47 protein-coding genes, 4 tRNA genes and 1 pseudogene (1 of these 52 only partly in view) are annotated in these 46,141 nt (G+C 64.2%); 50 read left to right on the forward strand and 2 right to left on the reverse strand.

All coding sequences use genetic code 11. The annotated features are described in order from the left end of the window. Window positions 1-2,745 carry the 5' portion of a TonB-dependent receptor gene (locus ACG02S_RS03720; protein ID WP_394469098.1) on the reverse strand. Its footprint begins 66 nt before the window's first position, so only the first 2,745 of its 2,811 coding nucleotides appear in the window; it begins with the start codon at window positions 2,743-2,745; its stop codon lies beyond the left edge, outside the window. Window positions 2,746-3,201: 456 nt separating this feature from the next. Between ACG02S_RS03720 and ACG02S_RS03725 the strand changes: the two genes are divergently transcribed. From ACG02S_RS03725 to rpoC, 13 genes are all read left to right on the forward strand, one after another. After that, a tRNA-Tyr gene (locus ACG02S_RS03725) sits at window positions 3,202-3,286 on the forward strand. Window positions 3,287-3,331: 45 nt separating this feature from the next. Next, window positions 3,332-3,405 (forward strand) — tRNA-Gly (locus ACG02S_RS03730). A 74-nt stretch (window positions 3,406-3,479) separates the two neighbouring features. Further along, window positions 3,480-3,554: transfer RNA gene (locus tag ACG02S_RS03735), tRNA-Thr, on the forward strand. Window positions 3,555-3,605: 51 nt separating this feature from the next. After that, window positions 3,606-4,796: an elongation factor Tu gene (tuf, locus tag ACG02S_RS03740; RefSeq protein ID WP_394469099.1), complete on the forward strand. Its 1,191-nt coding sequence runs from the start codon at window positions 3,606-3,608 to the stop codon at window positions 4,794-4,796. A 12-nt stretch (window positions 4,797-4,808) separates the two neighbouring features. After that, window positions 4,809-4,884: transfer RNA gene (locus ACG02S_RS03745), tRNA-Trp, on the forward strand. Between the two features lie 140 nt (window positions 4,885-5,024). After that, window positions 5,025-5,411: a preprotein translocase subunit SecE gene (secE, locus tag ACG02S_RS03750; RefSeq protein ID WP_394469100.1), complete on the forward strand. Its 387-nt coding sequence runs from the start codon at window positions 5,025-5,027 to the stop codon at window positions 5,409-5,411. A 15-nt stretch (window positions 5,412-5,426) separates the two neighbouring features. Next, on the forward strand, window positions 5,427-6,002 hold the full coding sequence (gene nusG, locus ACG02S_RS03755) for a transcription termination/antitermination protein NusG (protein ID WP_394469101.1): 576 nt from the start codon (window positions 5,427-5,429) through the stop codon (window positions 6,000-6,002). 176 nt (window positions 6,003-6,178) lie between these two features. Then, window positions 6,179-6,616: a 50S ribosomal protein L11 gene (gene rplK, locus ACG02S_RS03760; protein ID WP_056265790.1), complete on the forward strand. Its 438-nt coding sequence runs from the start codon at window positions 6,179-6,181 to the stop codon at window positions 6,614-6,616. A gap of 2 nt (window positions 6,617-6,618) precedes the next feature. Further along, window positions 6,619-7,329 carry a 50S ribosomal protein L1 gene (gene rplA, locus ACG02S_RS03765; RefSeq protein ID WP_394469102.1) on the forward strand — a complete coding sequence of 237 codons (711 nt, stop codon included), beginning with the start codon at window positions 6,619-6,621 and terminating at the stop codon, window positions 7,327-7,329. 290 nt (window positions 7,330-7,619) lie between these two features. Beyond that, complete coding sequence (gene rplJ / locus ACG02S_RS03770; protein WP_394469103.1) at window positions 7,620-8,156, forward strand: 50S ribosomal protein L10; 537 nt, start codon at window positions 7,620-7,622, stop codon at window positions 8,154-8,156. Window positions 8,157-8,207: 51 nt separating this feature from the next. Then, window positions 8,208-8,588, forward strand: a complete 381-nt coding sequence (rplL, locus tag ACG02S_RS03775) for a 50S ribosomal protein L7/L12 (RefSeq protein WP_394402178.1) — start codon at window positions 8,208-8,210, stop codon at window positions 8,586-8,588. A 354-nt stretch (window positions 8,589-8,942) separates the two neighbouring features. Then, the gene (rpoB, locus tag ACG02S_RS03780; protein WP_394469104.1) at window positions 8,943-13,064 is read left to right on the forward strand and encodes a DNA-directed RNA polymerase subunit beta; all 4,122 of its coding nucleotides are present in this window, start codon (window positions 8,943-8,945) and stop codon (window positions 13,062-13,064) included. An 11-nt stretch (window positions 13,065-13,075) separates the two neighbouring features. Further along, window positions 13,076-17,293 carry a DNA-directed RNA polymerase subunit beta' gene (rpoC, locus tag ACG02S_RS03785; RefSeq protein WP_394469105.1) on the forward strand — a complete coding sequence of 1,406 codons (4,218 nt, stop codon included), beginning with the start codon at window positions 13,076-13,078 and terminating at the stop codon, window positions 17,291-17,293. Window positions 17,294-17,349: 56 nt separating this feature from the next. On the opposite strand, the gene ACG02S_RS03790 is transcribed toward rpoC, so the two are convergent. Next, window positions 17,350-17,814: a putative toxin-antitoxin system toxin component, PIN family gene (locus ACG02S_RS03790; RefSeq protein ID WP_394469106.1), complete on the reverse strand. Its 465-nt coding sequence runs from the start codon at window positions 17,812-17,814 to the stop codon at window positions 17,350-17,352. Window positions 17,815-17,949: 135 nt separating this feature from the next. Between ACG02S_RS03790 and rpsL the strand changes: the two genes are divergently transcribed. The 37 genes and pseudogenes from rpsL to ACG02S_RS03975 form a co-directional block, all read left to right on the forward strand. Then, entirely contained in the window at window positions 17,950-18,324 is a 375-nt protein-coding gene (gene rpsL / locus ACG02S_RS03795; protein ID WP_199596310.1) for a 30S ribosomal protein S12, read from the forward strand. Between the two features lie 156 nt (window positions 18,325-18,480). Further along, window positions 18,481-18,951, forward strand: coding sequence for a 30S ribosomal protein S7 (gene rpsG / locus ACG02S_RS03800; protein WP_119046632.1), 471 nt, complete (start codon window positions 18,481-18,483; stop codon window positions 18,949-18,951). A 68-nt stretch (window positions 18,952-19,019) separates the two neighbouring features. Next, window positions 19,020-21,125 carry an elongation factor G gene (gene fusA / locus ACG02S_RS03805; RefSeq protein ID WP_394469107.1) on the forward strand — a complete coding sequence of 702 codons (2,106 nt, stop codon included), beginning with the start codon at window positions 19,020-19,022 and terminating at the stop codon, window positions 21,123-21,125. Window positions 21,126-21,244: 119 nt separating this feature from the next. After that, entirely contained in the window at window positions 21,245-22,435 is a 1,191-nt protein-coding gene (tuf, locus tag ACG02S_RS03810; protein ID WP_394469099.1) for an elongation factor Tu, read from the forward strand. 64 nt (window positions 22,436-22,499) lie between these two features. Next, entirely contained in the window at window positions 22,500-22,811 is a 312-nt protein-coding gene (rpsJ, locus tag ACG02S_RS03815) for a 30S ribosomal protein S10 (protein ID WP_056194266.1), read from the forward strand. Window positions 22,812-23,092: 281 nt separating this feature from the next. Then, complete coding sequence (rplC, locus tag ACG02S_RS03820) at window positions 23,093-23,764, forward strand: 50S ribosomal protein L3 (protein WP_394469108.1); 672 nt, start codon at window positions 23,093-23,095, stop codon at window positions 23,762-23,764. Next, the gene (gene rplD / locus ACG02S_RS03825; protein ID WP_394469109.1) at window positions 23,764-24,384 is read left to right on the forward strand and encodes a 50S ribosomal protein L4; all 621 of its coding nucleotides are present in this window, start codon (window positions 23,764-23,766) and stop codon (window positions 24,382-24,384) included. Before rplC ends, rplD begins: the two co-directional genes overlap by 1 nt. After that, window positions 24,381-24,695: a 50S ribosomal protein L23 gene (gene rplW / locus ACG02S_RS03830; protein ID WP_056194256.1), complete on the forward strand. Its 315-nt coding sequence runs from the start codon at window positions 24,381-24,383 to the stop codon at window positions 24,693-24,695. The genes rplD and rplW overlap by 4 nt, the downstream gene beginning before the upstream one ends. Then, the gene (gene rplB / locus ACG02S_RS03835; protein WP_394469110.1) at window positions 24,696-25,520 is read left to right on the forward strand and encodes a 50S ribosomal protein L2; all 825 of its coding nucleotides are present in this window, start codon (window positions 24,696-24,698) and stop codon (window positions 25,518-25,520) included. A 10-nt stretch (window positions 25,521-25,530) separates the two neighbouring features. Then, window positions 25,531-25,809 carry a 30S ribosomal protein S19 gene (gene rpsS / locus ACG02S_RS03840; RefSeq protein ID WP_119046637.1) on the forward strand — a complete coding sequence of 93 codons (279 nt, stop codon included), beginning with the start codon at window positions 25,531-25,533 and terminating at the stop codon, window positions 25,807-25,809. An 11-nt stretch (window positions 25,810-25,820) separates the two neighbouring features. Beyond that, the gene (gene rplV, locus ACG02S_RS03845; RefSeq protein WP_394469111.1) at window positions 25,821-26,150 is read left to right on the forward strand and encodes a 50S ribosomal protein L22; all 330 of its coding nucleotides are present in this window, start codon (window positions 25,821-25,823) and stop codon (window positions 26,148-26,150) included. A 14-nt stretch (window positions 26,151-26,164) separates the two neighbouring features. Continuing rightward, complete coding sequence (rpsC, locus tag ACG02S_RS03850; protein ID WP_394469112.1) at window positions 26,165-27,025, forward strand: 30S ribosomal protein S3; 861 nt, start codon at window positions 26,165-26,167, stop codon at window positions 27,023-27,025. A gap of 2 nt (window positions 27,026-27,027) precedes the next feature. Continuing rightward, on the forward strand, window positions 27,028-27,444 hold the full coding sequence (rplP, locus tag ACG02S_RS03855; protein WP_394469113.1) for a 50S ribosomal protein L16: 417 nt from the start codon (window positions 27,028-27,030) through the stop codon (window positions 27,442-27,444). A gap of 10 nt (window positions 27,445-27,454) precedes the next feature. After that, window positions 27,455-27,658 (forward strand): 50S ribosomal protein L29, encoded by a 204-nt coding sequence (rpmC, locus tag ACG02S_RS03860; protein WP_394469114.1) that lies wholly within the window; start codon window positions 27,455-27,457, stop codon window positions 27,656-27,658. Further along, a complete protein-coding gene (gene rpsQ, locus ACG02S_RS03865) occupies window positions 27,655-27,924 on the forward strand; it encodes a 30S ribosomal protein S17 (protein WP_394469115.1) in 270 nt (89 codons plus the stop codon). The genes rpmC and rpsQ overlap by 4 nt, the downstream gene beginning before the upstream one ends. Before the next feature lie 88 nt (window positions 27,925-28,012). Then, complete coding sequence (locus ACG02S_RS03870) at window positions 28,013-28,522, forward strand: peroxiredoxin (protein WP_394469116.1); 510 nt, start codon at window positions 28,013-28,015, stop codon at window positions 28,520-28,522. A gap of 263 nt (window positions 28,523-28,785) precedes the next feature. Then, window positions 28,786-29,154, forward strand: coding sequence for a 50S ribosomal protein L14 (gene rplN / locus ACG02S_RS03875; RefSeq protein ID WP_056194233.1), 369 nt, complete (start codon window positions 28,786-28,788; stop codon window positions 29,152-29,154). Window positions 29,155-29,177: 23 nt separating this feature from the next. After that, on the forward strand, window positions 29,178-29,492 hold the full coding sequence (rplX, locus tag ACG02S_RS03880; RefSeq protein ID WP_394469117.1) for a 50S ribosomal protein L24: 315 nt from the start codon (window positions 29,178-29,180) through the stop codon (window positions 29,490-29,492). 10 nt (window positions 29,493-29,502) lie between these two features. Further along, entirely contained in the window at window positions 29,503-30,042 is a 540-nt protein-coding gene (gene rplE, locus ACG02S_RS03885) for a 50S ribosomal protein L5 (protein WP_394469118.1), read from the forward strand. 8 nt (window positions 30,043-30,050) lie between these two features. Further along, window positions 30,051-30,356 (forward strand): 30S ribosomal protein S14, encoded by a 306-nt coding sequence (gene rpsN / locus ACG02S_RS03890; RefSeq protein ID WP_233374013.1) that lies wholly within the window; start codon window positions 30,051-30,053, stop codon window positions 30,354-30,356. Between the two features lie 23 nt (window positions 30,357-30,379). Continuing rightward, entirely contained in the window at window positions 30,380-30,775 is a 396-nt protein-coding gene (rpsH, locus tag ACG02S_RS03895; protein ID WP_394469119.1) for a 30S ribosomal protein S8, read from the forward strand. 18 nt (window positions 30,776-30,793) lie between these two features. Then, the gene (gene rplF / locus ACG02S_RS03900) at window positions 30,794-31,327 is read left to right on the forward strand and encodes a 50S ribosomal protein L6 (protein ID WP_394469120.1); all 534 of its coding nucleotides are present in this window, start codon (window positions 30,794-30,796) and stop codon (window positions 31,325-31,327) included. 11 nt (window positions 31,328-31,338) lie between these two features. Then, on the forward strand, window positions 31,339-31,704 hold the full coding sequence (rplR, locus tag ACG02S_RS03905) for a 50S ribosomal protein L18 (protein ID WP_394469121.1): 366 nt from the start codon (window positions 31,339-31,341) through the stop codon (window positions 31,702-31,704). Window positions 31,705-31,720: 16 nt separating this feature from the next. Continuing rightward, a complete protein-coding gene (gene rpsE, locus ACG02S_RS03910) occupies window positions 31,721-32,242 on the forward strand; it encodes a 30S ribosomal protein S5 (protein WP_056194212.1) in 522 nt (173 codons plus the stop codon). Window positions 32,243-32,262: 20 nt separating this feature from the next. Continuing rightward, window positions 32,263-32,445: a 50S ribosomal protein L30 gene (gene rpmD, locus ACG02S_RS03915; RefSeq protein WP_056194210.1), complete on the forward strand. Its 183-nt coding sequence runs from the start codon at window positions 32,263-32,265 to the stop codon at window positions 32,443-32,445. Between the two features lie 26 nt (window positions 32,446-32,471). Further along, entirely contained in the window at window positions 32,472-32,903 is a 432-nt protein-coding gene (rplO, locus tag ACG02S_RS03920; protein WP_394469122.1) for a 50S ribosomal protein L15, read from the forward strand. Window positions 32,904-32,931: 28 nt separating this feature from the next. Then, a complete protein-coding gene (gene secY, locus ACG02S_RS03925; RefSeq protein ID WP_394469123.1) occupies window positions 32,932-34,242 on the forward strand; it encodes a preprotein translocase subunit SecY in 1,311 nt (436 codons plus the stop codon). Window positions 34,243-34,291: 49 nt separating this feature from the next. Next, window positions 34,292-34,510 carry a translation initiation factor IF-1 gene (gene infA, locus ACG02S_RS03930; RefSeq protein ID WP_394469124.1) on the forward strand — a complete coding sequence of 73 codons (219 nt, stop codon included), beginning with the start codon at window positions 34,292-34,294 and terminating at the stop codon, window positions 34,508-34,510. A gap of 58 nt (window positions 34,511-34,568) precedes the next feature. Then, on the forward strand, window positions 34,569-34,682 hold the full coding sequence (gene rpmJ / locus ACG02S_RS03935) for a 50S ribosomal protein L36 (RefSeq protein WP_056194202.1): 114 nt from the start codon (window positions 34,569-34,571) through the stop codon (window positions 34,680-34,682). Window positions 34,683-34,712: 30 nt separating this feature from the next. Next, a complete protein-coding gene (gene rpsM, locus ACG02S_RS03940; protein ID WP_394469125.1) occupies window positions 34,713-35,078 on the forward strand; it encodes a 30S ribosomal protein S13 in 366 nt (121 codons plus the stop codon). A gap of 26 nt (window positions 35,079-35,104) precedes the next feature. Further along, entirely contained in the window at window positions 35,105-35,509 is a 405-nt protein-coding gene (gene rpsK, locus ACG02S_RS03945) for a 30S ribosomal protein S11 (RefSeq protein ID WP_056194196.1), read from the forward strand. A gap of 226 nt (window positions 35,510-35,735) precedes the next feature. Then, complete coding sequence (gene rpsD, locus ACG02S_RS03950) at window positions 35,736-36,359, forward strand: 30S ribosomal protein S4 (RefSeq protein WP_394469126.1); 624 nt, start codon at window positions 35,736-35,738, stop codon at window positions 36,357-36,359. A 139-nt stretch (window positions 36,360-36,498) separates the two neighbouring features. After that, window positions 36,499-37,488: a DNA-directed RNA polymerase subunit alpha gene (locus ACG02S_RS03955; protein WP_056194188.1), complete on the forward strand. Its 990-nt coding sequence runs from the start codon at window positions 36,499-36,501 to the stop codon at window positions 37,486-37,488. 146 nt (window positions 37,489-37,634) lie between these two features. Beyond that, a complete protein-coding gene (rplQ, locus tag ACG02S_RS03960) occupies window positions 37,635-38,024 on the forward strand; it encodes a 50S ribosomal protein L17 (protein ID WP_394469127.1) in 390 nt (129 codons plus the stop codon). 453 nt (window positions 38,025-38,477) lie between these two features. Further along, window positions 38,478-39,024, forward strand: a pseudogene (locus ACG02S_RS03965) (group II intron maturase-specific domain-containing protein); the annotation flags it as partial. A gap of 255 nt (window positions 39,025-39,279) precedes the next feature. Beyond that, window positions 39,280-41,007, forward strand: a complete 1,728-nt coding sequence (locus ACG02S_RS03970; RefSeq protein WP_394469128.1) for a ShlB/FhaC/HecB family hemolysin secretion/activation protein — start codon at window positions 39,280-39,282, stop codon at window positions 41,005-41,007. Between the two features lie 7 nt (window positions 41,008-41,014). Further along, window positions 41,015-46,141: two-partner secretion domain-containing protein (locus ACG02S_RS03975; protein WP_394469129.1), on the forward strand; the 5,127-nt coding region annotated here is incomplete at its 3' end.

Consider the following 46,141-nt stretch of genomic DNA (forward strand, 5'->3'; position numbering starts at 1 on the left):
CTCCGAGGCGTAGTACTTCAGCTTGGGGTCGTTCAGGTTCTGACCGTCCAGGCTGACGCTGAAGTTGGCGTTGAACTTGTAGCCCAGCGAGGCGGACAGCACGCCCGTGCCCTTCTGGAAGTACTTCGTGCCTCGGTCGTTGCCGACGAAGATGTCGTCGGTGTAGCTGTAGTTCAGACGCGCCGAGAAGTGGTCGTTCTCGAAGAAGCCGCCCAGCGTGAACGAGTTTTTCACGTTGCCGCGCAGCACGTCGCCCGTGTCGTCCTCGCCATCGGCGTAGGTGTAGTTGGCCATCACGCCGAAGTTCGCGGCGATCGGCGTTTCGAACGCAAACTCCACGCCCTTGACGCTAGCCTTGCGGTTGGTGGGGCCCGTGACGAGGAAGTCCCGATTCACCAGCTGCGGGTTGCCGCCCACCTGGTTGGTGTTCGTCAGCAGTGCCGGGTAGGTCGCGCGGAACGTGCCATCGGTGATGTAGCTGCTCATGTCCATCAGGAACGCGCCCGCCGAGACGAACGCGCGCGGCGCGAAGTACCACTCGACGTTGGCGTCGAAGTTGGTCGAGCGGACCGGTTTCAGCGTCGGATTGCCCGCCGTGCCGCCGCCCACCACGTTGTTGTCCAGGAACATGCCCGTGGTGTTGAGCGCGGTGTAGCCGGACAGCGCGGTGTAGTCGGCCCGCGTCACGGTGCGGTTCACCGCCAGGCGTGCGACGACGTCGCTGCGCACATCGATGCGCACGCTGGCGCTGGGCAGCCAGTCGGTGTAGGTCAGGTCAGACGTGGTGACGGTGTAGTTGCCGAACGCCGAGCCCGTGATGGCGGGCGTCTCGCCAGCCAGGCTGCCGCGAAACGAGCTGGACTTCTGCGTGGTGCGCACTGCGCGCAGGCCCACGTTGCCGCTCCAGCCCCGGCCCTCCAGCACGCCCTGGACGTAGGCCGCCGTCGAGTTTTCCTTCACCGCGTATTCCTGCTCTGCCCAGCGGCGCACCACCGGATCCCGGTTAGTCACGCGGCGGTTGTAGTCGGCCAGCGCGTCGGCGGTGATGAACGGGATGTTGGTGGGGAAGCCGCTGCCCAGCCCGCTGCCGAAGTTGGTCGGGTAGCTGCCGCCGAAGGCCGGCAGCGTGTAGAAGGAATTCTGCGGGGCGTCCACTGCGGTGCCGCCGGGGCCGGGCACCGAGCAGGCGCTGGGCATGCTCCAGTCGAACGCCGACACGCGGTAGGGCGTGCCCGTGGCGCAGCCGGGGCCCTGGGCCACGATGGGGTCGGTGTAGCGCTTGTGCTGGGCGCCGCGCACGCCGAACTTCAGGGTCTTCAGCATGCCGGCGTCGAGCTCGTACTCGCCGTCGACCTGTGCCCACGACTCCTTGTCGTGCACCACCACGTTCTGCGCGCCGAAGATCCAGTCGGCACGCGTCGTCGGGTTGGTGAAGTTGAACGACGGAGCGGTGTCCGTTCCATTGAGCGCGTAGCTGGCGCGCGAGCTGACGATGGCCAGTTCCACGACATCCTGACTGATCGTCTTGCCCTTGCCGGTCGACGTGCCGGCGTTGGCCGTGAACGTCAGCGCGTCGTTGACCTTGAACCTGGAGTCCACGCTGACGAAGCCGGTTTCGGCCGAGGCCTTGCGGCTGATCATGTCGTAATAGCCGGCCGTCGACGGGGTGGCCCAGTTGAACGTGGCCTTGGTCAGCGTCTTGTTGCCGTTGCTGTCCGTCTTGACCTCGTAGTCCGAGATGGTCGCGGTGTTGAGCAAGCCGCCGCGAGGCGCCATCAGGTAGTTGCGGTTGTAGTTGTCCGCGTCCATCTCCGAAGAGAACGCCGTGAGCACCAGATCGAAGTTGCTGTTTGGCTTGATCTGCGCGCGGATCAGGCCGCCCTTGCGCTCACGCTCCTGCGTGAACAGGGCGGCACCGATCAGGTCCGGCGTGAACACGCCGTTCAGATCCGGGCGCGCGGCCACCAAGGCCGGCGCGGTGGTCGCGTCGAGCTTGTTGATGTAGCCCAGCGCCTCCACGCCGTCGCGGCGCAGGCTGCGCTGCTCCGAGAAGGCCTGCACCATCACGCCGAAGGTGCCGGCTTCGTTGCGGAAGTTGAGCAGGGCGTTCAGCTGCGGGTCTGTCTTCTTCGGCAGATCGGCGTACACCGCGCCCACGCCCACTTCGGCGGTCAGAGTCTTGGTGAAGTCGAGCGGGCGACGGGTGATGATGTTCACCGAACCGGCCGTGCCGCCTTCCACCAGTGACGCTTCGGAGCTCTTGCGCACCTCGACGCGGCTGACCAGTTCGGACGGCAGCAGCGAGAAGCTCACGCTGCGCCCGACGCCGGCGCCGGTCTGGTCCAGCACGAACCAGTCGCCGTTGGCGATGCCGTGACCGTCGACAAGCGTCTGGGTGAGGCTGGGGTTGGTGCCGCGAAGGCCGACGCGATCCCGCTCATCGAATCCGCCAGAGCCGCCGGCAGGGCTGTTGAGCACCGTCACGCCCGGGATGCGTGCCAGCGAGTCGGCCACGTTCTTGTCGGGCATCTTGCCGATGTCCTCCGCAGAAATGACGTCGATGTGCGCATCCGCGTTGCGTTTCACGCTAAGCGACTTCTCCTGCGACGCGCGGATGCCGGTCACGACGACCGTCTCCAGCTGATTCTGGTTCGGCGTGGCGGCCTGCTGCGCCATGGCGACGCTGCTGGCGCCGAACAGGGCGATGAACACTGCCTGCGAGATGGGGGTCTGCTTGACCTTCATGAACGTTCCTCTTGTGGCCAATGAGTCGGATTGGATGCTGCTCGTCCGGATCGTTGAGATACCACCTTCAGTCCGATCTTGTCGGTCGGTCCGCAAAGCTCAACAACCAGCGCAATGCCAATTTAACTTTTGGCAACGCCACTTTGCTACCAATTTGAACCGGGTGCTTTCCCGCATGCTGCTGCGAGGAGGGCGCCGCAGGCTTCGCACCCTCTATGTGGGTTCAATCAGCCAGCGCAAATTGGTATTGTGTTGGTATTTCCTGCGCGACGCGTGGTGTTGCGCATCGACGACGCGTCGCGCCGGTGGCGCGTGCCCGCGGCGCGTGTCGGTGGCTGGGTTCGATGGGCCGGGTGTGCTGTCGCGCCCCGTCCGCGTCGCGCGGCGTGCACCTCCCGGCTGGTGGCCATGTGTTGCGCGTCCCAAACCCTGTGCTATAGTTGCGGGCTTGCCTCAGGAGGGGTGGCCGAGTGGTTAAAGGCAGCAGACTGTAAATCTGCCCGCATTGCGTACGCTGGTTCGAATCCAGCCTCCTCCACCAAAGCTTGCATTTGCAGGCGGAGGACTCTCAGGCGAGGCTCCCAGGGCGGGAGTAGTTCAATGGTAGAACCTTAGCCTTCCAAGCTAATGACACGGGTTCGATTCCCGTTTCCCGCTCCATCCTGGGCGGCTTGGTTGGCCAGCGTCGACACCGGTTTGCCGATCAGCTTGTCTGATGTCAAACCCGTGCCGATGCCCTTGTGGCTCAGTGGTAGAGCACTCCCTTGGTAAGGGAGAGGTCACGCGTTCGATCCGCGTCAAGGGCACCACACCTTTCACTTTTTCTACTCGTTTCAACGGGTTCGCCTCAGGAGCGCAAGATGGCAAAAGGCAAGTTTGAACGTACGAAGCCGCACGTGAACGTGGGCACGATTGGTCACGTCGACCACGGCAAGACCACGCTGACGGCAGCGATCGCGACGGTGCTGTCCAAGAAGTTCGGCGGCGAGGCCAAGGCCTACGACCAGATTGACGCAGCGCCGGAAGAAAAGGCCCGCGGCATCACGATCAACACCGCACACGTCGAGTACGAGACGGCCAACCGCCACTACGCGCACGTTGACTGCCCCGGCCACGCCGACTACGTCAAGAACATGATCACGGGTGCCGCCCAGATGGACGGCGCCATCCTGGTGTGCTCGGCCGCTGACGGCCCGATGCCCCAGACCCGCGAGCACATCCTGCTGGCTCGCCAGGTCGGCGTGAAGTACATCATCGTCTTCCTGAACAAGTGCGACATGGTCGACGACGCCGAGCTGCTCGAGCTGGTCGAAATGGAAGTGCGCGAGCTCCTGTCCAAGTACGACTTCCCCGGCGACGACACCCCCATCATCAAGGGTTCGGCCAAGCTGGCGCTGGAAGGCGACGCAGGCGACCTGGGCGAACAAGCCATCATGCGCCTGGCCGATGCGCTGGACACCTACATCCCCCAGCCGGACCGTGCCGTTGACGGCGCCTTCTTGCTGCCGGTGGAAGACGTGTTCTCGATCTCGGGCCGCGGTACCGTGGTGACCGGTCGCGTCGAGCGCGGCATCATCAAGGTCGGTGAAGAAATCGAAATCGTGGGCATCCGCGAAGTCCAGAAGACCACGGTCACGGGCGTCGAAATGTTCCGCAAGCTGCTGGACCAAGGTCAAGCAGGCGACAACGTCGGCATCCTGCTGCGCGGCACCAAGCGTGAAGACGTCGAGCGCGGCCAAGTGCTGGCCAAGCCCGGCTCGATCAAGCCCCACACCCACTTCACGGCAGAAATCTACGTTCTGTCCAAGGAAGAGGGCGGCCGCCATACCCCGTTCTTCAACAACTACCGTCCCCAGTTCTACTTCCGCACGACGGACGTGACCGGTGCTGTGGAGCTGCCGAAGGACAAGGAAATGGTCATGCCCGGCGACAACGTCGGCATCACCGTGAAGCTGATCGCGCCGATCGCGATGGAAACCGGCCTGCGCTTCGCCATCCGTGAAGGTGGCCGTACCGTCGGCTCCGGCGTCGTCGCCACGATCCTCGCGTAATTTTTAGGCCGTAGGGGCATAGCTCAATTGGCAGAGCGTCGGTCTCCAAAACCGAAGGTTGGGGGTTCGAGACCCTCTGCCCCTGCCAATCCTCACTGATCACGAGGGTTGGTTTCCCGGCAACAAGCATCGGCCCGCGAGAGCAATCTCTGCGGGCCTTGCTGCTGATGGCTACGGGCCGCGGCGGCACCGAAAGTCGCCTGACGGGCGGCGCGTGAAAGTGAACTGATGGCGAATCCTCCCCAAGTCGAGACCGTGACCAGTGGTGCTGACAAGGCCAAGCTGGCTGCTGCCGTGCTGCTGCTGATCGGCGCTCTGGTGGCTTATTACGGCCTGGCCAAGCAGGGCGCACTGGCGCAGTGGGGCGCGTTGATCGTGTTGCTGCTGGCTGCCGTGGCTGCCTTCTTCACGTCCGAGCACGGCAAGGCCTTGATCGCCTACGGCCGCGACTCGTGGCGTGAGGTCGGCAAGGTGGTATGGCCGAGCTTCAAGGAGGCGCGCCAGATGACGATGTACGTGTTCGCGTTCGTCGTCGTGATGGCCTTGTTCCTGTGGCTCACCGACAAGACGCTGGAGTGGGTGTTGTACGACCTGATCCTGGGCTGGAAGCGTTGATCGCAAGGAATTCGAATGTCTGAAGAACAAGTCGTCACGCCCGAAGCCCCCGCGGGTCTCCCCAAGCGCTGGTACGTCGTTCATGCCTATTCGGGTATGGAGAAGGCCGTCGAGCGCAACCTGCGCGAGCGCATTGACCGCGCCGGCGTGCAGGACAAGTTCGGTCGCATCCTGGTGCCGACCGAAGAAGTCGTCGAGCTGAAGAACGGCAAGAAAGCCGTCACCGAGCGTCGCTTCTTCCCGGGTTATGTGCTGGTCGAGATGGTTATGGACGATGAGTCCTGGCACTTGGTGAAGCACACGTCCAAGGTGACCGGCTTCGTTGGCGGCGCCAAGAACCGTCCGGCGCCGATCTCCGAAGCCGAGGTCATGAAGATCGTCAATCAGATGCAAGAGGGCGTCGAGAAGCCCCGGCCGAAGGTCGAGTGGACGGTCGGTGAGGTCGTGCGCGTCAAGGAAGGTCCGTTCACGGATTTCAACGGTTCGGTCGAAGACGTCAACTACGACAAGTCCAAGGTCCGTGTCTCGGTCACGATCTTCGGTCGTGCCACGCCGGTGGAGCTGGACTTCGGACAGGTCGAAAAAGTCTGATCCGCTAGAATATTGGGTTCGGCCGGCGACCCTGACGTCGGCCCGTGAACAGTCTGCAACGAGAGGCGGACAAGAGGAGCAAAGGTAAGGGCCTGGATCTCAGATTCAGTCCGAGTCCGATGCGCTAGCACTCAGGTGCCCAGGCTTTGCCGCCCGGGTACTGGATTGGAGAAATCATGGCAAAGAAGATTGTCGGCTTCATCAAGCTGCAAGTCGCCGCAGGCAAGGCCAACCCCTCGCCGCCGGTTGGTCCCGCGCTGGGTCAGCGTGGCCTGAACATCATGGAATTCTGCAAGGCGTTCAACGCCCAGACTTCGGGCGCCGGCTTCGAGCCTGGCATGAAGCTGCCGGTGGTCATCACCGCGTTCGCAGACAAGAGCTTCACCTTTGTCATCAAGTCGCCCCCGGCGACTGTGCTGATCAAGAAGGCCGCGAAGATCGAGAAGGGCTCGCAACGCCCGCATCTGGACAAGGTCGGCAAGTTGACCCGAGCCCAGCTGGAAGAGATCGCAACGATCAAGACCAAGGACCTGACGGCTGCCAGCATGGACGCCGCAGTCAAGACCATCGCCGGTTCCGCCCGCTCGATGGGCATCATCGTGGAAGGGGTCTGAACATGGCCAAGCTCACCAAGAAGCAAAAGGCGCTGGCTGGCAAGGTCGAGTCGACCAAGCTGTACGCGCTGACCGAAGCCCTGGACCTGGTCAAGAGCCTGGCCTCGGCCAAGTTTGATGAGTCCATCGACGTCGCGGTGCAACTCGGCATCGATGCCAAGAAGTCGGACCAGGTCGTGCGTGGCGCCGTCGTGATGCCCAACGGCACCGGCAAGACCAAGCGCGTCGCCGTGTTTGCCCAAGGCGCCAAGGCTGACGAAGCCCGCGCTGCCGGTGCCGATGTCGTCGGCATGGAAGACCTGGCCGAGCGCGTCAAGGCGGGCGACATGCCCTTCGACGTGGTCATCGCCTCGCCGGACACGATGCGTGTCGTTGGTACGCTGGGCCAGATCCTGGGCCCGCGCGGCCTGATGCCCAACCCCAAGGTTGGCACGGTTACGCCGGACGTCGCTACCGCTGTCAAGAACGCCAAGGCTGGCCAGGTCCAGTTCCGCGTCGACAAGGCCGGCATCATCCATGGCACCCTCGGCCGTCGGTCGTTCGACACCGACAAGCTGGAAGGCAACCTGCGCGCGCTGATCGAAGCTCTGAACAAGAGCAAGCCGGCGTCGAGCAAGGGCGTCTACCTGCGCAAGGTCGCGGTGTCCTCGACGATGGGTGTTGGCGCCCGCGTCGAAATCGCATCGATCAACGCTCAGGCCAACGCCGCCTGATCGACAACCAGGCCTTCGGGCCTGGGTACTGAATCTGCGCGGGGCGAGTCTGGCTCCGGGCAACAAAGATTGGTGGGGCGCCGGCCGGGCAACCGGACGGCGCGTCATCCAAGACCGCTGGTGGAGACCCCTTAAATCAAAGTCGCCGATTCGTCGGTGATGGAGAACCAGCGCAGATGGCGGTCCCGCTGAAAGAAGTTCGTTCCTGACGTGTTTCTTATCAGATGGTCGCTGAATCCCTGGCGCTCTCAAAGCCGCAAGGCCGAGGGGGCAAATGTGAGGAGTAGACCTTGAGTCTCAATCGCAACGAGAAGGCAGCCGTTGTCTCCGACGTCGCAGCGCAAGCAGCGAAGTCGCAGACGTTGGCGTTGGCCGAGTACCGTGGCCTCACCGTGGAAGCCTTGAACAAGCTGCGCGTCGACGCGCGTGCCAAGGGTGTTTATCTTCACGTGCTGAAGAACACCCTGGCCCGTCGCGCCGTCGCCGGCACCCCGTTCGAAGCTGCTGCGGAGAGCATGGTCGGCCCGCTGATCTACGGCTTTTCGGAAGACGCTGTCGCTGCTGCCAAAGTCATCGCTGACTTTGCCAAGACCAACGACAAGCTCGTCATCAAGGGTGGTGCCTACGGTGGCAAGGCTCTGGACGTCAATGGCGTGAAGGCTCTGGCCTCCGTCCCGTCCAAGGAAGTCCTGCTGTCGCAGATCGCTGGCCTGCTGCTGTCGCCGGTGCAACGCACCGCGGCCGTGCTGGCTGCCCTGGCTGCCAAGCGTGGCGAAGGCGCCGCTTCCCCGGAAGCTGCTGCCGAAGAAGCCCCGGCTGCCGCCTGATCGACGAACAACGCGTATCCACGCAACCCATCTGTTATTTAGGAACACATCATGGCATTCGATAAAGACGCTTTCCTGACCGCCCTGGACAGCATGTCCGTTCTGGAACTGAACGACCTGGTCAAGGCAATTGAAGAGAAGTTCGGCGTGTCTGCCGCTTCGATGGCTGCTCCGGCCGCCGGTGGCGCTGGCGGCGGTGCCGCTGCTGCTGCTGAAGAGAAGACCGAATTCAACGTCGTGCTGGTCGAAGCCGGCGCGCAGAAGGTCGGCGTCATCAAGGCCGTCCGTGAAATCACGGGCCTGGGCCTCAAGGAAGCCAAGGACCTGGTCGACGGCGCTCCGAAGAACGTCAAGGAAGGCGTGTCCAAGGCTGACGGCGAAGCCGCTGTCAAGAAGCTGGTCGAAGCCGGCGCCAAGGCTGAGCTGAAGTAAATCGGACCGGCGAGTCTTCGGGCTCGCCGACCGAATCTGGTTTGTCCAGATTCAAGAAAGGGGTTGCCGACAGGCATCCCCTTTTTCGTCTTTACGGGTATCTCCCCGTAGAGAACAGTTGAAAGAACCGCGCGCTGTATGATGCGCGGTTCTTTCACGTGTTCTCTGATCCGACTGCAGAGAACCAGTTTGGTCGGACTTGGGTCAGCATCCATTGCGGGGCCCGAGTTGTCCGCCAGCGGTTGGTAGTGGCCAACCACCAAGCTAGGCAGCCGCCCGTCCTGGGTGTGTGAGCCAGCCAGTCGCCGACGCAGTGCGTTCCACGGCCGGGAGCGCACTCGACACGGAGTGTTTATGGCGCAAGCAACCCCCTACAGCTACACCGAGCGCAAGCGGATCCGCAAGAGCTTCGGCAAGCGCGAGAGCGTTCTCAACGTTCCCTATCTGCTGACCATGCAGAAGGACAGCTACGTGGCCTTCCTGCAGAAGGACGTGGCCCCCGCCAAACGCAAGCCCGAAGGGCTGCAGGCGGCCTTCCTCTCGGCGTTCCCGATTGTTTCGCACAACGGTTTCGTCGAGATGAAGTTCCTCGAGTTCAACATCGCCAAGCCGCCGTTTGACACCCGTGAGTGCCAGCAGCGTGGGTTGACCTATGCGGCCGCCGTGCGTGCGCGCCTGCAGATGATCATCTATGACCGTGAATCGCCCCAGGCGAAGACGGTCAAGGAAATCAAGGAGCAAGAGGTCTACATGGGCGAAGTGCCCCTGATGACCGACTACGGCTCCTTCATCGTCAACGGTACCGAGCGCGTCATCGTGTCGCAGCTGCACCGTTCGCCGGGCGTGTTCTTCGAGCACGACAAGGGCAAGACGCACTCGTCGGGCAAGCTGCTGTTCAGCGCCCGCATCATTCCCTACCGCGGCTCCTGGCTGGACTTCGAGTTCGACCCGAAGGACATCCTGTACTTCCGCGTCGACCGCCGCCGCAAGATGCCGGTCACGATCCTGCTGAAGGCCATCGGCCTGAACCCCGAGCAGATCCTGGCCCACTTCTTCGTGTTCGACAACTTCCGCTTGATGGATGTTGGTGCGCAGCTCGAATTCGTCGCCGACCGCCTGAAGGGTGAAGTCGCCCGCTTCGACATCGTCGACAAGTCGGGTGCCGTCATCGTCGAGAAGGACAAGCGCATCACCGCTCGTCACGCGCGCCAGCTGGAACAGTCCGGCACGCAGCACATCTCGGTGCCCGAAGACTTCCTGATCGGCCGTGTGCTGGCCAAGAACATGATCGACGCCGACACCGGCGAGATCATTGCCAAGGCCAACGACGAGCTGACGGAAGCGCTGCTGAAGAAGCTGCGCCAGGCCGGCATCAAGGAAATCCAGTGCCTGTTCACGAACGAGCTGGACGAAGGCGCCTACATCTCGCAGACGCTGGCGTCTGACGAGACCGAGACGCAGCTGGCCGCCCGTGTCGCGATCTACCGCATGATGCGCCCTGGCGAGCCGCCGACGGAAGACGCTGTCGAAGCGCTGTTCAACCGCCTGTTCTACAGCACCGACACGTACGACCTGAGCCGTGTCGGCCGCATGAAGTTCAACGCGCGTGTCGGCCGTGACACGCCCGAAGGCAACATGAACCTGTCCAACGAGGACATCCTTGACGTCGTCAAGATCCTCGTCGAACTGCGCAATGGCCGCGGCGAAGTGGACGACATCGACCACCTGGGCAACCGCCGCGTGCGTTGCGTGGGCGAACTGGCTGAGAACCAGTACCGCTCCGGCCTGGCGCGTATCGAGAAGGCAGTCAAGGAACGTCTGGGCCAGGCCGAGACCGAAGCCCTGATGCCGCACGACCTGATCAACTCCAAGCCGATTTCTGCGGCGCTGAAGGAGTTCTTTGGCGCGTCGCAGCTGTCGCAGTTCATGGACCAGACCAACCCGCTGTCGGAAATCACGCACAAGCGTCGTGTTTCCGCCCTGGGCCCGGGCGGTCTGACCCGCGAGCGCGCCGGCTTCGAAGTCCGTGACGTGCACCCCACCCACTACGGCCGCGTATGCCCGATCGAAACGCCGGAAGGCCCGAACATCGGCCTGATCAACTCGCTGGCGCTGTTCGCACAGCTCAACGAGTACGGCTTCCTTGAAACGCCGTACCGCCGCGTCGTGGACGGCAAGGTGACCGACCAGATCGACTACCTGTCGGCCATCGAGGAAGGCAAGTACGTCATCGCCCAGGCGAACGCCACGCTGAACTCGACCGGCGAGCTGACGGACGAGCTGGTCTCAGCCCGTGAGAACGGTGAGTCAGTGCTGACCTCGCCCGAGCGCATCCAGTACATGGACGTAGCGCCGACGCAGATCGTGTCGGTGGCGGCGTCGCTCGTGCCGTTCCTGGAGCACGACGACGCGAACCGCGCGTTGATGGGCGCCAACATGCAGCGCCAGGCCGTGCCGGTGCTGCGCCCCGAGAAGGCATTCGTCGGCACGGGCGTCGAGCGCGTCGCCGCGAAGGACTCGGGCACGGTGGTGGCCGCGCGTCGTGGTGGTGTTGTCGACTACGTCGACACGAACCGCATCGTGATTCGCGTGAACGATGACGAGACCGTGGCCGGTGAGGTCGGTGTCGACATCTACAACCTGATCAAGTACCAGCGTTCCAACCAGAACACCAACATTCACCAGCGCCCCATCGTGCGTCGTGGCGACAAGGTGGCGGCCGAGGACATCATTGCCGACGGCGCGTCCACCGACATCGGCGAGCTGGCCCTGGGCCAGAACATGCTGGTCGCGTTCATGCCGTGGAACGGCTACAACTTCGAAGACTCGATCCTGATCTCGGAACGTGTCATCGCCGAAGACCGCTACACCTCGATCCACATCGAGGAACTGGTCGTCAACGCGCGTGACACCAAGCTGGGCTCGGAAGAAATCACCCGCGACATCCCGAACCTGTCCGAGCAGCAACTGGGCCGCCTGGACGAGTCGGGCATCGTCTACATCGGTGCCGAAGTGAATCCGGGCGACGTGCTGGTCGGCAAGGTCACGCCCAAGGGCGAGACCACGCTGACGCCGGAAGAGAAGCTGCTGCGCGCCATCTTTGGCGAGAAGGCTTCGGACGTGAAGGACACGTCGCTGCGCGTCGACCAAGGCACCAGCGGCACCGTCATCGACGTGCAGGTCTTCACCCGTGAAGGCATCCAGCGCGACAAGCGCGCTCAGCAGATCATCGACGACGAGCTGAAGCGCTACCGCCTGGACCTGAACGACCAGCTGCGCATCGTCGAGAGCGACGCCTTCGACCGTATCGAGAAGCTGCTGAACGGCAAGGTCGCCAACGGCGGCCCGCAGAAGATCGCCAAGGGCACGAAGATCGACAAGGAATACCTGGCTTCGGTCGAGAAGTTCCACTGGTTCGACATCCGCCCGGCCGAGGAAGACGTCGCCAACCAGCTCGAGTCGATCAAGAATTCGCTCGACCAGACGCGTCACAGCTTCGACCTGGCCTTCGAAGAGAAGCGCAAGAAGCTGACGCAGGGCGACGAGCTGCCCGCTGGCGTGCTGAAGATGGTCAAGGTCTACCTGGCCGTCAAGCGTCGCCTGCAGCCTGGCGACAAGATGGCCGGCCGTCACGGCAACAAGGGTGTCGTGTCCAAGGTCACGCCGATCGAAGACATGCCTTACATGGCCGACGGCACGCCTGCCGACATCGTGCTGAACCCGCTGGGCGTCCCGTCGCGGATGAACGTGGGCCAGGTGCTGGAAGTGCATCTGGGCTGGGCCGGCAAGGGCATCGGCCAGCGCATCGGCGACATGCTGCAGCAGCACTCCAAGGTGGCTGAGCTGCGCAAGCTGTTCGACCAGCTCTACAACCAGAGCGGCGGCAAGACCGAGAACATCGACGACCTGACCGATACGGAAGTGCTGGAGATGGCCGAGAACCTCGCCAAGGGCGTGCCCTTCGCGACGCCGGTGTTCGACGGAGCCAAGGAAGAAGAAATCCGCGGCATGCTGAAGCTGGCCTACCCGGACGACATCGCCGCCAAGAAGGGGCTGACCGAGACGCGCACCCAGGCCTGGCTGTGCGACGGCCGCACCGGCGAGCAGTTCGAGCGCCCCGTCACCGTCGGCTACATGCACGTGCTGAAGCTGCACCACTTGGTAGACGACAAGATGCACGCCCGCTCGACCGGCCCGTACTCGCTCGTCACGCAGCAACCGCTGGGCGGCAAGGCGCAGTTCGGCGGCCAGCGTTTCGGCGAAATGGAAGTCTGGGCGCTGGAAGCCTATGGCGCCTCGTACATCCTGCAGGAAATGCTGACGGTCAAGTCCGACGACGTGAACGGCCGCACCAAGGTCTACGAAAGCATCGTCAAGGGCGAACACGCCATCGAAGCGGGCATGCCCGAATCGTTCAATGTGCTGGTCAAGGAAATTCGCTCCTTGGGCATCGACATTGAACTGGAACGCAATTAAGGAGCAGATGCATGAAGGGACTACTCGACCTTTTCAAGCAATTCACCCCCGATGAGCATTTCGATGCCATCAAGATCGGCCTGGCTTCTCCGGAGAAGATCCGCAGCTGGTCGTTCGGCGAGGTGAAGAAGCCCGAGACCATCAACTACCGCACCTTCAAGCCGGAACGCGACGGCCTGTTCTGCGCCAAGATCTTTGGCCCGATCAAGGACTATGAGTGCCTGTGCGGCAAGTACAAGCGCCTGAAGCACCGCGGTGTCATCTGCGAGAAGTGCGGCGTTGAAGTCACGCAGACCAAGGTCCGCCGTGACCGCATGGGCCACATCGACCTGGCGGCGCCCTGCGCGCACATCTGGTTCCTGAAGTCGCTCCCCAGCCGTCTGGGCCTGGTGCTCGACATGACGCTGCGCGACATCGAACGCGTGCTGTACTTCGAGGCGTACGTGGTCGTCGACCCGGGCATGACCCCGCTGAAGAAGTTCTCGATCATGAGCGAGGACGACTACGACGCGAAGCGCATCGAGTTCGGTGACGAGTTCATCGCACTGATGGGCGCCGAAGGCGTGAAGAAGCTGCTGGAGGACATGGATCTCGACATCGAGATCGACCGCCTGCGCAACGACATGACCGGCTCCGAGCTGAAGGTCAAGAAGAACTCCAAGCGCCTGAAGGTCATGGAGGCCTTCAAGAAGTCCGGCATCAAGCCGAACTGGATGGTCATGGACGTGCTGCCGGTGCTGCCGCCTGACCTGCGTCCGCTGGTGCCGCTGGACGGCGGCCGCTTCGCGACCTCCGACCTGAACGACCTTTACCGTCGCGTCATCAACCGCAACAACCGCCTGGCCCGCCTGCTGGAGCTGAAGGCCCCTGAAATCATCGTGCGCAACGAAAAGCGCATGCTGCAGGAAGCCGTCGACTCACTGCTGGACAACGGCCGCCGCGGCAAGGCGATGACCGGCGCGAACAAGCGTGCCCTCAAGTCGCTGGCCGACATGATCAAGGGCAAGAGCGGTCGTTTCCGTCAGAACTTGCTGGGCAAGCGCGTTGACTACTCGGGCCGTTCGGTCATCGTGGTCGGCCCGACGCTCAAGCTGCACCAGTGCGGCCTGCCCAAGCTGATGGCGCTCGAACTCTTCAAGCCGTTCATCTTCAGCCGTCTCGAAGCCATGGGCATCGCGACGACGATCAAGGCTGCGAAGAAGGAAGTCGAGTCCGGCACGCCGGTGGTCTGGGACATCCTGGAAGAAGTCATCAAGGAGCACCCGGTTCTGCTGAACCGCGCCCCGACGCTGCACCGCCTCGGCATCCAGGCCTTCGAGCCCGTGCTGATCGAAGGCAAGGCCATCCAGCTGCACCCGCTGGTTTGCTCGGCCTTCAACGCCGACTTCGACGGTGACCAGATGGCCGTCCACGTGCCGCTGTCGATCGAGGCGCAGATGGAAGCCCGCACGCTGATGCTGGCCTCCAACAACGTGCTGTTCCCCGCGTCCGGCGAACCGTCCATCGTCCCGTCGCAAGACGTGGTGCTGGGTCTGTACTACGCCACCCGCGAGCGCACCAACGGCAAGGGCGAGGGCCTGATCTTCTCGGACATCCCGGAAGTGATCCGCGCGCTGGAAAACGGCGTCGTCGAAATCACCGCCAAAATCAGCGTCCGCCTGACCGAGTACACCAAGGACAAGGACAGTGGCGAATGGGTCGCCGAGACCAAGCTGACGGATACCACCGTCGGCCGTGCACTGCTGTCGGAAATCCTGCCTAAGGGCCTGCCCTTCAGCAACATCAACAAGGCGCTGAAGAAGAAGGAGATCAGCAAGCTGATCAACACTTCTTTCCGCAAGTGCGGCCTGAAGGAAACAGTCGTCCTGGCCGACAAGCTGCTGCAAAGCGGCTTCAAGCTCGCCACGCGCGCCGGCATCTCGATCGCCATCGACGACATGTTGGTGCCCAAGGAGAAGTACACGGTCATCGATCGCTCCGAGAAGGAAGTCAAGGAGATCGAGCAGCAGTACGTCTCCGGTCTGGTGACCGCCGGCGAGCGCTACAACAAGGTCGTCGACATCTGGGGCAAGGCCGGTGACGAAATCGGCAAGAAGATGATGGAGCACCTGAAGGTCGAGAAGACGGTGGATCGCAACGGCAAGACCGTCGATCAGGAGTCCTTCAACTCGATCTACATGATGGCCGACTCGGGCGCGCGGGGTTCCGCCGCCCAGATCCGCCAGCTGGCCGGCATGCGCGGCCTGATGGCCAAGCCGGACGGCTCCATCATCGAAACGCCCATCACGGCGAACTTCCGTGAAGGCCTGAACGTGTTGCAGTACTTCATTTCCACCCACGGCGCCCGTAAGGGCCTGGCGGACACGGCGCTGAAGACCGCGAACTCCGGCTACCTGACGCGGCGTCTGGTGGACGTGACCCAGGATCTGGTGGTCATCGAGGACGACTGCGGCACCGACAACGGCATGGCCATGCGCGCGCTGGTTGAAGGTGGTGAAGTCATCGAATCGCTGCGCGACCGCGTGCTGGGTCGTGTCACCGCCATCGATGTCGTGCACCCCGAGACGCAGGCGCCGCTGCTCGGCGCCGGCAAGATGCTGGACGAAGACACGCTGGACGTGCTGGAGGCTGCTGGCGTCGACGAGATCAAGGTCCGCACGCCGCTGACCTGCGCCACGCGGTTCGGTCTGTGCGCCAAGTGCTACGGCCGCGACCTGGGCCGTGGCGGCTTGGTCAACACCGGGGAAGCTGTGGGCGTCATCGCCGCGCAGTCCATCGGTGAACCGGGCACGCAGCTGACGATGCGGACCTTCCACATCGGCGGTGCCGCATCGCGCGCAGCCGTGGCCTCCAGCGTCGAAGCCAAGTCGGACGGCATCATCGGCTTCAACGCCACGATGCGCTACGTCACGAACGGCAAGGGCGAGCTGGTGGTGATTTCTCGCTCCGGCGAGATCGTCATCTCCGACCCGCATGGTCGCGAGCGTGAGCGTCACAAGGTGCCTTACGGCGCGATCCTGAACATCAAGGCCAGCCAGGTCATCAAGGCCGGCCTGGTGCTCGCGAACTGGGACCCGCTGACCCGCCCGATCATCACGGAGTTCGCCGGCCAGGCGAAGTTCGAGAACGTCGAGGAAGGCGTGACCGTCGCCAAGCAGGTGGACGAAGTGACCGGCCTGTCGACGCTGGTGGTCATCGACCCGAAGCGCCGCGGTGCCGCGAAGATCATCCGCCCGCAGGTCAAGCTGCTGGATGCTCAAGGCCACGAGGTCAAGATCCCCGGTACCGACCACTCGGTGGCCATCGGCTTCCAGGTCGGCTCGCTGATCCAGATCCGCGACGGCCAGGAACTGCTGCCCGGTGAAGTGCTCGCCCGTATCCCGGTCGAAGGCCAGAAGACCCGTGACATTACCGGCGGTCTGCCGCGTGTGGCGGAACTCTTCGAAGCCCGCTCGCCCAAGGACGTCGGCGTGCTGGCCGAGCAGACCGGCACCGTGTCGTTCGGCAAGGAGACCAAGGGCAAGATCCGCCTGCAGATCACCGACCCGGACGGCAAGGCGCACGAGGAACTGGTGCCCAAGGAAAAGAACATCCTGGTGCACGAAGGCCAGGTGGTCAACCGCGGCGAGCTGATCGTCGACGGCGCGGCGGACCCGCAGGACATCCTGCGCCTGCTGGGCATCGAGGAGCTGGCGCGCTACATCGTCGACGAAGTCCAGGACGTGTACCGTCTGCAGGGTGTGAAGATCAACGACAAGCACATCGAGGTGATCGTTCGCCAGATGCTGCGTCGCGTGGTCATCACCAACCCGGGCGACACGCATTACATCCTGAACGAGCAGGTCGAGCGTTCCGAGCTGCTGGATACCAACGACCGCATGCGCAAGGAGGGCAAGACGACGGCCACCCATGCAGACCTGCTGCTCGGTATCACGAAGGCCTCGCTGTCGACAGACTCCTTCATCTCCGCCGCTTCCTTCCAGGAAACGACCCGCGTGCTCACCGAGGCTGCCATCATGGGTAAGCGCGACGAGCTGCGTGGCCTGAAGGAAAACGTCATCGTCGGCCGCCTGATCCCCGCTGGCACCGGCATGGCCTTCCACGAGGCGCGCCGTGCCAAGGAAGCAATGGACGACGCCGAGCGCCGCGCCATCGCGCTGCAGGAAGCTGAAGAGCTGGCGGCGGCACAGATGGCCGACGTCGACGCCGGAGCGGGCAGCGCCGAGTAATCAGCGCTACTTGTCCGACGAAAGCCGCCCGGGTTCGCCTGGGCGGCTTTTTAATTTCAGAGCTCCGGCGACCAAACCTCCGGCTTGACGATCAGCAGCCCGCGCGGCTTCGCCCGCTTTGCCAGCGCCAGCAAGGCTTTGTCGCGCGACACCAGCCAACGGGCACCGGCGGCCAGCGCCAGGTCGATGAACTTCTGGTCGTCGGGGTCTCGGCAGACCAGCCGGCCGGCGAGCGGTTGTGGCGGGGCGATATCGACGGGTTGGGCGTGGGCGTCGAACTGCGCCTCGATGAGCGCGAGGTCGGGGGCGTAGCGGGCCGCCACGCCGCGGCCCAGCACGTGGCGGATCTCGTCGCGCATGGCCGCTGCGACCAGCCAGCGAAGTCCACCCGAAGTCAGTGCCGCCGCCAGCGATTGCGCCCGCGGGTCGCTGAACACCAGCCAGTCCATGACGACCTGGGTGTCGACGACGATGGCCGGTCGAGTGTCGGGAGATTCCGTAGGTGCGGCGGGGAAGGGCATCCGAGCAGCTTAACCGCCGCCCTTGTGCCGAAAACCCGGGCGGTCTACAATAGCCGGCTCTCCGCATTTTGGGTGCTGCATTCGTGCGCGCTCGAAAAATGGAGATCACTGACTTCAAACGGGAACAAGTCGTTTATGCCAACCATCAATCAACTCGTGCGCCAAGGCCGTGAAGCCGAAGTCACGAAGTCCAAGTCGCCTGCGATGCAGAACTGCCCGCAGCGCCGCGGTGTCTGCACCCGCGTCTACACCACCACGCCGAAGAAGCCGAACTCGGCTTTGCGTAAGGTCGCCAAGGTGCGCCTGACCAACGGCTTCGAGGTCATCTCCTACATCGGCGGCGAAGGCCACAACCTGCAAGAACACAGCGTCGTGCTGGTTCGCGGCGGCCGTGTGAAGGACTTGCCTGGCGTTCGCTACCACATCGTGCGTGGTTCGCTCGACCTGCAAGGCGTCAAGGATCGCAAGCAGTCGCGGTCCAAGTACGGCGCGAAGCGTCCGAAGAAGTAAATCGTTTGTTCGGTTCAGTCGCCACTGACTGATCCAACGTTGTTGCGGTTCCCGAAATTTCTCGGTGGCCGAGTAAGTGGATGACCCCAGATGTCGGTGGTTGTCCAGCGGAGTGAGGCGATCAGCCCCTCCAACTGAAGCAAAAGGAAGAGTGCCATGCCACGTCGTCGCGAAGTACCCAAGCGCGAGATTCTCCCGGACCCCAAGTTCGGTTCCGTCGATCTGTCCAAGTTCATGAACGTCATCATGGAATCGGGCAAGAAGGCCGTCGCTGAGCGCATCATTTACGGCGCTCTGGACCAAGTCGAAAAGAAGATCGGCAAGGACCCGCTGGAAGTGTTCATGGTCGCCCTGAACAACGTGAAGCCCATGGTTGAAGTGAAGTCCCGCCGTGTCGGCGGTGCGAACTACCAAGTTCCCGTGGAAGTTCGCCCCGTCCGCCGGATGGCCCTCGCCATGCGCTGGTTGAAGGAATCCGCTCGCAAGCGCGGTGAGAAGTCGATGGCCCAGCGTCTGGCCAACGAGCTGCTGGAGGCCGCTGAAGGCCGTGGCGGCGCGATGAAGAAGCGCGACGAAGTCCACCGCATGGCAGAAGCCAACAAGGCCTTCTCGCACTTCCGCTTCTAAACCACTGTCTTTCGGCCGCCTCGGGTTTCTACCAACCCGCTGGCGGCTCCTGTCTTCTGGAGCAAACCATGGCCCGCAAAACCCCCATCGAGCGCTACCGCAACATCGGTATCTCCGCGCACATCGATGCTGGCAAGACCACCACGACCGAGCGCATCCTCTACTACACCGGTGTGAACCACAAGATCGGTGAAGTGCACGATGGCGCCGCCACGATGGACTGGATGGAGCAGGAGCAAGAGCGCGGCATCACGATCACGTCGGCCGCGACGACCTGCTTCTGGAAGGGCATGGACCTCGCCCGCCCCGAACACCGCATCAACATCATCGACACGCCCGGACACGTCGACTTCACGATTGAAGTCGAGCGTTCGATGCGCGTGCTGGACGGCGCCTGCATGGTCTATTGCGCCGTCGGTGGCGTGCAGCCCCAGTCGGAAACCGTCTGGCGCCAGGCCAACAAGTACAAGGTGCCCCGCCTCGCGTTCGTCAACAAGATGGACCGCACCGGCGCGAACTTCTTCAAGGTCTACGACCAGATGAAGCTGCGACTGAAGGCCAACCCCGTGCCCGTCGTCATCCCCATCGGCGCTGAAGAAAACTTCACCGGCGTGATCGACCTCATCAAGATGAAGGCGATCATTTGGGACGAAGCCTCGCAAGGCATGAAGTTCGCCTACGAAGACATCCCGGCCGACCTGCAGGCCGACGCTGTCAAGTGGCGCGAGAACCTGATCGAAGCCGCCGCCGAGTCCAGCGAAGAGCTGATGAACAAGTACCTGGAGTCGGGTGACTTGGACGAAGCGGAAATCATCCAGGCCATCCGCACCCGCACCATCGCCGCTGAAATCCAGCCGATGTTCTGCGGCACCGCCTTCAAGAACAAGGGCGTGCAACGCATGCTCGACGGCGTGATCGACTTCATGCCGTCGCCCATCGACGTGCCGCCCGTGCCGGGCACTGACGAAGACGACCAGCCCGTCGTCCGCAAGGCCGACGACAACGAGAAGTTCGCCGCGCTGGCCTTCAAGCTGATGACCGACCCCTACGTCGGTCAGCTGACCTTCGTGCGCGTCTACTCCGGCGTGCTGCAGTCGGGCGCCAGCGTCTACAACCCGATCCGCGGAAAGAAAGAGCGCATCGGCCGGATCCTGCAGATGCACGCCAACCAGCGTGAAGAAATCTCGGAAATTCTGGCCGGCGACATCGCCGCCTGCGTGGGCCTGAAGGACGTCACCACGGGCGAAACCCTGTGCGATCCCGAAGCCATCATCACGCTGGAGAAGATGGTCTTCCCCGAGCCCGTGATCTCGCAGGCCGTCGAGCCCAAGACCAAGGCCGACCAGGAAAAGATGGGCATCGCCCTGGGCCGTCTGGCCAAGGAAGACCCGTCCTTCCGCCTGCGCACCGATGAAGAATCGGGCCAGACCATCATTTCCGGCATGGGCGAGCTGCACCTGGAAATCATCGTTGACCGCATGAAGCGCGAGTTCGGCGTGGAAGCCAACGTCGGCAAGCCGCAAGTGGCCTACCGCGAAACCATCCGCAAGACCGCCACCGACGTTGAAGGCAAGTTCGTTCGCCAGTCGGGCGGCAAGGGCCAGTACGGCCACGTGGTGCTGACGGTCGAGCCGCAAGAGCCGGGCAAGGGCTTCGAATTCGTTGACGCCATCAAGGGTGGCGTGGTTCCTCGCGAGTACATTCCCGCGGTCGAGAAGGGCGTCATCGACACCCTGCCGAACGGCGTGCTGGCCGGCTTCCCGGTCGTGGACGTCAAGGTCACGCTGACCTTCGGTTCGTACCACGATGTGGACTCGAACGAAAACGCCTTCAAGATGGCCGCTTCGATGGGCTTCAAGGAAGCCTGCCGCCGCGCCAGCCCCGTCATCCTCGAGCCGATGATGGCCGTGGAAGTCGAGACGCCTGAAGACTACGCCGGCAACGTGATGGGCGACCTGTCCAGCCGTCGCGGCATGGTGCAGGGCATGGACGACATGGTCGGTGGCGGCAAGGCCATCAAGGCTGAGGTGCCGCTGTCGGAAATGTTCGGCTACTCGACGACCCTGCGTTCGATGTCGCAAGGCCGTGCCACGTACACGATGGAGTTCAAGCACTACAGCGAAGCTCCGAAGAACGTGGCCGACGCCATCATCACGGCGCGCGGCAAGGGCTGATCCGCCTCTAAAGATCGTCTTCACAGCGGCCCGCCCGCTTCGCCAGTCGGCGGGAATCACGGGCGCTGTGGAAACGCTAAACCAACAGACTGGCGAAATGCTCTTTTCTGGAGATTGAAATGGCAAAAGGCAAGTTTGAACGTACGAAGCCGCACGTGAACGTGGGCACGATTGGTCACGTCGACCACGGCAAGACCACGCTGACGGCAGCGATCGCGACGGTGCTGTCCAAGAAGTTCGGCGGCGAGGCCAAGGCCTACGACCAGATTGACGCAGCGCCGGAAGAAAAGGCCCGCGGCATCACGATCAACACCGCACACGTCGAGTACGAGACGGCCAACCGCCACTACGCGCACGTTGACTGCCCCGGCCACGCCGACTACGTCAAGAACATGATCACGGGTGCCGCCCAGATGGACGGCGCCATCCTGGTGTGCTCGGCCGCTGACGGCCCGATGCCCCAGACCCGCGAGCACATCCTGCTGGCTCGCCAGGTCGGCGTGAAGTACATCATCGTCTTCCTGAACAAGTGCGACATGGTCGACGACGCCGAGCTGCTCGAGCTGGTCGAAATGGAAGTGCGCGAGCTCCTGTCCAAGTACGACTTCCCCGGCGACGACACCCCCATCATCAAGGGTTCGGCCAAGCTGGCGCTGGAAGGCGACGCAGGCGACCTGGGCGAACAAGCCATCATGCGCCTGGCCGATGCGCTGGACACCTACATCCCCCAGCCGGACCGTGCCGTTGACGGCGCCTTCTTGCTGCCGGTGGAAGACGTGTTCTCGATCTCGGGCCGCGGTACCGTGGTGACCGGTCGCGTCGAGCGCGGCATCATCAAGGTCGGTGAAGAAATCGAAATCGTGGGCATCCGCGAAGTCCAGAAGACCACGGTCACGGGCGTCGAAATGTTCCGCAAGCTGCTGGACCAAGGTCAAGCAGGCGACAACGTCGGCATCCTGCTGCGCGGCACCAAGCGTGAAGACGTCGAGCGCGGCCAAGTGCTGGCCAAGCCCGGCTCGATCAAGCCCCACACCCACTTCACGGCAGAAATCTACGTTCTGTCCAAGGAAGAGGGCGGCCGCCATACCCCGTTCTTCAACAACTACCGTCCCCAGTTCTACTTCCGCACGACGGACGTGACCGGTGCTGTGGAGCTGCCGAAGGACAAGGAAATGGTCATGCCCGGCGACAACGTCGGCATCACCGTGAAGCTGATCGCGCCGATCGCGATGGAAACCGGCCTGCGCTTCGCCATCCGTGAAGGTGGCCGTACCGTCGGCTCCGGCGTCGTCGCCACGATCCTCGCGTAATCACTGCGTGACCGCGCATCGGGCGCTTGCCGCCCGATGCGCACCCGCTCTTTAAGGAACAGTCATGCAAAAGCAAAAGATCCGCATCCGTCTGAAGGCGTTTGACTACAAGCTGATCGACCAGTCGGCTCTAGAAATCGTCGAGACCGCCAAGCGCACCGGCGCCATCGTCAAGGGTCCCGTGCCCCTGCCCACGCGTATGGAGCGTTTCGACATCCTGCGTTCGCCGCACGTCAACAAGACCAGCCGCGACCAGTTCGAAATCCGCACCCACCAGCGCCTGATGGACATCGTTGACCCGACCGACAAGACGGTTGACGCGCTGATGAAGCTCGACCTGCCCGCCGGCGTCGACGTCGAAATCAAGCTGCAGTAATTCCGAGGCCTGCTGGCTTCTGAATCGCAAGGCCCCGCGCCTGTCTCGACAGGCCGGGGCCTTGCCTTTTGCGCGGATGCGGCGTCCGGTACTTGCATCCAGACTATCCCGCAGGCTATACTCACCAGCTTTTCCGGGTTGGCCTGTGCCTGCTCGGATATTCGCGCAGCGTTTCGCAAGGTTCTTCCAAGTGAGTCGCTGCACAGGTCAGCCCGGCCAATCGATGTCGGGTGTTCGCAATAGCTTCTGAGGCTGTCAAGCCGATGGGGCTGGAGAAAAACATGAGTCTGAGCAACCGTCTCGGTTTGCTGGGCCGCAAGGTGGGCATGATGCGCATCTTCACGGACGATGGCGATGCTATCCCTGTGACGGTGCTGGACGTGTCCAACAACCGCGTGACCCAGGTCAAGACCCAAGAGACCGACGGCTACAGCGCCATCCAGGTGGCGTTCGGTACGCGCAAAGCATCGCGCGTCACCAAGCCTGAAGCCGGCCACCTTGCCAAGGCAGGTGTCGAAGCCGGTGAAATCCTCAAGGAATTCCGCGTCGAAGCCGACGTCGCCTCCCAGTACCAAGCTGGCGCGACCGTTCCGGTGACGCTGTTCGCGACCGGCCAACTGGTCGACGTGCAAGGCACGTCCATCGGTAAGGGCTTCGCGGGCACCATCAAGCGCCACAACTTCAGCTCGCAGCGCGCGTCGCACGGTAACAGCCGTTCGCACAACGTGCCGGGCTCGATCTCGATGGCGCAAGACCCGGGCCGTGTGTTTCCGGGTAAGAAGATGACCGGCCACATGGGCGACGAAACCGTCACCACCCAGAACCTGGACATCGTGCGCGTTGACGAGGCTCGTCAACTGCTGCTGGTCCGCGGTGCGGTCCCGGGTTCCAAGAACGGCCACGTCGTCGTTCGCCCGGCCGTCAAGGTCAAAGTCAAGAAGGGAGCCAACTGATGCAGCTCGAGCTCCTGAACGAGCAGGGTCAGGCCACCGCCAAGGTGGACGCGCCTGACACCATCTTCGCTCGCGACTACAACGAAGCCCTGGTGCACCAGGTGGTCGTGGCCTTCCAGGCCAACGCCCGCCAGGGCACCCGCGCCCAGAAGGACCGTGAACAGGTCCATCACTCGACCAAGAAGCCTTTCCGCCAGAAGGGCACCGGCCGCGCTCGCGCCGGTATGACCTCGTCGCCGCTGTGGCGCGGGGGCGGTCGCATCTTCCCGAACATGCCTGACGAGAATTTCTCGCACAAGCTGAATAAGAAGATGTACCGCGCCGGCATGGCTGCGATCCTGTCGCAGCTGGCCCGTGAAGGCCGCCTGGCCGTGGTGGATTCGATCTCGATCGAAGCCCCCAAGACCAAGCTGCTGGCCGCCAAGTTCAAGGCCATGGGCTTGGACTCGGTGCTGGTCATCTCCGATGTCGTGGATGACAACCTGGCACTGGCTTCGCGCAACCTGGCCAACGTGCTGGTTGTCGAGCCGCGCTACGCCGACCCCCTGTCGCTGGTCTTCTACAAGAAGGTGCTGGTGACCAAGGCTGCGGTCGAGCAACTCAAGGAGATGCTGGCATGAGCGCCCCCAAGTATTCCGAAGGCCGTCTGGCCTCCGTGCTGCTCGCGCCCATCGTGTCCGAGAAGGCCACGCAAGTTGCCGAGAAGCACAACCAGGTCCTGTTCAAAGTCCTGCGCGACGCCACCAAGCCCGAAATCAAGGCCGCTGTTGAACTGATGTTCAAGGTCGAGGTCGAGTCGGTCAACGTCGTCCAGGTCAAGGGCAAGACGAAGCGCTTTGGTGGCCGTGCCGGCCGCCGTGACCACGTCAAGAAGGCCTACGTGGCCCTCAAGGCTGGTCAAGAGCTCAATTTCTCCGGGGAGGCCGCGTAAATGGCCATCGTCAAAGTCAAGCCGACTTCGCCCGGCCGCCGTGGCGTCGTCAAGATCGTCCACAAGCACCTGCACAAGGGCGCGCCCCATGCAGCGCTGCTTGAGCCGCAGATCCAGAACTCCGGCCGCAACAACAACGGTCACATCACGATTCGCCACAAGGGCGGTGGTCACAAGCACCATTACCGCGTGGTCGACTTCAAGCGCAACAAGGACGGCATTCCGGCCAAGGTCGAGACCATCGAGTACGACCCGAACCGCACCGCCCACATCGCGCTGGTGTGCTATGCCGACGGCGAGCGCCGCTACGTGATCGCCCCGCGCGGTCTCGAAGTGGGTGCAACCATCCTGAGCGGCGCGGAAGCGCCGATCAAGGCGGGCAACACCCTGCCGATCCGCAACATCCCCGTGGGTTCGACCATCCACTGCATCGAGCTGCTGCCTGGCAAGGGCGCCCAGATGATCCGTTCGGCCGGCACCTCTGCTGTCCTGATGGCTCGTGAAGGCGTCTACGCCCAGATCCGTCTGCGCTCCGGCGAAGTTCGCCGCGTGCACATCGACTGCCGCGCCACCATCGGTGAAGTGAGCAACGAAGAGCACAGCCTGCGCCAGTATGGCAAGGCCGGCGCGATCCGCTGGAAGGGTATCCGTCCGACCGTTCGCGGTGTGGCGATGAACCCGGTGGATCACCCGCACGGTGGTGGCGAAGGCCGCACTGGCGAGGGCCAGGTCCCTGTGTCGCCGTGGAACACCCTGACGAAGGGCTACCGCACTCGCAACAACAAGCGCACGCAGACGTTCATCGTTTCGCGTCGCAAGAAGTAAGGGCTAGGCCATGACTCGCTCGCTGAAGAAGGGCCCCTTCGTTGACCATCACCTCCAGGCGAAGGTCGACAAGGCGGTTGCCATCAAAGACAAGAAGCCTATCAAGACCTGGTCGCGCCGCTCGACGATCCTGCCCGAGTTCATCGGTCTGACGATCGCCGTGCACAACGGCAAGCAGCACGTGCCGGTCTATGTGTCTGACCAGATGGTCGGCCACAAGCTGGGTGAATTCGCACTGACCCGCACCTTCAAGGGCCACCCGGCCGACAAGAAGGCCGGGAAGAAGTAAGGATGGCAACGATGGAAACCAAAGCAATCGTTCGCGGCGTCCGCCTGTCCTGCGATAAGGGCCGCCTGGTGGCGGACCTGATCCGCGGCAAGAAGGTGGATCACGCCCTCAACATCCTGGCCTTCACCCAGAAGAAGGCGGCCGTGATCATCAAGAAGGCGCTGGAAAGCGCCATCGCCAACGCCGAGCACAACGACGGCGCTGACATTGATGAACTCAAGGTCACCTCGATCTACGTCGAACAGGGTGCCACGCTGAAGCGCTTCTCGGCTCGTGCCAAGGGCCGCGGCAACCGCATCAGCAAGCCCACCTGCCACATTTTTGTGGCCGTCGGCAACTAAGGCGCAAGAAGACTATGGGACAGAAAATCCATCCGGTTGGCTTCCGCCTGCCTGTCACCCGTAACTGGGCTTCGCGCTGGTATGCGAACAACCAGAACTTCGCCACGATGCTGGCCGAAGACCTGAAGGTTCGTGATTACCTGAAGCTGAAGCTCAAGAATGCCGCCGTCTCGCGCATCCTGATCGAGCGTCCCGCCAAGAACGCCCGCATCACGATTTTCTCGGCTCGTCCGGGCGTCGTGATTGGCAAGAAGGGTGAAGACATTGAAGCGCTGAAGGCTGAGCTGACCAAGCGTCTGGGCGTGCCCGTCGCCGTCAACATCGAAGAAGTGCGCAAGCCTGAAGTCGATGCCCAGCTGATCGCTGACTCGATCACCCAGCAGCTCGAAAAGCGCATCATGTTCCGCCGCGCCATGAAGCGCGCGATGCAGAACGCGATGCGTCTGGGTGCCCAGGGCATCAAGATCATGAGCGCCGGTCGTCTGAACGGCATCGAAATCGCTCGTACCGAGTGGTATCGCGAAGGTCGTGTGCCCCTGCACACCCTGAAGGCCGACATCGACTATGGCTTCTCGGAAGCTAAGACCACCTACGGCGTCATCGGCGTCAAGGTCTGGGTCTACCGCGGTGACCGTCTCGCCAATGGTGAGGCTCCGGTCATCAACACCCCCGCAGGCGCCGAAGACGATCGTCGCCCGCGCCGTAACGCGCGCCCTGGCGCTCCCGGTGGCCGTGGCCGCCCGGGTGGCGACCGTGGCCCGCGTGACGGAGCAGACCAGCCCGCTGCCGCCGCCCCCACGGGTGACGCAGCCAAGCCCGCCGCGAAGCGTGTAGTCCGCAAGGCTCCCGCCGCCGGTGAGGCCAAAGGAGAATAAGCATGCTGCAACCTAATCGTCGCAAGTACCGCAAGGAGCAGAAGGGCCGCAACACCGGTGTTGCGACCCGCGGCGCCGCGGTGTCTTTCGGTGACTTCGGCCTGAAGGCCACGGAACGCGGCCGTCTGACGGCCCGTCAGATCGAGGCGGCTCGCCGCGCGATCTCGCGCCACATCAAGCGTGGCGGCCGGATCTTCATCCGCATCTTCCCGGACAAGCCCATCTCGCAAAAGCCCGCCGAAGTCCGGATGGGTAACGGCAAGGGCAACCCGGAGTACTACGTGGCTGAGATTCAGCCCGGCAAGGTGCTCTACGAGATCAACGGCGTGCCGGAAGTGCTGGCCCGCGAAGCGTTCACGCTGGCTGCTGCCAAGCTGCCGCTGCGTTGCACCTTCGTGGCTCGCCAGGTCGGCACCTGAGGAAGACACCATGACGAAAGCAACTGAACTTCGCACCAAGGACGTCGCTGCCCTCGAAAAGGAAGTGACCGACTTGCTGAAGGCCCACTTCGGCCTGCGCATGCAAAAGGCCACCCAGCAGCTGACCAACCACAGCCAGCTGGGCAAGACCCGCCGCGACATCGCGCGTGCCAAGACCGTCCTGGCACAAAAGAAGAAGGAGGCCACGAAATGACTGAGGCCCAAGTGAAGAACACCCGCACCCTGGTGGGGCGCGTGGTCAGCGACAAGCGCGCCAAGACAATCACCGTCCTGGTCGAGCGTCGCGCCAAGCATGAGCTCTACGGCAAGATCGTGGCACGCTCGCGCAAGTACCACGCCCACGACGAAAAGGGCGAGTACAAGATGGGCGATGTGGTCGAGATCGCCGAAGGCCGTCCGATCTCCAAGACCAAGAGCTGGGTCGTGACCCGCCTGGTCCAGAAGGCCGAAACCGTCTGAATCACTTCGGCGGCATAACCGCCGGACAAGCCGGTGCACCAGGAAACTGGTGCCCGGCTTTTTCTATTTCAAACCCACGGAGAGACGCATGATCAAAGTAGGCGACAAGCTGCCGGCCGGCAGCCTGCAGGAATTCATCGAAGTCGAGGGCGAAGGCTGCTCGCTGGGGCCCAACAGCTTCGACATCGAGAAGGCGACGGCCGGCAAGACCGTGGCCATCTTCGCGCTTCCGGGTGCGTTCACGCCGACCTGCTCGGCCCAGCACGTGCCGGGCTATGTGGCCCAGGCTGATGAGCTGAAGGCGGCGGGCGTCGACGAAATCTGGTGTGTGTCGGTCAACGATGCCTTCGTCATGGGCGCCTGGGGCCGCGACCAGAAGACTGCCGGCAAGGTCCGCATGATGGCCGACGGCAGTGCGGCGTTCACACAGGCGGTGGGCTTGGTGTTCGACCTGACCGCCAAGGGCTTCGGCGTGCGCTCGCAACGGTACTCCATGCTCGTCAAAGACGGCGTGGTCAAGGCCCTGAATGTCGAGGCGCCCGGCAAGTTCGAAGTCAGCGACGCTGCCACGTTGCTGAGCCAGGCCAAGGCCGCCTGAGTGCTTGAGCGAGAGGCCGGCGTGCCCGCCTCTCAAAAAACTTCTGCGACAGGCATTGACGCCCCGAGGGTTCTCACTGCATAATGCGCAGCTTCGCCGAACGTCAGGCCCGCAGGCACCCTCGCTTGCAACTGCCTGGCTTCGGATCCGCCCTCAACCGTCGGGCAGTGCAGGTGAAAGCCAAGCTGACTGATTTACGGGCCCAAGACTGACCGACGCGTCGCGCTGTAAGGCGGGCAACTCGGGGCAAGTTGGGGACAGACATGATCCAAATGCAATCGCGGCTTGATGTCGCGGACAACACTGGCGCCAAGTCCGTTCAGTGCATCAAGGTGCTGGGCGGCTCCAAGCGCCGCTATGCGCACATTGGCGACATCATCAAGGTCAGCATCAAAGAAGCTGCCCCGCGTGGTCGCGTGAAGAAGGGCGAGGTCTACAGCGCCGTGGTGGTTCGCACCGCCAAGGGCGTGCGCCGCCAAGACGGCTCGCTCGTCAAGTTCGACGGCAATGCCGCCGTGCTGCTCAATGCCAAGCTGGAGCCGATCGGCACCCGCATCTTCGGCCCGGTCACGCGTGAACTGCGTACCGAGCGCTTCATGAAGATCGTGTCGCTGGCGCCCGAGGTGCTTTGAGCCCCCACTGTCTGAGGTAAGCCATGAACAAGATCCGTACCGGCGACCAGGTCATCGTGTTGACCGGCCGCGACAAGGGCAAGCGCGGCACCGTGTCCGCTCGCACCGATGCCGACCACGTGGTGGTTGACGGCGTCAATGTCGTCAAGAAGCACGTCAAGCCCAACCCCATGAAGGGCACCACCGGCGGCGTCGTCGACAAGACCATGCCCATCCATCAATCCAACGTGGCGATCTTCAACGCCGCTTCCGGCAAGGCCGATCGCGTGGGCGTCAAGCTCGTCGACGGCAAGCGGGTGCGCGTGTTCAAGTCGACCGGCGAAGAGATCAAGGCTTAAGGGGTTCAATATGGCTCGTCTTCAAGCGCATTACCGCGAAAAAATCGTGCCCGGCCTGGTCGAGAAGTTCGGCTACAAGTCGGTCATGGAGGTGCCCCGCATCACCAAGATCACGCTCAACATGGGTGTGAGCGAGGCTGTGGCCGACAAGAAGGTCATGGACCATGCTGTGGGTGACCTGACCAAGATCGCCGGCCAGAAGCCCGTTGTCACGAAGTCGAAGAAGGCGATTGCCGGCTTCAAGATCCGTGACAACGTGCCCATCGGTGCGATGGTCACACTGCGTGGCGTCCAGATGTATGAATTCCTGGACCGCTTCGTGACGATCGCGCTGCCGCGCGTTCGCGACTTCCGGGGTATCTCCGGTCGGTCGTTCGATGGTCGTGGCAACTACAACATCGGCGTCAAAGAGCAAATCATCTTCCCCGAAATCGAGTACGACAAGGTGGATGCTCTGCGTGGTCTGAACATCAGCATCACGACGACTGCCAAGACGGACGACGAGGCCAAGGCTCTGCTGGCTGCGTTCAAGTTTCCGTTCAAGAACTGAGGTGAATCGTGGCAAAACTCTCGATCAAACAACGTGAGCTGAAGCGCGAGGCGCTGGTCGCCAAGTTCGCCAAGAAGTACGCGGAATTGAAGGCCATCATCGACGACAGCAAGAAGTCCGAAGAAGAGCGCTACGCCGCTCGTCTCGAACTGCAAAAGCTGCCCCGCAATGCGTACCCCACTCGCCTGCGCAATCGCTGCGAGCTGACGGGTCGCCCACGCGGCACCTTCCGCAAGTTCGGCCTGGCCCGTAACAAGATTCGTGAACTGGCCTTCAAGGGCGACATCCCCGGTGTCGTCAAGGCCAGCTGGTAATCGGCCGATAGGAGTAATCGCAAATGAGCATGAGTGATCCCATCGCCGATATGCTGACCCGCATTCGCAACGCGCAGCTCGTCGAGAAGACGAACGTTGTGATGCCGTCGTCCAAGCTGAAGGTGGCGATTGCCAAGGTCCTGAAGGACGAAGGCTACATCGACGACTTCGCCGTTCGCGGCGAGGCGGCTCGCCCTGAGCTGGAAATTTCGCTGAAGTACTACGCTGGCCGTCCGGTCATCGAGCGTATCGAACGCGTCAGCCGTCCCGGCCTGCGCATCTACAAGGGCCGCCACGACATTCCCCAGGTCATGAATGGTCTGGGCGTGGCGATCGTCACGACGCCGCAAGGCGTCATGACCGACCGCAAGGCGCGCGCTGCCGGTATCGGCGGCGAAGTGCTCTGCTACGTCGCCTAAGCGAAGGAGTAGGAAACAATGTCCCGCGTTGGAAAAATGCCGGTCAACGTCCCGCAAGGCGTGGATGTGACCGTGTCCGCTGAGACGATCAGCGTTAAGGGCTCGCTCGGTACGCTGGTGCGTCCGGCGAACAAGCTCGTGGATGTCAAGAACGAAGCAGGCAAGCTGAGCTTCGTGCCCGCCAACGAATCGGCCGAAGCCGACGCGATGAGCGGCACGATGCGTGCGCTGGTGGCCAACATGGTCAACGGTGTCAGCAAGGGCTTCGAGAAGAAGCTGAACCTGGTCGGCGTGGGTTTTCGCGCCCAGGCCCAGGGTCAGAAGCTCAACCTGCAGATCGGTTTCTCTCACCCCGTGGTGAAGGACATGCCGGCCGGTATCAAGGTCGAGTGCCCCACCCAGACGGAAATCCTCATCAAGGGCGCTGATCGCCAGGTCGTCGGCCAGATCGCCGCCGAAGTGCGTGCCTTCCGCCCGCCCGAGCCATACAAGGGCAAGGGCATCCGTTACTCGGATGAGAAGGTCTCCATCAAAGAGACCAAGAAGAAGTAAGGAGCAGCGCCATGATGACCAAGAAAGAACAACGCCTGCGTCGTTCGCGCCAGACCCGCGCTCGCATTGCGATCCAGCGCGTGGCCCGTCTGACGGTGTTCCGCTCCAACCTGCACATCTACGCTCAAGTCGTCTCGGAAGATGGCGGCAAGGTGCTGGCTGCGGCCTCGACGGCAGAGAAGTCGGTCCGCGAACAGCTGAATGGCCAAGGCAAGGGCGGCAACGTCGCTGCGGCCTCGCTGATCGGCAAGCTGATCGCCGAGAAGGCCAAGGCTGCCGGTGTCGAGAAGGTCGCTTTCGACCGCGCAGGCTTCGCCTACCACGGCCGTGTCAAGGCACTGGCCGAAGCAGCCCGCGAAGCCGGTCTGCAGTTCTGACGCATAGGAATACGAAATGGCAAAGTTTCAACCCCGCGGCGCGCAGGCTGAAGGCAACGACGACGGCCTGAAGGAAAAGATGATCGCGGTGAACCGCGTCACCAAGGTGGTGAAGGGCGGCCGTACGCTGTCGTTCGCTGCTCTGACCGTGGTCGGCGACGGCGATGGCCGCATCGGCATGGGCAAGGGCAAGGCCAAGGAAGTGCCGGTCGCCGTGCAGAAGGCCATGGAATCGGCTCGCCGCAACATGGTCAAGGTCAGCCTGAAGAACGGCACCATCCACCACAACGTGGTCGGTGAGCACGGTGCCGCGCACGTCATCATGGCGCCGGCACCTGCCGGTACCGGCGTCATCGCCGGCGGCCCGATGCGTGCCGTCTTCGAAGTGATGGGTGTGACCGACATCGTGACCAAGAGCCACGGTTCGACCAACCCGTACAACATGGTCCGCGCCACGCTGGACGCCCTGAAGCGTTCGACGACGCCGGCCTCTGTCGCAGCCAAGCGCGGCAAGACGGTTGAAGAGATCTTCAACTGATCGCCTGAGCGGAGCACAACATGTCTGACAAGAAAACCGTGACGGTCAAGCTGGTGCGTAGCCCCATCGGCTGCCGCGCCTCGCACCGCGCCACCGTGGTGGGCCTGGGTCTGCGTCGGCTGAACAGCCAAAGCACCCTGGAAGACACGCCCGCCGTGCGCGGCATGATCAACAAGATCGCCTATCTGGTGCAAGTGCTTTAAGCACTGCGCACACCGAGGACAAGACGATGGAACTCAACACGATCAAGCCCGCAGAGGGCGCCAAGCATGCCAAGCGCCGTGTCGGCCGCGGCATCGGCTCCGGCCTGGGCAAGACCGCCGGTCGCGGCCACAAGGGTCAGAAGTCCCGTGCTGGTGGCTACCACAAGGTCGGCTTCGAGGGCGGCCAGATGCCGCTGCAGCGTCGCCTGCCCAAGCGTGGATTCAAGTCGCTGACGCTGAAGTACAACGCCGAAATCACGCTGACCGACCTGCAAGGTCTGGCCGGTGACGAGATCGACGTGTCGACACTGAAGGCTGTCGGCCTGGTGCCGCAGCTGACGAAGTCGGTCAAGGTGATCCTGGCTGGCAAGATCGAACGCAAGGTCACGCTGAAGGGCGTGAACGCCACGAAGGGCGCCAAGGCGGCCATCGAGGCGGCGGGCGGCTCGGTCGCTTAATCCACAGCGCACAAGGAACTGATCCAGCGTGGCTACCAACGCGAATCAGCTGGCCAAGAGCGGCAAGTTCGGTGACCTGCGTCGCCGGCTTGTGTTCCTGTTGCTGGCTCTGGTCGTCTACCGCATCGGGGCGCACATTCCCGTGCCCGGTATCGACCCGAATCAGCTGGCCCAATTCTTCAAGGGCCAGGCGGGCGGCATCCTGAGCCTGTTCAACATGTTCTCGGGCGGCGCGCTGTCGCGTTTCACCGTGTTCGCGTTGGGCATCACGCCTTACATCTCGGCTTCCATCGTCATACAGCTGATGACCTACGTCGTGCCGACGCTGGAGCAGCTGAAGAAGGAAGGCGAAGCGGGCCGGCGCAAGATTACCCAGTACACGCGCTATGGCACGCTGGGTCTGGCGTTGTTCCAGAGCCTGTCCATTGCACTGGCGCTGGAGCAGTCTCCCGGTCTCGTGGTGACGCCGGGTTTCGGCTTCCGGCTGGTGGCGGTGTCCAGCCTGGTGGCCGGCACGATGTTCCTGATGTGGCTGGGTGAGCAGATCACTGAGCGCGGTCTCGGCAACGGCATTTCGATCCTGATCTTCGGCGGTATCGCTGCCGGTCTGCCGGGCGCTATAGGTGGCTTGTTCGAGCTGGTGCGTACCGGTGCGATGGGCTACGGCGCGGCGATCTTCATCATCGGCCTGGTGGTCGCGGTGACGTACGGCGTGGTGTTCGTCGAACGTGGGCAGCGCAAGATCCTGGTGAACTACGCCAAGCGCCAGGTGGGCAACAAGGTTTACGGTGGCCAGTCATCGCACCTGCCGCTGAAGCTGAACATGTCGGGCGTGATCCCGCCGATCTTCGCGTCGTCCATCATCCTGCTGCCGACAACGGTGGTCAGCTGGTTCGCGACGGGTGACAGCCTGCGCTGGCTCAAGGATCTCGCGGGCATGGTGGCCCCGGGTCAGCCGATTTATGTGCTGCTCTACGCTGCCGCGATCGTGTTCTTCTGCTTCTTCTACACGGCGTTGGTGTTCAACAGCCGCGAGACCGCCGACAACCTGAAGAAGAGTGGTGCGTTTATTCCGGGTATTCGCCCGGGTGATCAGACCGCGAAGCACATTGACAAGATCCTGTCGCGACTGACGTTGGCTGGTGCCATCTACATCACCGCCGTCTGTCTGCTGCCGGAGTTCCTGACGCTGAAGTACAACGTCCCGTTCTACTTCGGTGGTACGTCCCTGTTGATCATCGTTGTCGTGACGATGGACTTTTGGGCTCAGGTACAGAGCTACATCATGAGTCAGCAGTACGAATCGCTGCTGAAGAAAGCCAGCTTCAAGCCCAGTTGAGGGCAGCTGACTAAGGAAGAATTTGTTTTAACCCACACGAAGATTTGGCATGTCGAAAGACGACGTCATTCAGATGCAGGGCGAGATTCAGGAGAACCTCCCCAACGCAACGTTTCGTGTGAAGTTAGAAAATGGGCATGTCGTCCTCGGGCACATCTCCGGCAAGATGCGTATGCACTACATCCGCATCCTCCCCGGCGACAAAGTGACCGTGGAACTGACACCCTACGATTTGAGTCGTGCTCGCATCGTGTTCCGGGCGAAGTGAGCTGTTTGAACCCCCGGACGCGTGAAGAGCGCAAAAGAGTTAGGCCAAGGAGCAGACCATGAAAGTTTCGGCATCCGTGAAGCAGATGTGCCGCAATTGCAAGATCATCCGCCGCAAGGGTGTGGTGCGCGTGATCTGTACCGACCCGCGCCACAAGCAGCGCCAGGGCTGATTGGCCGCACGACAGGACTAGAGGACCACCATGGCACGTATTGCTGGTATCAACATTCCGCCGCAAAAGCACACTGAGATCGGTCTGACCTCGATCTACGGCATTGGCCGTACGACCGCCCAGAAGATCTGCACGACTTGCGGCATTCCGTTCGACAAGAAGGTCAAGGACCTGAACGACGGCGATCTCGAAAAGATCCGTGACGAGGTCAACAAGTTGACCATCGAAGGCGATCTGCGTCGTGAGCAGTCGATCAACATCAAGCGTCTGATGGACCTCGGCTGCTACCGCGGTTTCCGTCACCGCCGTGGCCTGCCGATGCGTGGTCAGCGCACCCGCACGAATGCCCGTACCCGCAAGGGTCCGCGCAAGTCGGCTGCGACCGGCAAGAAGTAAGCTGCCCGAACTGAAAGAAGGTCAATATGGCAAAGGCTCCCAACAATTCGGCGGCTCAGCGGGTTCGCAAGAAGGTCCGCAAGAACGTTGCTGACGGCATTGCGCACGTCCACGCTTCGTTCAACAACACCATCATCACCATCACCGACCGTCAAGGCGGCGCCCTGTCCTGGGCTTCGTCGGGTGGTCAAGGCTTCAAGGGCTCGCGCAAGTCGACGCCTTTCGCAGCCCAGGTGGCGGCTGAAGTGGCGGGTCGCGCTGCTCAAGAGCAGGGCATCAAGAATCTGGACGTCAAGATCAAGGGCCCCGGCCCGGGTCGCGAATCGTCGGTGCGTGCACTGGCTGCGCTCGGCATCCGCATCAACTCGATCTCCGACGTGACGCCGGTGCCGCACAACGGCTGCCGCCCGCAGAAGCGTCGTCGTATCTGATCCGCAAGACTTGCAGATTCGGATGACGGTGCGATAATCGCGCGTTTTCCCGGAGCCGGCGGGCACTCAGGTGCTGCGCCGGCTTCAGTCTTGAGCCGGCCTCATTCGTCATCGGAGTGAAGCGACTCATAAGCCCACCGTCCAAGCCCACAACAACATCGGCTGGACTCGCGTCAGGCAGCTCGGCATTCGAGCCCCGACGTCAGATTGAACAAGGACACGCAAAGTGGCACGTTACCTCGGCCCCAAGGGCAAACTTTCCCGCCGTGAAGGCACCGACCTTTACCTGAAGAGCGCCCGCCGCGCCATCAGCGACAAGGTCAAATTCGACAGCAAGCCCGGCCAGCACGGCCGCACGTCGGGTCAGCGCACGTCTGACTTCGGTCTGCAACTGCGCGAAAAGCAGAAGGTCAAGCGCATGTACGGCGTGCTGGAGCGTCAGTTCCGCCGCTACTTCGCCGAAGCCGAGCGTCGCAAGGGCTCGACCGGCGTGAACCTGCTGCAACTGTTGGAATCGCGCCTGGACAACGTCGTCTACCGCATGGGCTTCGGCTCCACCCGCGCAGAAGCCCGTCAGCTGGTTTCGCACAAGGGTGTCGTGGTGAACGGCGAGGTCGTCAACATCGCTTCCTACATGGTCAAGGCCGGTGACACGGTCGCCGTCCGCGAAAAGGCCAAGAAGCAGCTGCGCGTCACGGAGTCGTTCAAGCTGGCTGACTCCATCGGCCTGCCGGCCTGGGTCGCCGTCGACGGCACGAAGCTGGAAGGCGTCTTCAAGAAGGCCCCCGACCGCGACGAGTTCGGCGCCGAGATCAACGAATCGCTGATCGTCGAGTTGTACTCGCGTTAATGTTTTCCCCCGCCGGCCACGCCCATCAGGGCGCGGCCGGCGTTTCCTCGTCCGGGCGCCTCTGCCCTTCGAAGGCTCTGCCCGGCTGGTCCTCAGCCTTATCGGTGTAACGAACCGAGGGTATTGAAAGAAAGACCTCATGCAAACCAACTTGCTCAAACCCAAGTCCATCAACGTGGAGCCCCTGGGCGGTCATCGCGCCAAGGTCACGCTGGAACCGTTCGAACGCGGTTACGGCCACACCCTGGGCAATGCCCTGCGCCGTGTGCTGCTCTCGTCGATGGTGGGTTATGCGCCGACGGAAGTGACGATTGCCGGCGTGCTGCACGAGTACTCGGCCATCGACGGCGTGCAAGAGGACGTGGTTCACATCATGCTGAACCTCAAGGGCGTCGTCTTCCGCCTGCACAACCGTGAAGAAGTGACCCTGGTCCTGCGCAAGGAAGGCGAAGGCCCCGTCACCGCGGCCGACATCCAGACGCCGCACGACGTCGAGATCATCAACCCCGAGCACGTCATTGCCCACTTGTCGCAAGGCGGCAAGCTGGACATGCAGATCAAGGTCGAGAAGGGCCGCGGCTACGTGCCCGGCACGATGCGCCGCTTCGGCGACGAGCCGACCAAGAGCATCGGCCGCATCGTCCTCGACGCTTCCTTCTCGCCCGTCAAGCGCGTCAGCTACGCCGTCGAGAACGCACGCGTCGAGCAGCGTACCGACCTGGACAAACTGGTCATGGAAATCGAAACCAACGGCGCCATCTCGCCCGAGGAAGCGATCCGTGCTTCGGCAAAGATCCTGGTTGAGCAACTGGCCGTCTTCGCCCAGCTGCAAGGCACGGACCTGGTCGACGCTTTCGACCAGCCGGCCCAGCGCTCCAGCAGCTTCGACCCGATCCTGCTGCGCCCGGTCGACGAGCTCGAGCTGACCGTGCGTTCGGCCAACTGCCTGAAGGCCGAGAACATCTACTACATCGGCGACCTGATCCAGCGCACCGAGACCGAATTGCTGAAGACCCCGAACCTGGGTCGCAAGTCGCTCAATGAAATCAAGGAAGTCCTCGCTTCCCGCGGCCTGACCTTGGGCGCACGTCTCGAGAACTGGCCTCCTCAAGGTCTCGACAAGCGTTGATTGTTCGTTCCCGGTCGGTGATAACACCGGCCAGCCCTCCGAGAGGGTAGGTTTTAAGAAGGGTGGCGCGTTGACCAACGCCACCCGGTGCACCCGGCAGTACCTGATACGGCTGCCGGCATTAATGAAGTGAAAGGAAAAGCACCATGCGTCACCGTAACGGCCTCCGCAAACTCAACCGCACCAGCGCCCACCGCGCTGCCATGCTGCGCAACATGTGCGTTTCGCTGCTCGAGCACGAAGCCATCAAAACCACGGTCCCCAAGGCCAAGGAACTGCGTCGCGTTGTTGAGCCCCTGATCACGCTCGCCAAGGAACCCACGCTGGCCAACCGCCGCCTGGCTTTCGACCGCCTGCGCGACCGCGACATCGTCACCAAGCTGTTCAACGTGCTGGGCCCGCGCTTCGCGGCTCGTCCGGGCGGCTACACCCGCATCCTGAAGATGGGCTTCCGCGTCGGCGACAACGCACCCATGGCTTTCGTCGAACTGGTGGACCGCGCCGAAGGCGAGACCCCCGGCGAAGCCGCCGAATAAGTTCAGCTCCGGCTGATCTGCAAAGCCCGCCCCGAGCGGGCTTTTTTGCGTGTGCGCTCAGCATGAGCGCACTCTCACGGGTGCAAGTCCCGCCGTAGGTTGATCAAAGCGAACGAAGCGAAGCGCAACTGCACCAGGGCGACCGAGTGTGGGGAGGAAGCGTGGAGCGAAGGTGCGAGCGGATGGACAAGAACCGGATAGAAGGCACTGCCGAGCAGGGCGAGCGGGCAACGAACTGCGAAGCTCCCGTGATCAAGGCGAAGCGGTGTAGATCCGGCGGTTGTGCAGTGAAGGAGTGCGTGTCTTGCCTGAGGAGGCCTCGCCTCACGCCTGAAAGGGCGACGGCCATGCCGCAGCGAGGTGGCAGCAGAGGTCGCAGTAGCCGGGTAGCGGAGCCGCTGAGGCCGCCAGCGAGAGGCGAAGGACCGAATGAGATGGCAAGTGAGCGAGGACAGCAGACGAGCCGGCGAGTGGGTGATGGCGTGGCTCAGGAAGCTGTACGACAAGCTGAAGCTGCAGATCAATGAAGCCAAGAGGCCGTGGGCAGCGCCTTCGGGCGCAACTTTCTGGGCTACGCGCTGGGGGCTGCCAAGGGGCGGGAGGTGAAATGCGCAGTAGCCCACAAGGCGCTTGCAAACTTCAAAGCCCGAGTCCGGCGACTCACCGGCCGCTTGAGCGGGCGCAGCATGGCGCAAGTGGTGCGAGGGCTACGGCCCTACCTGCTGGGCTGGAAAGCCACTACTTCGGATTGGCGCAAACCCCGAGAGTCTGGCGCGAGCTGGACGAATGGCTGCGCGACCGACTGCGGGCCCTACAGCTCAAACATTGGAAGCGTGGGCCAACCATGTACCGCGAACTGCGGTCGATGGGCGCCCGAGCTGGTGTCGCTCACCGGGTGGCGGCCAACAGCCGGCGCTGGTGGCGCAACAGTACGACGAGACTCAACGGCGTGCTCACCCTCGCGTGGTTCGACCAAATGGGCCTGTCTCGACTCTCCTGACCTCAAGCTCTCGAACCGCCTGGTGCGGACCCGCATGCCAGGTGGTGTGGGAGGGGCGGAGCCGAAATGGTTCCCCCCTATCCCGATCCCGACATCGACGTGGGGCGCAGCCCCCGGTTCAGGGCGGCGCGTGGAACTCAATGGCCGGCCTTGCCACTCACCCGCGGGGCGACCGCCAGGTCGAGGTCAGGCCAAGACGTCGGCGCAGGCCAGGCGGCGCGGTACTCCGCCGCGCCGCCCACCCGCCTTGGACCCATGTTGCCCGTCGCCCGCCCGCACCGTCAGACCCGACCAGCCTCGTTCCGCCACTGGATGCTGGCGGCGCTGTGGGCGGTTCTGTTACCCGCCGGGGCGCAGACGCCCACCGTCGTCCCCACGCCGTCTGAACTGGCCAAGCCCGCTGAGCCGCGCCGCGAGGCCGACGCGCTACCGGACCGCCCAGGACCGCCGCGCGAGCTGGGCAAGCCCGACGACGAGCTGAAGATCGACGTGGCCGCCTACGTTGTCGCCAGCGACGCACCCGCCGCGTTGCGCGAGGCGCTGCCGCGGCTGACGGCCTCCTTCGTCGGCACGGGGCGTGGCTTCGAGGATCTGGTCAACGCGGCCAACGAGGTCACGCGCTTCCTGCAGCGGGACCTGGGTTACTACCTGGGTTACGCCTACATCCCCGAGCAGGTGTTCGACGGGCAGACCGTACGCATCGCCGTGCTGGAGGGCCGGTTGGACCGCGTGGTGCTGAATTGGAGCGAGGGCCTGCCTGTGAAGCGCGAGGTGGTGGACGCCTACCTGCAGGCGCTGCAACCCGGCGACGTGCTGACCGTCGAGGCGGTCGAGCGCACGGTCTTCCTGATCAACGACCTGCGCGGCATCGTCACGCGCGCCGAAGTCAAGGCGGGCTCCAGGCCGGGCACGGCCATCCTCGTGTTCACGCCCAGGGCCGAGGCCCGCTACAGCGGCAGCGTGGACGCCGACTTCAACGGAGCCCGCGTCATCGGCACGCCACGGCTGGGCGCGCAGGTCGTGATGGCCAGCCCGCTGGGGCGCGGTGACGGCCTGTCCGCCTCGGTGCTCAGCTCCACCACGCGTGGCCTGATGTTCGGTCTCGTCAGCTATGCCAGCCCCATCGGTGCGGACGGCTTCAAGGCTGGCGTGTCGCTGTCGGCGGTGCGCTATCAGCTCGACCAGGACGAGTTTCCGCTGGACCTGCACGGCACCGGCACCACGTTCAACGTGTTCGGCCTGCACCCGTGGGTGCGGTCGCGCAACCTGAACCTGTTCGTGCTCGGCGCCGTGAATGCCAAGCGCTATGTCGACAAGATCGCGGCGTTGGCCACGCGAAAGCAGGTGGACGATGCCAATCTCGGGCTCAGCGGTGACTTCCGCGACAGCCTGCTGAGCGGCAGTGTCAACACCTTCGAGCTGCAGCTGACGCAAGGCCGGCTGAAGTTTCCGGCCGGCATGCCCAGTGGCAGCGATGACGCACCCACCTTCCGTAAGCTCGGCGTCTCGGCATCGCGGCTGCAGAACGTTGTCAGCGGACGCCTGCTGGCCTACCTGAACGTGCGCGGCCAGTGGGCGTTGTCCAACCTCGACTCCACCGAGCAGTTCCGCGCCGGCGGGCCCAACGGCGTGCGCGCGCTGGGCCCGGGTGACGGCACCGGCGACAGCGGCGCCGTCGCGAGCTTGGAGCTGCGCTGGCTGCCGCCGTCCAGCCTGTTCGGCAAATGGTCCAGCGAGCTGGTGCTGGCCGCCTTCTACGACGCCGCTTTCGTGCAGCTGCGCCACGATCCCGATCGGGTGCAGCGCGATCCCGACTACGTCAACCACGCCCGGTTGGGCGGCGTGGGTCTGTCTCTGGTGTGGGCGCGCGCCGGCAGCCATTCGCTGCGCGTGAGCGTAGCCACCCCCACCGAAGGCCGCGGCAGCGGCGAAACCCAGGCGAGCAAGCTGCGCGCCTACGCACAGGGCTCCTGGAGTTTCTGAAGGTCGCATGCGCACACGTTTCCGCCCCCGCCTGACACCGCTGGGCCTGGCCCTGTGCCTGGCCATCGCCTATCCCGCGCACCCCGCGCTTGCGCTGCCCACTGGCGCGCATGTCGTGCAAGGCCAGGTCACCGTGACCACGCTGCAGCCCGGCCAGGGCCTGGTCGTGCAGGGCAGCGACAAGGCCATCGTCAACTGGCAGGGGTTCTCCATCGGCGCCAACGAGAGCCTGCGCATCCAGCAGCCTGGTGTCGGTTCGGTGCTGCTGAACCGCGTGGTGGGGGGCGACCCGTCGCTGATCCTGGGACGTATGCAGTCCAACGGCCAGGTCTTCCTGATCAACCCGCGCGGCATCGTTTTCGGACGCGGCTCGCAGGTGGACGTGGGCGGCATGGTGGCTTCCACGCTGGACCTGTCGGACAGCGCATTCCTGGCGGGCAACTACCGCTTCACCGCCGGCCCCGGCGCGGGCGGCCTGCAGGCCGACGGCAGCATCGCTGCACCGGGCGGTACCGTGGCGCTGCTGGCGCCGCAACTGGAGGTTGGGGGCAGCATCCACGCGCGCCGCATCGGCCTGGCAGCGGCAGGTGCCGTCACGGTGGACGTGGAAGGCGACGGCCTGGTGCTGTTCAACCTGCGCAACGACGCCGACCTGGACACCGCACTGAAATTCAGCGGCAGCGCAAGCGCTGACGGCGGTAGCGCCGAACTGCGTGCGCAGGCGCGTGGCGGGGCGGCCGGCCAGGTACTGAACATGGACGGCGTGGTGCAGGCGCGCGGCCTGCGCCAGCAGGGCGGTCGCATCGTCATCGACGGCGGCACGGCGGGCGACACGCGGGTCAACGGTCAACTGGACGCCACCGGCGAGACCGGCGGCCACATCACCGTGCTGGGCCAGCGCGTCGCGCTGCTGGACGCGGCCGTCGTCGACGCATCGGGCCTGCGGGGCGGTGGCGTCATCCAGGTTGGTGGCGGCTTCGAGGGCCAGGGCACCGAACGCAACGCCGAGCGCACCTGGCTCAGCAACGGTGCGCGCCTGCGTGCCGACGGCGTCGACCAGGGCGACGGCGGGCAGGTGTCCCTCTGGGCTGACGTGCGCACCGACGTGTTCGGGCACATCTCGGCGCGTGGCGGGCGCCTGGGGGGCAACGGCGGCTATGTCGAGACTTCGGGCAAGCAGTACCTGAACATACCCACCGGCGGCGTGGACGTCAGTGCAGTTGCCGGTCGCGCCGGGCAGTGGCTGCTGGACCCGGCCAACCTGACCATCTCCAGCGTCGCGGGCAGCAATTCGACGGGTGCCTCGCCCTTCGAACCCACGGCCAACGGCGCGATCCTGAATGTCGCGACGCTCAACAGCGCGCTGGCAGCCGGCACCGGCGTGACGGTGCAAACACGCGCGGGTGTAGGCACGGCGGCCGAGCAGGGCAACATCGTCGTCAACGCCGCACTGCAGGGCAGCGCCGGTGGCACGCTCACGCTCAATGCCGTGGGCGCCATCAATTTCACCAGCAACGGGTCCATCAACCTGACCGGCACCGGTGCGGCCGTCAGCCTGGTGGCGGGCGGCGGTGTCAGTGCCACCAGCATCCAGACCAGCGGCTCGCTGACCATCAACAGCGGCGGCGGCGCCGTGGTGCTACCGACCGGCAGCGTGGGGGGCGCACTGCAAGTGACGGCCGCGGGCCCGATCACGCAGGCTGCGAACGGCCTGACGGTCACCGGCGCCAGCCAGCTCAACGCCGGCAGCGCCGCCATCACGCTGACCGACGCGGCCAACAACTTCGTCGGCACCGTCGGCCTCACCGGCGGCATCACGCAGATCACCAATGGCGCCGGCCACGCGCTGAGGCTTGGCAGCCTGAACACCAGCGGCGCGCTGACCGCGATCACGGCCGGCGACGCGCTGGACCTGGGCGGCGGCACCGTGGGCGGCAAGCTCACGGCCACCAGCGCTGGCGGCGCCATCACGCAGACGGCGGCGTTGACCGTCAGCAGTGGCGGCGCCGCCATCAACGCCGGTGCCGGCGCCATCACGCTGACCCAGGCCAATGCGCTGACCGGCACGGTGGACCTGACTGGCGCCGTGACGCAGGTCACCGGCACGGCGCTGACGCTGGGCACGCTGAACACCAGCGGCGCGCTGACCGCCATTGCGACCACCGGCGCGCTGGGCCTGGGCAGCGGCACGGTGGGCGGCAAGCTCACCGCCACCACGACAAACCAGGCCATCACGCAAACCGGTGTGCTGACGGTCAGCAGTGGCGGTGCGGCCATCAATGCGGGCACCGGCGACATCACGCTGACCCAGGCCAACGCGCTGACCGGCCTCGTGGACCTCACCGGTGGCGTGACGCAGATCACCGGCACCGCGCTGACGTTGGGCACGCTGAACACCAGCGGCGCGTTGACAGCCATCGCGACCACCGGCGCGCTGAACCTGGGCAGCGGCACCGTCGGCGGCAGGCTGACTGCCACCACGACGGACCAGGCCGTCACGCAGACCGGCGCACTGACCGTCAGCGCCGGAGGCGCGGCGATCAACGCCGGCACCGGCGCCATCACGCTGACCGAGGCGAATGCGCTGACCGGCACGGTGGACCTGACCGGCGGCGTGACGCAGATCACCGGCACGGCGCTGACGCTGGGCACGCTGAACACCAGCGGCGCATTGACCGCCATCGCGACGACGGGCGCGCTGGACCTGGGCGGCGGCACCGTTGGCGGCAAACTGACCGCCACCACCACCAACCAGGCCATCACGCAGACCGGTGTGCTGACCGTCAGCAGTGGCGGTGCGGCCATTAGTGCAGGCAGCGGCGCCATCACGCTGACCGAGGCCAACGCACTGACCGGCGCAGTGGACCTGACCGGTGGCGTGACGCAGATCACCGCCACCGCGCTCACGCTGGGCACGCTGAACACCAGCGGCGCGCTGACCGCCATCGCGACCACCGGCGCGCTGGACCTGGGCAGCGGCACCGTCGGCGGCAAGCTGACCGCCACCACGACGGACCAGGCCATCACGCAGACCGGCGCACTGACCGTCAGCGCCGGCGGCGCGGCGATCCACGCCGGTGCGGGCGCCATCACGCTGACGCAGGCCAATGCGCTGACCGGCGCGGTGGATCTGACCGGCGCCGAGGCGCAGATCACCAGCGGTGCCGGCCAGGCGCTTGCGCTGGGCAGCATCAACACCACGGGCAACCTGTCCGCCACCACGTCCGGTGCGGGCGCGCTGACACTGGGCCACGGCAGCGTCGGCGGCACGCTGACGGCGGTGGGCGGCACGACCATCACGCAGGCATCGGGAGCCCTCAGCGTCACCGGGACCTCCAGCCTCACCGCCGGCACCGACATCACGCTGACCAACGCTGGCAATCACCTGCAGGGCGCTGTCAGCCTGAGCGGCGCGGCGGTGTCGCTGAGCAATGGCAGCGGCCATGCGCTGACGCTGGGCACCGTCGGCGCGACCGGCACGCTGGCCGTCACCACCGGCGATGCCAACATCACGCAGACCGGTGTGTTGACCGTCGGCGGCGCGGCGACGATCAACGCGGGCACCGGCGACATCACGCTGGCCGACGCGGCCAACCAATGGAACGGCATCAGCCTGACGGGTGGCGCCCTCAGCGTGCGCGCGGCGGGCGACCTGAACGTCACGGGCCGCTCGCAGGTGGCGAACCGGTCGCTGACGCTGATCGCAGGCAACGATCTCATCCTCGGCGCGTTTGCGCTGGACACGGGCGGCGCCGATCTCAGCCTGAGCAGCCTGGGCGGCAGCCTGGCAACGGGTGGGTCACTGAATGGACGCAACGTCAGTCTCGCCGCCGGCACGGGGCTCAGCGTGGGCCATGCCATCACCACCAGCGGCACGCTGGACCTGAGCACGACCAGTGGCGGCGTGACGCAGACGGCGGGCAGCATCACCGCCGGCGGCGCCACCACCGTGTCGGCGGGCGCTTCGGCCATCACGCTGGACCAAGCCGGCAACAGCTTCACCGGCGAGGTGGGGCTGACCGGCGGCGCGACGCTGCTGCGCAGCGGCGGCGCGCTCGTGCTCGGCAGCAGCAACGTGGCCTCGCTGGATGTGACGAGCTCGGGGGCGATCAGCCAGAACGCCATGCTGGCCGTCGTCGGTGCCTTGAGCATCGATGCCGGCAGCCAGGCCGTGGATCTCAGCACGTCGCACAACCAGCTGGGTGGCACCGTCGCCATCACCGGCGGCGCGACACAGCTGCGCAGCGCTGGCGCCTTGGCGCTGGGCAGCAGCACCGTCAGCTCGCTGGCACTGACCAGCGGCGGTGCGATCAGCCAGAACGCGGCTATCAACGTCACCGGTGCACTGACCGTCAACGCCGGCAGCAACGCCGTCACCCTCAGCCACGCCAGCAACCAACTCGGCGGCACGGTGGGCCTGACCGCAGGTGCAACGCAAATCCGCAGCAACAGCGCGCTGACGCTGGGCGCGCTGGACACCGCAGCGCTGACCGCCACGTCTAACGGCGCGCTCAACCTCGGCCAAGGCACGATTGCCGGCAACCTCGTCGCCATCAGCGGCAACGGTGCGATCACACAAGCCGGCGCGCTGGACGTCAGCGGCACCACCAGCCTCAACGCCGGCATCGGCGCCGTCACGCTGATGAACAGCGCCAACAGCTGGACCGGTGCGGTCGGCTTGACCGGCGGCACGACGCAGCTGCGCAGCGCTGGCGCCCTCGTGCTGGGCAGCAGCACCGTCAATTCGCTGGCACTGACCAGCGGCGGCGCGATCAGCCAGACGGCAGCCTTCAACGTCACCGGTGCGCTGACCGTCAATGCTGGCAGCAACGCCGTTACCCTCAGCCACGCCAGCAACCAACTGGGCGGCACGGTGGGCCTGAGCGCAGGCGCTACGCAGGTGCGCAGCAACAGCGCGCTGACGCTGGGCACGCTGGACACGGCGGCGCTGACCGCCACCTCCAACGGCGCAATGAACCTCGGCCAAGGCACGGTTGACGGCAGCCTCGTCGCCATCAGCGGCAACGGTGCGATCACACAAGCCGGCGCGCTGGACGTCAGCGGCACCACCAGCCTCAACGCCGGCATCGGCGCCATCACGCTGATGAACAGCGCCAACAGCTGGAGCGGTGGG

Source organism: Pelomonas dachongensis, from assembly GCF_043555865.1.
Lineage (GTDB): Bacteria > Pseudomonadota > Gammaproteobacteria > Burkholderiales > Burkholderiaceae_C > Pelomonas > Pelomonas dachongensis.

Bases quoted from the DNA above. Each gene is read 5' to 3' on its own strand.
- ACG02S_RS03970 (WP_394469128.1), top strand. From the start codon at position 39,280: ATGTTGCCCGTCGCCCGCCCGCACCGTCAGACCCGACCAGCCTCGTTC.
- infA (WP_394469124.1), top strand. From the start codon at position 34,292: ATGTCGAAAGACGACGTCATTCAGATGCAGGGCGAGATTCAGGAGAAC.
- rplF (WP_394469120.1), top strand. From the start codon at position 30,794: ATGTCCCGCGTTGGAAAAATGCCGGTCAACGTCCCGCAAGGCGTGGAT.
- rpsG (WP_119046632.1), top strand. From the start codon at position 18,481: ATGCCACGTCGTCGCGAAGTACCCAAGCGCGAGATTCTCCCGGACCCC.
- tuf (WP_394469099.1), top strand. From the start codon at position 21,245: ATGGCAAAAGGCAAGTTTGAACGTACGAAGCCGCACGTGAACGTGGGC.
- rplC (WP_394469108.1), top strand. From the start codon at position 23,093: ATGAGTCTGAGCAACCGTCTCGGTTTGCTGGGCCGCAAGGTGGGCATG.
- rplW (WP_056194256.1), top strand. From the start codon at position 24,381: ATGAGCGCCCCCAAGTATTCCGAAGGCCGTCTGGCCTCCGTGCTGCTC.
- fusA (WP_394469107.1), top strand. From the start codon at position 19,020: ATGGCCCGCAAAACCCCCATCGAGCGCTACCGCAACATCGGTATCTCC.
- rplB (WP_394469110.1), top strand. From the start codon at position 24,696: ATGGCCATCGTCAAAGTCAAGCCGACTTCGCCCGGCCGCCGTGGCGTC.
- rpsQ (WP_394469115.1), top strand. From the start codon at position 27,655: ATGACTGAGGCCCAAGTGAAGAACACCCGCACCCTGGTGGGGCGCGTG.
- tuf (WP_394469099.1), top strand. From the start codon at position 3,606: ATGGCAAAAGGCAAGTTTGAACGTACGAAGCCGCACGTGAACGTGGGC.
- rplN (WP_056194233.1), top strand. From the start codon at position 28,786: ATGATCCAAATGCAATCGCGGCTTGATGTCGCGGACAACACTGGCGCC.
- rpsE (WP_056194212.1), top strand. From the start codon at position 31,721: ATGGCAAAGTTTCAACCCCGCGGCGCGCAGGCTGAAGGCAACGACGAC.
- rpsK (WP_056194196.1), top strand. From the start codon at position 35,105: ATGGCAAAGGCTCCCAACAATTCGGCGGCTCAGCGGGTTCGCAAGAAG.
- secE (WP_394469100.1), top strand. From the start codon at position 5,025: ATGGCGAATCCTCCCCAAGTCGAGACCGTGACCAGTGGTGCTGACAAG.
- rplQ (WP_394469127.1), top strand. From the start codon at position 37,635: ATGCGTCACCGTAACGGCCTCCGCAAACTCAACCGCACCAGCGCCCAC.
- rpoB (WP_394469104.1), top strand. From the start codon at position 8,943: ATGGCGCAAGCAACCCCCTACAGCTACACCGAGCGCAAGCGGATCCGC.
- rpsC (WP_394469112.1), top strand. From the start codon at position 26,165: ATGGGACAGAAAATCCATCCGGTTGGCTTCCGCCTGCCTGTCACCCGT.
- rplK (WP_056265790.1), top strand. From the start codon at position 6,179: ATGGCAAAGAAGATTGTCGGCTTCATCAAGCTGCAAGTCGCCGCAGGC.
- rplX (WP_394469117.1), top strand. From the start codon at position 29,178: ATGAACAAGATCCGTACCGGCGACCAGGTCATCGTGTTGACCGGCCGC.
- rplE (WP_394469118.1), top strand. From the start codon at position 29,503: ATGGCTCGTCTTCAAGCGCATTACCGCGAAAAAATCGTGCCCGGCCTG.
- nusG (WP_394469101.1), top strand. From the start codon at position 5,427: ATGTCTGAAGAACAAGTCGTCACGCCCGAAGCCCCCGCGGGTCTCCCC.
- rpsJ (WP_056194266.1), top strand. From the start codon at position 22,500: ATGCAAAAGCAAAAGATCCGCATCCGTCTGAAGGCGTTTGACTACAAG.
- rpsL (WP_199596310.1), top strand. From the start codon at position 17,950: ATGCCAACCATCAATCAACTCGTGCGCCAAGGCCGTGAAGCCGAAGTC.
- rplP (WP_394469113.1), top strand. From the start codon at position 27,028: ATGCTGCAACCTAATCGTCGCAAGTACCGCAAGGAGCAGAAGGGCCGC.
- rplO (WP_394469122.1), top strand. From the start codon at position 32,472: ATGGAACTCAACACGATCAAGCCCGCAGAGGGCGCCAAGCATGCCAAG.
- rpmJ (WP_056194202.1), top strand. From the start codon at position 34,569: ATGAAAGTTTCGGCATCCGTGAAGCAGATGTGCCGCAATTGCAAGATC.
- rplD (WP_394469109.1), top strand. From the start codon at position 23,764: ATGCAGCTCGAGCTCCTGAACGAGCAGGGTCAGGCCACCGCCAAGGTG.
- rplA (WP_394469102.1), top strand. From the start codon at position 6,619: ATGGCCAAGCTCACCAAGAAGCAAAAGGCGCTGGCTGGCAAGGTCGAG.
- rpmC (WP_394469114.1), top strand. From the start codon at position 27,455: ATGACGAAAGCAACTGAACTTCGCACCAAGGACGTCGCTGCCCTCGAA.
- rpoC (WP_394469105.1), top strand. From the start codon at position 13,076: ATGAAGGGACTACTCGACCTTTTCAAGCAATTCACCCCCGATGAGCAT.
- rplV (WP_394469111.1), top strand. From the start codon at position 25,821: ATGGAAACCAAAGCAATCGTTCGCGGCGTCCGCCTGTCCTGCGATAAG.
- rpsS (WP_119046637.1), top strand. From the start codon at position 25,531: ATGACTCGCTCGCTGAAGAAGGGCCCCTTCGTTGACCATCACCTCCAG.
- rplL (WP_394402178.1), top strand. From the start codon at position 8,208: ATGGCATTCGATAAAGACGCTTTCCTGACCGCCCTGGACAGCATGTCC.
- rplR (WP_394469121.1), top strand. From the start codon at position 31,339: ATGATGACCAAGAAAGAACAACGCCTGCGTCGTTCGCGCCAGACCCGC.
- ACG02S_RS03870 (WP_394469116.1), top strand. From the start codon at position 28,013: ATGATCAAAGTAGGCGACAAGCTGCCGGCCGGCAGCCTGCAGGAATTC.
- ACG02S_RS03955 (WP_056194188.1), top strand. From the start codon at position 36,499: ATGCAAACCAACTTGCTCAAACCCAAGTCCATCAACGTGGAGCCCCTG.
- rpsH (WP_394469119.1), top strand. From the start codon at position 30,380: ATGAGCATGAGTGATCCCATCGCCGATATGCTGACCCGCATTCGCAAC.
- rpsM (WP_394469125.1), top strand. From the start codon at position 34,713: ATGGCACGTATTGCTGGTATCAACATTCCGCCGCAAAAGCACACTGAG.
- rpmD (WP_056194210.1), top strand. From the start codon at position 32,263: ATGTCTGACAAGAAAACCGTGACGGTCAAGCTGGTGCGTAGCCCCATC.
- ACG02S_RS03790 (WP_394469106.1), bottom strand. From the start codon at position 17,814: ATGCCCTTCCCCGCCGCACCTACGGAATCTCCCGACACTCGACCGGCC.